The organism is Streptomyces sp. 11-1-2 (assembly GCF_003595545.1).
Lineage (GTDB): Bacteria > Actinomycetota > Actinomycetes > Streptomycetales > Streptomycetaceae > Streptomyces > Streptomyces hygroscopicus_B.
The window spans coordinates 3,391,090-3,448,760 of sequence record NZ_CP022545.1 but is presented as its reverse complement, the minus strand read 5'-3'; the positions used below and the strand labels follow the sequence as shown (position 1 = coordinate 3,448,760).

General features: G+C 70.7%; 52 protein-coding genes and 1 pseudogene (2 of these 53 only partly in view). 37 read left to right on the top strand and 16 right to left on the bottom strand.

The features are described 5' to 3' along the window. Positions 1-175 carry the start of a carbonic anhydrase gene (locus tag CGL27_RS14535; RefSeq protein ID WP_078640931.1) on the bottom strand. The gene continues 380 nt to the left of window position 1, outside the view, so 175 of the gene's 555 nt are visible here — the first part of the coding sequence; the start codon lies at positions 173-175; its stop codon lies off the left edge, out of view. Between the two features lie 408 nt (positions 176-583). Here CGL27_RS14535 and rsmH point away from each other — a divergent pair, with 408 nt between their 5' ends. From rsmH to CGL27_RS14455, 16 genes are all read left to right on the top strand, one after another. After that, the gene (rsmH, locus tag CGL27_RS14530) at positions 584-1,546 is read left to right on the top strand and encodes a 16S rRNA (cytosine(1402)-N(4))-methyltransferase RsmH (protein ID WP_078640930.1); all 963 of its coding nucleotides are present in this window, start codon (positions 584-586) and stop codon (positions 1,544-1,546) included. Then, positions 1,543-2,127: a septum formation initiator family protein gene (locus tag CGL27_RS14525; RefSeq protein WP_078640929.1), complete on the top strand. Its 585-nt coding sequence runs from the start codon at positions 1,543-1,545 to the stop codon at positions 2,125-2,127. The genes rsmH and CGL27_RS14525 overlap by 4 nt, the downstream gene beginning before the upstream one ends. Positions 2,128-2,230: 103 nt before the next feature. Then, positions 2,231-4,213, top strand: a complete 1,983-nt coding sequence (locus tag CGL27_RS14520) for a penicillin-binding protein 2 (RefSeq protein WP_119987135.1) — start codon at positions 2,231-2,233, stop codon at positions 4,211-4,213. A 114-nt stretch (positions 4,214-4,327) separates the two neighbouring features. After that, positions 4,328-5,986 (top strand): UDP-N-acetylmuramoyl-L-alanyl-D-glutamate--2,6-diaminopimelate ligase, encoded by a 1,659-nt coding sequence (locus CGL27_RS14515; RefSeq protein WP_240450496.1) that lies wholly within the window; start codon positions 4,328-4,330, stop codon positions 5,984-5,986. Between the two features lie 62 nt (positions 5,987-6,048). Beyond that, positions 6,049-7,479: a UDP-N-acetylmuramoyl-tripeptide--D-alanyl-D-alanine ligase gene (murF, locus tag CGL27_RS14510; protein WP_078640926.1), complete on the top strand. Its 1,431-nt coding sequence runs from the start codon at positions 6,049-6,051 to the stop codon at positions 7,477-7,479. An 8-nt stretch (positions 7,480-7,487) separates the two neighbouring features. Next, positions 7,488-8,555, top strand: a complete 1,068-nt coding sequence (gene mraY, locus CGL27_RS14505) for a phospho-N-acetylmuramoyl-pentapeptide-transferase (protein WP_078647351.1) — start codon at positions 7,488-7,490, stop codon at positions 8,553-8,555. Next, on the top strand, positions 8,552-10,003 hold the full coding sequence (murD, locus tag CGL27_RS14500) for a UDP-N-acetylmuramoyl-L-alanine--D-glutamate ligase (RefSeq protein ID WP_205587692.1): 1,452 nt from the start codon (positions 8,552-8,554) through the stop codon (positions 10,001-10,003). The genes mraY and murD overlap by 4 nt, the downstream gene beginning before the upstream one ends. 56 nt (positions 10,004-10,059) lie before the next feature. Then, entirely contained in the window at positions 10,060-11,511 is a 1,452-nt protein-coding gene (gene ftsW / locus CGL27_RS14495) for a putative lipid II flippase FtsW (RefSeq protein ID WP_119987129.1), read from the top strand. Between the two features lie 6 nt (positions 11,512-11,517). Beyond that, on the top strand, positions 11,518-12,612 hold the full coding sequence (gene murG, locus CGL27_RS14490; RefSeq protein WP_078640925.1) for an undecaprenyldiphospho-muramoylpentapeptide beta-N-acetylglucosaminyltransferase: 1,095 nt from the start codon (positions 11,518-11,520) through the stop codon (positions 12,610-12,612). 13 nt (positions 12,613-12,625) lie between these two features. Next, a complete protein-coding gene (locus CGL27_RS14485) occupies positions 12,626-13,423 on the top strand; it encodes an FtsQ-type POTRA domain-containing protein (RefSeq protein WP_119987126.1) in 798 nt (265 codons plus the stop codon). 276 nt (positions 13,424-13,699) lie between these two features. Then, the gene (ftsZ, locus tag CGL27_RS14480) at positions 13,700-14,935 is read left to right on the top strand and encodes a cell division protein FtsZ (protein ID WP_078640923.1); all 1,236 of its coding nucleotides are present in this window, start codon (positions 13,700-13,702) and stop codon (positions 14,933-14,935) included. 43 nt (positions 14,936-14,978) lie between these two features. Next, positions 14,979-15,719: a peptidoglycan editing factor PgeF gene (gene pgeF, locus CGL27_RS14475; RefSeq protein ID WP_119987124.1), complete on the top strand. Its 741-nt coding sequence runs from the start codon at positions 14,979-14,981 to the stop codon at positions 15,717-15,719. A 3-nt stretch (positions 15,720-15,722) separates the two neighbouring features. After that, positions 15,723-16,442, top strand: coding sequence for a YggS family pyridoxal phosphate-dependent enzyme (locus CGL27_RS14470; protein ID WP_119987121.1), 720 nt, complete (start codon positions 15,723-15,725; stop codon positions 16,440-16,442). Positions 16,443-16,565: 123 nt separating this feature from the next. Further along, on the top strand, positions 16,566-17,186 hold the full coding sequence (gene sepF, locus CGL27_RS14465; protein ID WP_014060002.1) for a cell division protein SepF: 621 nt from the start codon (positions 16,566-16,568) through the stop codon (positions 17,184-17,186). A gap of 82 nt (positions 17,187-17,268) precedes the next feature. Next, complete coding sequence (locus tag CGL27_RS14460) at positions 17,269-17,565, top strand: YggT family protein (protein ID WP_014060001.1); 297 nt, start codon at positions 17,269-17,271, stop codon at positions 17,563-17,565. Between the two features lie 49 nt (positions 17,566-17,614). Next, positions 17,615-18,814, top strand: coding sequence for a DivIVA domain-containing protein (locus CGL27_RS14455; RefSeq protein WP_119987118.1), 1,200 nt, complete (start codon positions 17,615-17,617; stop codon positions 18,812-18,814). A 228-nt stretch (positions 18,815-19,042) separates the two neighbouring features. Here the strand turns inward: CGL27_RS14455 and ileS are convergent. After that, positions 19,043-22,179 (bottom strand): annotated as a pseudogene (gene ileS, locus CGL27_RS14450) (isoleucine--tRNA ligase). 598 nt (positions 22,180-22,777) lie between these two features. Here ileS and CGL27_RS14440 point away from each other — a divergent pair. The 4 genes from CGL27_RS14440 to CGL27_RS14425 all read left to right on the top strand — a co-directional run bounded on the left by CGL27_RS14440 (position 22,778) and on the right by CGL27_RS14425 (position 25,743). Continuing rightward, positions 22,778-23,614 carry a TraR/DksA family transcriptional regulator gene (locus CGL27_RS14440; RefSeq protein WP_119987115.1) on the top strand — a complete coding sequence of 279 codons (837 nt, stop codon included), beginning with the start codon at positions 22,778-22,780 and terminating at the stop codon, positions 23,612-23,614. A 71-nt stretch (positions 23,615-23,685) separates the two neighbouring features. After that, positions 23,686-24,273: a signal peptidase II gene (lspA, locus tag CGL27_RS14435; protein WP_078640917.1), complete on the top strand. Its 588-nt coding sequence runs from the start codon at positions 23,686-23,688 to the stop codon at positions 24,271-24,273. Positions 24,274-24,340: 67 nt separating this feature from the next. Then, positions 24,341-25,282 carry an RluA family pseudouridine synthase gene (locus CGL27_RS14430; protein ID WP_078640916.1) on the top strand — a complete coding sequence of 314 codons (942 nt, stop codon included), beginning with the start codon at positions 24,341-24,343 and terminating at the stop codon, positions 25,280-25,282. Then, a complete protein-coding gene (locus CGL27_RS14425) occupies positions 25,279-25,743 on the top strand; it encodes a GNAT family N-acetyltransferase (protein ID WP_119987112.1) in 465 nt (154 codons plus the stop codon). The genes CGL27_RS14430 and CGL27_RS14425 overlap by 4 nt, the downstream gene beginning before the upstream one ends. Before the next feature lie 16 nt (positions 25,744-25,759). Here CGL27_RS14425 and CGL27_RS14420 read toward each other — a convergent pair whose 3' ends face one another. Next, positions 25,760-26,914: a mechanosensitive ion channel domain-containing protein gene (locus CGL27_RS14420; protein ID WP_119987109.1), complete on the bottom strand. Its 1,155-nt coding sequence runs from the start codon at positions 26,912-26,914 to the stop codon at positions 25,760-25,762. Between the two features lie 119 nt (positions 26,915-27,033). Between CGL27_RS14420 and CGL27_RS14415 the strand changes: the two genes are divergently transcribed. Then, positions 27,034-27,624 (top strand): dienelactone hydrolase family protein, encoded by a 591-nt coding sequence (locus tag CGL27_RS14415; RefSeq protein ID WP_119987106.1) that lies wholly within the window; start codon positions 27,034-27,036, stop codon positions 27,622-27,624. A gap of 44 nt (positions 27,625-27,668) precedes the next feature. On the opposite strand, the gene CGL27_RS14410 is transcribed toward CGL27_RS14415, so the two are convergent. From CGL27_RS14410 to CGL27_RS14390, 5 genes are all read right to left on the bottom strand, one after another. Beyond that, a complete protein-coding gene (locus tag CGL27_RS14410; RefSeq protein ID WP_205587691.1) occupies positions 27,669-29,312 on the bottom strand; it encodes an alkaline phosphatase D family protein in 1,644 nt (547 codons plus the stop codon). Between the two features lie 202 nt (positions 29,313-29,514). Beyond that, a complete protein-coding gene (locus tag CGL27_RS14405; protein WP_119987100.1) occupies positions 29,515-30,345 on the bottom strand; it encodes a thioredoxin domain-containing protein in 831 nt (276 codons plus the stop codon). 63 nt (positions 30,346-30,408) lie between these two features. Then, positions 30,409-31,110, bottom strand: coding sequence for a hypothetical protein (locus tag CGL27_RS14400; RefSeq protein ID WP_119987097.1), 702 nt, complete (start codon positions 31,108-31,110; stop codon positions 30,409-30,411). 43 nt (positions 31,111-31,153) lie between these two features. Continuing rightward, positions 31,154-32,164, bottom strand: a complete 1,011-nt coding sequence (locus CGL27_RS14395) for a thioredoxin domain-containing protein (protein WP_119987095.1) — start codon at positions 32,162-32,164, stop codon at positions 31,154-31,156. Positions 32,165-32,253: 89 nt separating this feature from the next. Next, on the bottom strand, positions 32,254-33,579 hold the full coding sequence (locus tag CGL27_RS14390; RefSeq protein WP_119987092.1) for a DUF2252 domain-containing protein: 1,326 nt from the start codon (positions 33,577-33,579) through the stop codon (positions 32,254-32,256). 214 nt (positions 33,580-33,793) lie between these two features. Between CGL27_RS14390 and dnaE the strand changes: the two genes are divergently transcribed. Then, positions 33,794-37,339 (top strand): DNA polymerase III subunit alpha, encoded by a 3,546-nt coding sequence (dnaE, locus tag CGL27_RS14385; protein ID WP_119987089.1) that lies wholly within the window; start codon positions 33,794-33,796, stop codon positions 37,337-37,339. A 150-nt stretch (positions 37,340-37,489) separates the two neighbouring features. Here dnaE and CGL27_RS14380 read toward each other — a convergent pair whose 3' ends face one another. Further along, the gene (locus CGL27_RS14380; protein ID WP_078640907.1) at positions 37,490-37,669 is read right to left on the bottom strand and encodes a hypothetical protein; all 180 of its coding nucleotides are present in this window, start codon (positions 37,667-37,669) and stop codon (positions 37,490-37,492) included. Between the two features lie 291 nt (positions 37,670-37,960). On the opposite strand from CGL27_RS14380, the gene CGL27_RS14375 reads away from it, so the two are divergent. The 5 genes from CGL27_RS14375 (at position 37,961) to CGL27_RS14355 (ending at position 43,415) form a co-directional block, all read left to right on the top strand. Further along, positions 37,961-39,268 carry an NYN domain-containing protein gene (locus CGL27_RS14375; protein ID WP_119987086.1) on the top strand — a complete coding sequence of 436 codons (1,308 nt, stop codon included), beginning with the start codon at positions 37,961-37,963 and terminating at the stop codon, positions 39,266-39,268. 79 nt (positions 39,269-39,347) lie between these two features. Beyond that, the gene (locus tag CGL27_RS14370) at positions 39,348-40,424 is read left to right on the top strand and encodes an IS630 family transposase (RefSeq protein WP_162953290.1); all 1,077 of its coding nucleotides are present in this window, start codon (positions 39,348-39,350) and stop codon (positions 40,422-40,424) included. A gap of 189 nt (positions 40,425-40,613) precedes the next feature. Next, entirely contained in the window at positions 40,614-41,654 is a 1,041-nt protein-coding gene (locus tag CGL27_RS14365) for an ABC transporter ATP-binding protein (RefSeq protein ID WP_119987081.1), read from the top strand. Between the two features lie 79 nt (positions 41,655-41,733). After that, positions 41,734-42,627, top strand: a complete 894-nt coding sequence (locus CGL27_RS14360; protein WP_119994385.1) for an ABC transporter permease — start codon at positions 41,734-41,736, stop codon at positions 42,625-42,627. 59 nt (positions 42,628-42,686) lie between these two features. Then, on the top strand, positions 42,687-43,415 hold the full coding sequence (locus tag CGL27_RS14355) for an ABC transporter permease (protein WP_205587690.1): 729 nt from the start codon (positions 42,687-42,689) through the stop codon (positions 43,413-43,415). Positions 43,416-43,661: 246 nt separating this feature from the next. Here CGL27_RS14355 and ybaK read toward each other — a convergent pair whose 3' ends face one another. Genes ybaK through CGL27_RS14340 form a run of 3 tightly spaced genes read right to left on the bottom strand, consistent with a single transcriptional unit; the run spans position 43,662 to position 46,563 of the window. Next, positions 43,662-44,159: a Cys-tRNA(Pro) deacylase gene (gene ybaK, locus CGL27_RS14350; RefSeq protein WP_078640904.1), complete on the bottom strand. Its 498-nt coding sequence runs from the start codon at positions 44,157-44,159 to the stop codon at positions 43,662-43,664. An 11-nt stretch (positions 44,160-44,170) separates the two neighbouring features. Beyond that, positions 44,171-44,911, bottom strand: a complete 741-nt coding sequence (locus tag CGL27_RS14345; protein ID WP_078640903.1) for an LON peptidase substrate-binding domain-containing protein — start codon at positions 44,909-44,911, stop codon at positions 44,171-44,173. A 56-nt stretch (positions 44,912-44,967) separates the two neighbouring features. Further along, on the bottom strand, positions 44,968-46,563 hold the full coding sequence (locus tag CGL27_RS14340; protein ID WP_078640902.1) for an oxidoreductase: 1,596 nt from the start codon (positions 46,561-46,563) through the stop codon (positions 44,968-44,970). A gap of 155 nt (positions 46,564-46,718) precedes the next feature. Here CGL27_RS14340 and hisD point away from each other — a divergent pair, with 155 nt between their 5' ends. The 8 genes from hisD (at position 46,719) to hisF (ending at position 52,724) form a co-directional block, all read left to right on the top strand. Continuing rightward, a complete protein-coding gene (gene hisD, locus CGL27_RS14335; RefSeq protein WP_078640901.1) occupies positions 46,719-48,044 on the top strand; it encodes a histidinol dehydrogenase in 1,326 nt (441 codons plus the stop codon). Beyond that, complete coding sequence (locus tag CGL27_RS14330) at positions 48,041-49,159, top strand: histidinol-phosphate transaminase (protein WP_078640900.1); 1,119 nt, start codon at positions 48,041-48,043, stop codon at positions 49,157-49,159. The genes hisD and CGL27_RS14330 overlap by 4 nt, the downstream gene beginning before the upstream one ends. Next, positions 49,156-49,749: an imidazoleglycerol-phosphate dehydratase HisB gene (hisB, locus tag CGL27_RS14325; RefSeq protein WP_078640899.1), complete on the top strand. Its 594-nt coding sequence runs from the start codon at positions 49,156-49,158 to the stop codon at positions 49,747-49,749. Before CGL27_RS14330 ends, hisB begins: the two co-directional genes overlap by 4 nt. A 172-nt stretch (positions 49,750-49,921) precedes the next feature. Then, positions 49,922-50,086: a hypothetical protein gene (locus CGL27_RS50025; protein ID WP_162952980.1), complete on the top strand. Its 165-nt coding sequence runs from the start codon at positions 49,922-49,924 to the stop codon at positions 50,084-50,086. Beyond that, positions 50,077-50,742 carry an imidazole glycerol phosphate synthase subunit HisH gene (hisH, locus tag CGL27_RS14320; protein ID WP_119987079.1) on the top strand — a complete coding sequence of 222 codons (666 nt, stop codon included), beginning with the start codon at positions 50,077-50,079 and terminating at the stop codon, positions 50,740-50,742. Before CGL27_RS50025 ends, hisH begins: the two co-directional genes overlap by 10 nt. 76 nt (positions 50,743-50,818) lie before the next feature. Continuing rightward, positions 50,819-51,550: a bifunctional 1-(5-phosphoribosyl)-5-((5-phosphoribosylamino)methylideneamino)imidazole-4-carboxamide isomerase/phosphoribosylanthranilate isomerase PriA gene (priA, locus tag CGL27_RS14315; RefSeq protein WP_078640897.1), complete on the top strand. Its 732-nt coding sequence runs from the start codon at positions 50,819-50,821 to the stop codon at positions 51,548-51,550. Next, complete coding sequence (locus CGL27_RS14310; protein ID WP_078640896.1) at positions 51,547-51,957, top strand: RidA family protein; 411 nt, start codon at positions 51,547-51,549, stop codon at positions 51,955-51,957. The genes priA and CGL27_RS14310 overlap by 4 nt, the downstream gene beginning before the upstream one ends. After that, on the top strand, positions 51,954-52,724 hold the full coding sequence (gene hisF / locus CGL27_RS14305; RefSeq protein ID WP_119987076.1) for an imidazole glycerol phosphate synthase subunit HisF: 771 nt from the start codon (positions 51,954-51,956) through the stop codon (positions 52,722-52,724). The genes CGL27_RS14310 and hisF overlap by 4 nt, the downstream gene beginning before the upstream one ends. A 183-nt stretch (positions 52,725-52,907) precedes the next feature. Here the strand turns inward: hisF and CGL27_RS14300 are convergent, their stop codons facing one another. The 3 genes from CGL27_RS14300 to CGL27_RS14290 all read right to left on the bottom strand — a co-directional run bounded on the left by CGL27_RS14300 (position 52,908) and on the right by CGL27_RS14290 (position 55,048). Next, positions 52,908-53,951, bottom strand: coding sequence for a CU044_5270 family protein (locus CGL27_RS14300; protein ID WP_119987074.1), 1,044 nt, complete (start codon positions 53,949-53,951; stop codon positions 52,908-52,910). After that, entirely contained in the window at positions 53,948-54,589 is a 642-nt protein-coding gene (locus CGL27_RS14295; protein WP_119987071.1) for an RNA polymerase sigma factor, read from the bottom strand. The genes CGL27_RS14300 and CGL27_RS14295 overlap by 4 nt, the downstream gene beginning before the upstream one ends. 93 nt (positions 54,590-54,682) lie before the next feature. After that, positions 54,683-55,048 carry a MerR family transcriptional regulator gene (locus tag CGL27_RS14290; protein ID WP_078640892.1) on the bottom strand — a complete coding sequence of 122 codons (366 nt, stop codon included), beginning with the start codon at positions 55,046-55,048 and terminating at the stop codon, positions 54,683-54,685. Positions 55,049-55,140: 92 nt separating this feature from the next. On the opposite strand from CGL27_RS14290, the gene CGL27_RS14285 reads away from it, so the two are divergent. After that, positions 55,141-56,241, top strand: coding sequence for an alkene reductase (locus CGL27_RS14285; RefSeq protein WP_119987069.1), 1,101 nt, complete (start codon positions 55,141-55,143; stop codon positions 56,239-56,241). Positions 56,242-56,285: 44 nt separating this feature from the next. Here the strand turns inward: CGL27_RS14285 and CGL27_RS14280 are convergent, their stop codons facing one another. Continuing rightward, entirely contained in the window at positions 56,286-56,756 is a 471-nt protein-coding gene (locus CGL27_RS14280; protein WP_119987066.1) for an OsmC family protein, read from the bottom strand. A 180-nt stretch (positions 56,757-56,936) separates the two neighbouring features. On the opposite strand from CGL27_RS14280, the gene CGL27_RS14275 reads away from it, so the two are divergent. Continuing rightward, a protein-coding gene (locus CGL27_RS14275; protein ID WP_119987064.1) for an SDR family oxidoreductase crosses the window boundary here: on the top strand, positions 56,937-57,671 show its 5' portion. Its footprint extends 9 nt past the window's final position; 735 of the gene's 744 nt are visible here — the first part of the coding sequence; the start codon lies at positions 56,937-56,939; the stop codon falls past the right edge of the window.

Sequence of the window (57,671 nt, the reverse complement as noted above, 5' to 3'; positions counted from 1 at the left end):
GGGCGTCCATGCATGCGACGACGGCGACGCGCTGCACGGGGCGCGCGTCCATTCCGGGGTCGGTGAACTTCTCGGCGTACTTGCGGTTGGCCTCCACGAGGCGGTCGGTGACCGTGTCTCCCGTACGGGCGTCGCGGTCGGCGGACGGATTCGGCTGCGGCGCTGATATCGACATGATGACGACGTTACCTCTCACCAGCGGATTTTGTCTTTTCTTTAGGTAGGGCAAACGAGGGCAACGGGGTGGGCCGAGCGGGTGATGTGAGGCAACCCACAGCACCCTGTGCCCCTCGGTGTGGTGTCTGGGGGAGGTGTGCCACCCCCGGGGCGGGACGCGCTGACCGGTTGGTTGACCGAAGGGACGAGTGGACTAAAGTGGCGCGAAGTGGGAGGCGTGACGCTCCCCTCGGATCCCGGAATTTCGCGTGAGCGCGGTGCGTACGTACCCCTCGGCCTCCTCCCGCTCCGGTCGCCTGACGTCACTTCCCCGGCGCCAGTAGGCCACTTCCCCTTCAGAGCGGGCGGGGACCCGGAGGTGCGTACCATCCTCGCCCGATCCTCAGAAGGGCGCACCAGCAGCGCAATGAGCAGCAACGCTCTCCACGTTCCCGTCATGCTCCAGCGCTGCCTGGACATGCTGGCCCCCGCTCTCGCCCGGCCCGGCGCGGTCGTGGTCGACTGCACCCTGGGCCTCGGTGGCCACAGCGAGGCGCTGTTGCGCGACTTCCCCGAGGTCCGCCTCATCGCGCTCGACCGCGACCCGTCCGCGCTGCGACTCGCCGGTGAGCGGCTCGCCCCGTACGGCGATCGGGCCACGCTGGTCCACGCGGTCTACGACGAGCTGCCCGAGGTCCTCGACCGGCTCGGCGTCCCGCGCGTCCAGGGGATCCTCTTCGATCTCGGCGTGTCCTCCATGCAGCTGGACGAGGCCGAGCGCGGTTTCGCCTACGCCCAGGACGCCCCGCTGGACATGCGGATGGATCAGACCACCGGCGTCAGCGCGGCGGAGGTGCTCAACACCTATCCGCCGGGCGAGCTGGTGCGCATCCTGCGGGCCTACGGCGAGGAGAAGTTCGCCAAGAAGATCGTGGACGCCGTGGTGCGCGAGCGCGCCAAGGAGCCGTTCACCAACAGCGCCCGGCTCGTCGAACTGATCCGCGCGGCGCTCCCGCAGGCCGCCAAGCGCACCGGCGGCAATCCGGCCAAGCGCACCTTCCAGGCGCTGCGGATCGAGGTCAATGGCGAGCTCGCGGTCCTGGAGCGGGCCATTCCGGCGGCCGTCGGGACACTCGCGGTCGGCGGGCGGATCGCCGTGCTCTCGTATCACTCGCTGGAAGACCGCCTGGTCAAGCAGGTGTTCGTGGCCGGTGCCCGCAATACGGCGCCGCCCGGGCTGCCGGTCGTCCCCGAGCAGTACCAGCCCCGGCTGAAGCTGCTCACCCGCGGCGCGGAGCTGCCCACCGAGGAGGAGATCGCCGAGAACCGGCGGGCCGCCCCGGCCCGGTTCCGGGGGGCGGAGCGCATCCGGGAAGAGGTCGGTCCATGAGCACGAGGGGGACAGGGCCGAAAGGCCGGCCGGTGCCGGGGGGTGCCACGGCCAGGCGCACGCCCTTCGTGCTGCTCGTCGTGGTCCTGCTCGGCTCCGGCCTGATCGCGCTGCTGCTGTTGAACTCCTCCCTCAACCAGGGGTCGTTCGAGCTCAGCAGGCTCGAGAAGCAGACCGGGGAACTCACCGACGAACGCCAGGCGCTCCAGCAGGACGTCGACCAGCTCTCCGCGCCCACCGCGCTGGAGCGGCGCGCCCGGGAGCTGGGGATGGTGCCCGGCGGCAGCCCCGCCTTCCTCAACCCGGACGGCACGGTCAGCGGGGTGCCCGCCCCCGCCTCGGGGCAGCCCTCGGTGCTCGGCGCCCCCGGCCCGGTGCTGCCGTCCGCGCTCGACCCCACGCTGTCCCAGGCGTCGCCCGCCCGGTCCGGGGCATCGCCCACCCCGTCCGCCGTCGCGCCGCCGACCACCACCCCGTCCGGGGCGGGCACGGGCACGGCCTCCGTGGCCCCGTGGGGGCTGCCCACCGCCCTCTCCACAACCTCCTCCGCCTCCGCGCAGTCCACCCCGGCCCCTCAGTAGGTGACACGGTGACGCGATCCCCAGTCCGCGCCCAGTCCGGCCCGCCCGCGCGGAGTACCGCCCGCGTGCGGTGGGCGGCCGCCGAGCCGAGGGCGGCCGTCGCGTGACCGCGCCCCAGGATCCCCGCCGCCGCAAAGTGCCCGGCCCGGCCGGTCCGCGCGGTGACCGCCGCCCGCGCCAGGACGCGGCGCGGCGCCCCGGCGGGCGCCAGGGAGGATCGTCCGGCCGTCCGGCGCAGCGCCCGCGCCCCGGTGCTGCCCAGCCGCTGCGGCTGGGCAGCCCGCGCCCCCGGTTGCGGCTGATCAGCCTCGGCCTCACCCTCGTCATGCTGGTCTTCGTCGTACGGCTACTGCAGGTGCAGGCCGTCGACGCCAGCGCCTACGCGGCCAAGGCCAATGTCAACCGCTACATCCCGGTGAAGCTCTCCGCCGAGCGCGGCTCCATCACCGACCGCAACGGCGTCGACCTGGCGACCACGGTGGACGCGTACGACATCACCGCCGCCCCCGACCTGCTCACGCCCAAGATGGCCAAGACCCGTGACGCGCCGCGCCAGGCCGCGGCCCTCCTCGCGCCGATCCTCGGCAAGGACGAGGCGGACCTGGAGAAGAAGCTCACCGGCAACCCCAAATCGCAGTACGTCGTGCTCGCCCGGCAGCAGTCCCCGCAGGTCTGGAACCAGATCAAGGACCTGAAGAGCGCCCTGGACGACTCGGCGTCCAAGGGCAAGGGCACCAATGTCCTGGCCGGGGTCAACCGCGAGGCGCACAGCAAGCGGGTCTATCCGAACGGGGATCTCGCCGCCGGGGTACTGGGATTCGTGGGCGCCGACGGCCGCGGCGCCGCCGGGCTCGAACAGCAGCTCAACAAGAAGCTCGCGGGCAAGGACGGCAAGCGCGTCTACGCCCAGTCGGGCGGCCACCAGGTGCCCACCGGGGACCTCAAGGAGCAGCCCGCGGTCCCCGGCAGCGACTACGAGCTGACCATCGACCGGGACATCCAGTGGGCCGCCCAGAGCGCCATCGCCGACCAGGTCCGCAAGTCCGGGGCCGACCGCGGCTATGTCATCGTCCAGGACACCCGCACCGGACAGCTCCTGGCGATGGCCAACGCCCCCGGCTTCGACCCCGGCGACATCACCACCACGGACGCCGACGACCTGGGCAACGCCGCGGTCTCCGACGCCTACGAGCCCGGCAGCGTCAGCAAGCTGATGTCCATGGCCGCCGTCCTCCAGGAGGGCGTGGCCCGCTGGGACACCCATGTGGTGGTCCCCAACCGGCTGCCGCGCGCCGACCGGGCCTTCGCCGACGACATCGACCATCCCACCTGGTACCTCACGCTCAACGGCGTGCTCGCCAAGTCCAGCAACATCGGCACGATCCTCGCCACCGAGCAGCTTGGGAAGACCAAGAAGCAGAAGAACCAGATCCTCTACTCCTATCTGCGGAAGTTCGGGATCGGCCGGCCCACCGGGCTCGGCTTCCCCGGCGAGACCCCGGGCATCCTGGCCCGGCCGCAGGACTGGAGCGCCTCGCAGCAGTACACCATCCCCTTCGGCCAGGGCCTGTCGCTCAACGCCGTCCAGGCGGCCTCCGTGTACTCCACCATCGCCAACGGCGGCGAGCGCGTCGCGCCCACCCTCGTCCGCGGCACCAGGGGGCCCGGCGGCGACTACACGGCCGCGCCCGCCCCCAAGAAGACCCGTGTCGTCGGTAAGGAGACCGCGAAGACGCTCGCCGAGATGCTCGAATCGGTCGTCGACGATCAGCAGGGCACCGGCGTCAAGGCGAAGATCCCCGGCTATCGTGTCGCGGGCAAGACCGGCACTTCCAACCGGGTGGACCCCAAGACCGGCCGCTACCGCGGCTACACCGCGTCCTTCGCCGGCTTCGCTCCGGCCGACAAACCGCGGCTGACCGTCTACTGTGCCGTTCAGAACCCGACGAAGGGCAGCTACTTCGGCGGTCAGGTCTGCGGACCGGTCTACAAGAAGGTCATGGAGTTCGGCCTGAAGGCCCTGCAGGTCCCGCCGTCCGGGAAGCAGCCCAAACGGCTCCCCGTGAGCTACAACCCGGGCCAGTGAGCGGACCCAGCAGTGACGACGATCACGCCGGACTCCGGGAACCACGGTCCGGTACGGCCCCGCTTCGCCGCCTCATTTCGCGGGGGAGCGGGTGTCCCGGGTACGCTCACCGCCGTGCCCCACGCTGATCAGTCCCAAACCCCTCAGAAGGACGTTTCTGTGGAATACCCGGGAGCGCCCCGCCCTCTCCAGGTCCGCCCGATCCCGCTGGCGGAGCTGGCGGATCAGCTGGGCGTCGATGCCCCCGAAGCCTCGGAGGGGGCCGCGATCACCGGGATCACCCATGACTCGCGAGCCGTGCGCCCCGGCGATGTGTACGCCGCGCTGGCCGGCGCCCGCCTCCACGGCGCGGACTTCGCCGCCCAGGCCGCCGACCTCGGCGCGGTCGCGGTGCTGACCGACCCGGCCGGCGCCGAGCGCGCCGCCGCCACCGGACTGCCGGTCCTGGCGGTGGACAACCCGCGCGGCCGGATGGGCGCGCTGGCCGCCACGATCTACGGCGAGCCGGGTGCGGACCTGCTGCAGATCGGCATCACCGGCACCTCCGGCAAGACCACGACCGCGTATCTCATCGAGGGCGGCCTCAAAGCCGCCGCGAAGCACGACGGCGGCCTTACGGGTCTCATCGGCACCGTGGAGACGCGGATCGGCGACGAGCGCATCAAGTCCGAGCGCACCACCCCCGAGGCCACCGATCTGCAGGCCCTGTTCGCGGTGATGCGGGAGCGCGACGTCCACTCGGTCGTCATGGAGGTCTCCAGCCACGCCCTGGTCCTCGGCCGCGTCGACGGCTGCGTCTTCGACGTCGCGGTCTTCAACAACCTCAGCCCGGAGCACATGGAGTTCCACTCCGGCATGGAGGACTACTTCCAGGCCAAGGCCCAGCTGTTCACCAAGGCCCGCAGCCGCGCCGGAGTGATCAATTACGACGACGAGTACGGCCGGCGGCTGATCGAGCAGTCCGAGGTACCCGTCACCACCTTCTCCGCCGAGGGCCACCCCGACGCCCACTGGCGCGCCGCGGATGTCGAGGTCGGCCCGCTGGGCTCGACCTTCACCGCCGTCGGCCCGAACGGTGAGTCCGTACGGGCCGCCGCGCCCCTCCCGGGCCCCTTCAACGTGGCCAACGCGCTCGCCGCCGTCGTCGCGCTCGCCGTCGCCGGGATCGACCCGCAGACGGCCGCCGACGGCATCGCCGCCGTCCCGGGCGTACCCGGCCGGCTGGAGCGGGTCGACGTGGGCCAGCCCTACCTCGCGGTCGTCGACTACGCCCACAAGACCGACGCCGTGGAGTCGGTGCTGCGCGCCCTCCGTAAGGTGACCGACGGCAAGCTGCACGCCGTCCTCGGCTGCGGCGGGGACCGCGACCGGCTCAAGCGCGGCCCCATGGGCGCCGCGGTGGCCCGGTACTCCGACACGGCCGTCCTCACCTCGGACAACCCGCGCTCCGAGGACCCGCTCGCGATCCTCGCCGCCATGCTCGCGGGCGCCGCCGAGGTGCCCGCTCACGAGCGCGGTGATGTGCTGGTCGAGGAGGACCGGGCCAACGCCATCGCGGCCGCCGTCGCCCGCGCCGAACCGGGTGACACCGTCATCGTGGCCGGCAAGGGCCATGAACTTGGCCAGGACATCGCCGGCGTGATCCGTGCCTTCGACGACCGCCAGGTACTCCGCGAAGCCATCGAGCTCAGTGAGCGAGCCCACAGGCGCGATGCCACGCGCCCCGAGGCGAGCTCACAACACCGGGACAATCACCAAGACGACCAGGGATGACAGACCGCCATGCGCGCACCAGCCCCCTCAAGGCAGCTCTCCCGCACGGCCGGAGGTGATCAGTGATCGCACTGTCCCTCACCGAGATCGCCGGCCTAGTCGGTGGACAGCCGCACGACATACCGGACCCGGACCTGAAGGTCACGGGCCCTGTTGTGATCGACTCCCGTGAGGTGCGGCCCGGCAGCCTCTTCGCCGCGCTCCCCGGGGAGCGCGTGGACGGCCACGACTTCGCCCGAAGGGCGATCGAGGCCGGGGCCACGGCGGTCCTGGCCGCCCGCCCCGTCGGCACCGCGGACGCCCCCGTACCGGCGATCGTCGTGCCCGATGTCATCGCCGCCATGGGAGCGCTCGCACGCGCCGTCGTGGAGCGCCTGGACGCCACTGTGGTCGGGCTCACCGGCTCCGCGGGCAAGACCAGCACCAAGGACCTCATCGCCCAGCTGCTCCAGCGCCGCGGCCCCACCGTATGGACGCCGGGCTCGCTCAACAACGAGATCGGCCTGCCGCTCACCGCGATGAGCGCCGACGAGGCCACCCTGCACCTGGTGTTGGAGATGGGTGCCCGCGGTAAGGGCCACATCCGGTACCTGACGGACCTCACCCCGCCCCGTATCGGACTCGTGCTCAACGTCGGCACCGCCCATATCGGAGAGTTCGGCGGCCGGGAGCAGATCGCCGAGGCCAAGGGCGAGCTCGTGGAGGCCCTGCCCCCCGCCGAGGAGGGCGGGGTGGCGGTGCTCAACGCCGACGACCCCCTGGTGCGCGCCATGGTGTCGCGCACCAAGGCCCGTACCGTCCTGTTCGGCGAGGCCGAGGACGCCGATGTGCGTGCCGGGAATGTCCGGCTCGCCGACGGCGGCCGCCCCGCCTTCACGCTTCACACCCCTACCGGGTGCAGCGAAGTGACCATGCGCCTGTACGGTGAGCACCACGTGTCGAACGCGCTCGCCGCGGCCGCCGTCGCCCACGAGTTGGGCCTGTCCGTCGACGAGATCGCCGTGGCGCTCTCCGAGGCGGGGCAGCTCTCCCGCTGGCGGATGGAGGTCACCGAGCGCTCGGACGGCGTGACGGTCGTCAACGACGCCTACAACGCGAACCCCGAGTCCATGCGAGCAGCGCTGCGCGCGCTGGCCGCCATGGGCGCTGCCACACCGGGGCGTCGCACGTGGGCGGTGCTCGGCCCGATGGCCGAGCTGGGCGAGGAGTCACTGGCCGAGCACGACGCGGTCGGGCGGCTGGCCGTCCGGCTCAACGTCAGCAAGCTCGTGGCGGTCGGCGGCCAGGAGGCCGCCTGGCTGGACATGGGCGCCAAGAACGAGGGTTCGTGGGGTGAGGAGTCGGTGCACGTGTCCGACGTGCGGGCAGCGGTCGATCTGCTGCGCAGCGAGCTGCGACCGGGGGACGTCGTGTTGGTGAAGGCATCCAGGTCGGTGGGGCTGGAGCGGGTCGCGCAGGTGTTGCTCGAGGGCGAGGGTGAGGGCGTCCGCTGATGGGTGGCATGAGGCAGATCCTCTTCTCGGGAGCCATCGGGCTCTTTCTGACCCTGATCGGCACCCCGCTGCTGATCAAGCTGCTGGCGCGCAAGGGCTACGGCCAGTTCATCCGGGACGACGGCCCGCGCACTCACGGCAGCAAGAAGGGCACGCCCACGATGGGCGGAATCTCCTTCATCCTGGCCACGCTGATCGCCTACGCCCTGGCGAAGTTGATCACGGGCAGCCAGCCGACCTTCTCCGGCGTGCTGGTGCTCTTCCTGTTCGCGGGCATGGGCCTGGTCGGCTTCCTGGACGACTACATCAAGATCGTCAAGCAGCGGTCCCTGGGCCTGCGGGCCAAGGCCAAGATGGCCGGTCAGCTGATCGTCGGTGTCGCGTTCGCGATCCTCGCGCTGAACTTCGCCGACGCGCGCCAGCAGACCCCCGCCTCCGACCGGCTCTCCTTCGTCCAGGACTTCGGCTGGTCGTTCGGCCCGGTGATCTTCGCGATCTGGGCGCTGTTCATGATCCTGGCGATGTCGAACGGCGTGAACCTCACCGACGGTCTCGACGGTCTGGCCACCGGCGCCTCCGTGATGGTCTTCGGCGCCTACACCTTCATCGGCGTCTGGCAGTACCAGGAGTCCTGCGCCAACGCGGAGACCCTCACCAACCCCGCGTCCTGTTTCGAGGTCCGCGACCCGCTCGACCTCGCGGTCGTCGCCTCTGCCCTGATGGGCGCGTGCTTCGGCTTCCTGTGGTGGAACACCTCGCCCGCCAAGATCTTCATGGGGGACACCGGTTCGCTCGCGCTCGGCGGCGCGCTCGCGGGCCTCGCCATCTGCTCCCGTACGGAGCTGCTGGTGGCCCTCCTCGGCGGCCTGTTCGTTCTGATCACCATGTCCGTGGTCATCCAGGTCGGCTCGTTCCGGACGACCGGGCGACGGGTCTTCCGGATGGCGCCACTCCAGCACCACTTCGAACTCAAGGGGTGGAGCGAAGTCCTTGTGGTGGTCCGGTTCTGGATCATCCAGGGCATGTGCGTGATCGTCGGCCTCGGCCTGTTCTACGCGGGGTGGCGAGCTTCGTGACGTCCGACGCCGTCGCCCTCGACGTGTCCGACCTCGCCGGACGGCAGGTCACCGTCGCCGGACTCGGCGTCTCCGGGGTCCCCGCGGCGCGTGCGCTGCGGGGCCTCGGGGCCTCGGTGACCGTGGTCAACGGCAGCGACGGCGAGGCGCAGCGCGCCCAGGCGGCCGAACTGGAGCCGCTGGGCATCACGGTCCGCCTCGGCGACGGCGAGACGTTGCCGAAGGGCACCGAGCTGATCGTGACCACCCCCGGGTGGAAGCCCACCAGCCCGCTCTTCCTGGCCGCCGCCGAGGCGAACGTGCCCATCTGGGGCGATGTGGAGCTGGCGTGGCGGCTGCGCGGTGAGGACGCCCCGCCCTGGCTCGCGGTCACCGGCACCAACGGCAAGACGACGACCGTAAGGATGCTGGCGGCCATCCTGGAGGCGGCCGGGCTGCGCACCGCCGCCGTCGGCAACATCGGCGTCTCGCTCCTGGACATCGTGCTGGGCGATACGCCGTACGACGTGCTGGCCGTCGAGCTCTCCAGCTACCAGCTGCACTGGGCGCCCTCGCTGCGCGCCCACTCCGGGGCGGTGCTCAACCTCGCCCCCGACCACCTCGACTGGCACGGCTCCATGGCGGCGTACGCGGCCGACAAGGGCCGGATCTACGAGGGCAACCAGGTGGCCTGCGTCTACAACGTGGCCGACCCCGCCACCGAGGACCTGGTGCGCGCGGCCGATGTCGAGGAGGGCTGCCGGGCGATCGGCTTCACCCTCGGCACCCCCGGCCCCTCCCAGCTCGGCGTCGTGGAGAACATCCTCGTCGACCGGGCCTTCGTGGCGGACCGGCAGAAGCAGGCACAGGAGCTGGCCGAGGTCTCCGATGTGAACCCGCCGGCCCCGCACAACATCGCCAACGCCCTCGCGGCGGCGGCCCTGGCCCGCTCCTTCGGCGTTCCGCCGAAGGCCGTACGGGACGGGCTGCGTGCCTTCCGGCCGGATCCGCACCGGGTGGAGCATGTGGCGGACGTCGACGGCGTGGCCTACATCGACGACTCCAAGGCGACCAACACCCATGCCGCGGAGGCGTCGTTGGGCGCCTATGAGCACATCGTGTGGATCGCGGGCGGGCTCGCCAAGGGGGCCACCTTCGACGAGCTCGTCCTTACGGCGGCCGAGCGGTTGCGCGGCGTCGTGCTGATCGGCGCCGACCGCGCGCTGATCCGCGAAGCGCTCGCGCGACACGCAGCAGATGTCCCGGTCGTGGACCTCGACCGGACCGACACTGGGGCGATGGCGGCGGCTGTGCGCGAAGCGGCGCGGCTCGCCCGGCCGGGCGATACCGTCCTGATGGCCCCGGCCTGTGCCTCGATGGACATGTTCATCAACTACAACAAGCGGGGCGACGCCTTCGCCGCGGCGGTTCAGGACCTGGCCTCCGGCCGGGGCCCGGACTATCAGTAGCCCGCCGGTCCCCCGGCGAGGACCGCCCGCGCGGGGAAACCGGAGGGGATAAGAACATGACGCCTGACCAGCCCGCCGCCCCGCGCTCCCGGCCGGCCCGCCCCGGCACCGGCCGCCCCGCGCCGCGCTCGGGCGGCGCCCCCCGGCTGCGGGAGGCCGTACGGGCGAAGGGCAAGGCGGCGTCCCCGGCCCGCCCGCGCGGCACAGCGGGCGCCTCCCGCCCTCCGCGCCGCCCGTCGAGGGGAAACGCCTTGGACGCGCTGCGCGGGCTGCAGCAGCGCCTCCGGAGGGCCTGGGACCGGCCGCTGACCGCGTACTACCTACTGCTCGGCGGCTCGCTGCTGATCCTGGTGCTCGGTCTGGTGATGGTCTACTCCGCCTCCCAGATCAAGGCGCTGCAGTCCGGGCTCTCACCGTCGTACTTCTTCCGCAAACAGCTTTTCGCCGCCGCGCTGGGCGGCGCGCTGATGCTGCTCGCCGTGCGGATGCCCATCAAACTGCACCGCGCCTTCGCCTATCCGCTGCTCGCGGTCTCGGTCTTCCTGATGTGTCTGGTGCAGGTCCCGGGCATGGGCATCGCGGTCAACGGCAATCAGAACTGGATCTCCTTCGGCGGCCCGTTCCTGCTCCAGCCCAGTGAGTTCGGTAAGCTGGCACTCGTCCTGTGGGGCGCCGATCTTCTCGCCCGCAAACAGGACAAGCGGCTGCTGGCCCAGTGGAAGCACCTGCTGGTCCCGCTGGTGCCCGCGACCGGCATGCTGCTCGGCCTGATCATGCTGGGCGGGGACATGGGCACCGCGATCATTCTCACGGCGATCCTTTTCGGCCTGCTTTGGCTGGCGGGCGCCCCTACCCGGCTCTTCGTGGGCGTCCTCGCCTTCGCCGGGGCCATCGGCATGCTGCTCATCAAGACCAGCGCCAACCGGATGTCCCGGCTCGCCTGTATCGGCGCCACCGAGCCCGGTGCGCACGATCAGTGCTGGCAGGCTGTCCACGGGATCTACGCGCTCGCCAACGGCGGCTGGTTCGGATCCGGACTCGGGGCGAGTATGGAGAAATGGGGCGAACTACCGGAACCGCATACTGACTTCATCTTCGCCATTACCGGGGAGGAACTCGGTCTGGCGGGGACGCTGTCGGTTCTCGTTCTCTTCGCGGCTCTAGGCTATGCGGGTATCCGCGTGGCCGGACGCACGGAGGACCCCTTCGTGAGGTACGCCGCGGGAGGCGTGACCACCTGGATCACGGCCCAGGCCGTGGTCAATATCGGTGCGGTGCTCGGTCTGCTGCCGATCGCCGGGGTTCCGCTCCCGCTGTTCTCCTACGGAGGGTCCGCCCTGCTGCCGACCATGTTCGCCGTCGGCCTGCTGATCGCCTTCGCACGGGCTGAGCCCGGTGCGCGAGCGGCGCTGGCCATGCGGCAGCCTGCTTTGCGGAAGAAGCTGGCTCGGGTGAGACGGAAGACGATGCGACGGCCCGTCAAGAGGCGGCCGTCCGGAGAGCGGTGAATTTCGGTGCATGTCGTACTCGCCGGTGGGGGGACCGCCGGCCACATCGAGCCCGCGCTCGCCCTCGCGGACGCCCTGCGGAGGCAGGACCCGACCGTGGGGATCACGGCGCTCGGAACGGAGCGTGGGCTCGAGACCCGGCTCGTACCGGAGCGTGGTTATGAACTCGGGCTCATCCCGGCCGTACCGCTGCCGCGTAAGCCCACCCCCGAACTGATCACCGTCCCCGGGCGGCTGCGCGGCACGATCAAGGCCGCCGAGCAGATCCTGGAGCGCACCAAGGCCGACTGTGTCGTCGGCTTCGGCGGCTATGTGGCCCTGCCCGGATACCTGGCGGCCAAGCGGCTCGGAGTGCCGATCGTCGTCCACGAGGCCAACGCCCGCCCCGGGCTCGCGAACAAGATCGGCTCGCGCTACGCCAAGTACGTGGCGGTCTCCACCCCCGACAGCAAGCTCCGCAACGCCCGCTACGTCGGCATCCCGCTGCGCCGCTCCATCGCCACCCTCGACCGGGCGGCGGTCCGACCCGAGGCCCGCGCGGCTTTCGGGCTCGACCAGAACCTGCCGACGCTGCTGGTCTCCGGCGGATCGCAGGGCGCGCGCCGGCTCAATGAGGTGGTCCAGGCGGTGGCGCCGTTCCTGCAGCGCGCCGGGATCCAGGTGCTGCACGCGGTCGGTCCGAAAAACGAATTGCCGCATGTGGACAACATGCCCGGAATGCCCCCCTATATCCCGGTATCGTACCTGGATCGGATGGACCTCGCGTATGCCGCGGCCGACATGATGCTCTGCCGCGCGGGCGCGATGACCGTCGCCGAACTGTCCGCCGTCGGGCTCCCGGCCGTCTACGTCCCCCTGCCGATCGGCAACGGCGAACAGCGGCTCAACGCCCAGCCGCTGGTCAAGGAGGGCGGCGGACTGCTGGTCGACGACGCCGAGCTGAGCCCCGAGTGGGTGCAGGGCAATGTGCTGCCGGTGCTCGGCGACCCGCACCGGCTGTACGAGATGTCCCGCCGGGCCGCCGAGTTCGGCCGCAGGGACGCCGACGAGCTGCTGGTCGGCATGGTGTACGAGGCGATCAGCGCACGCCGCCAGGCGTGAGAAGGCAGGGAGCGTGGCCGGACCGTCGACCGCCGAGCGCGGCGCACGAGGGACGACTCCGTCCGGCCCGCCCCCACGCTTCCTCCGGGCGCGCCGCCGGTTCCGGCTGCCCGGCCGCCGCCCGCTGCTGGTGACGACGGTGGCGGTGACCCTGCTCGGCGCCGGCGCCGTCTGGCTGCTGTACGGCTCGGGCTGGCTGCGGGCCGAGCGGGTGCGGGTCGCCGGCACCACCGTCCTCACCGCCGAGGAGGTGCGCTCCGCCGCCGACGTTCCGCTGAACACTCCGATGGTCGCGGTGGACACGGCGGCGATCGAACACCGGTTGCGCGAGCGGCTGCCGCGGATTGCAAAAGTGGACGTATCCCGGTCATGGCCGCACACCATCAGTCTGGTAGTGACGGAACGCAGGCCCGAAGCCATTGTCGAAGAGGGCGGGAAGTTCCATGAAGTGGACGCCGCGGGAGTCCGGTTCTCGACCGTGAGCAAGCGCCCGAAGGCGGTTCCGCTGCTGGAAATGGAGCCGGACCGGTCGCCGAGTTCGCGCCATTTCGGCCCCGCCGGACTGCGCCGCGAGGCGGTCCGGGTGGTCACCCAACTTCCCGAGAAGGTCCGCCAGGACACCCGTTCCCTCCGGGTCCGCTCGTACGATTCGATCACCCTGGAGCTGACCGGAGGCCGTACGATCGCCTGGGGGAGCGGAGAGCGAGGCGAGGCGAAGGCGAAGACGCTCACCGCACTGATGAAAGCGCAGCCGGACGCCGACCACTTCGACGTCAGTGCGCCGAGCGCTCCGGCGGTGTCTCGCAGTTGACCTGATACCGGCAGGCCAGCACCCTGGTTGGCTAGTCCACTGGGTGATCACATAGGGTGAAAAGAAAAGCGGGAGGTTCGGCGTGTTCATTGAACGCGCGCCACTTGTCGACTTAGTGTCCTGTTCCGAAGAGTCCGGGAAACAGAGGCACTGGTAACCCTAAACTTCAGCGTTAGGGTTGGGGTCGGCAATCGGAACCGTCCCATTCGGCATCAGTCGGCGCACCGCGGCAACGGCGGGGTGGCGACACGTAACTCGAGGCGAGAGGCCTTCGACGTGGCAGCACCGCAGAACTACCTCGCAGTCATCAAGGTCGTCGGCATCGGCGGCGGTGGCGTGAATGCCATCAACCGGATGATCGAGGTCGGGCTCAAGGGCGTCGAGTTCATCGCGATCAACACCGATGCACAGGCCCTCCTGATGAGTGACGCAGACGTCAAACTGGACGTCGGCCGTGAGCTCACCCGGGGCCTTGGAGCCGGCGCCAACCCGGATGTCGGCCGTAAGGCCGCCGAGGACCACCGTGAGGAGATCGAGGAGGTCCTCAAGGGGGCCGACATGGTCTTCGTGACCGCGGGTGAGGGCGGTGGCACGGGCACCGGCGGTGCGCCGGTGGTCGCCAATATCGCCCGCTCGCTCGGTGCCCTGACGATCGGTGTGGTCACCCGCCCGTTCACCTTCGAGGGCCGCCGCCGCGCCAATCAGGCCGAGGACGGCATCGCGGGTCTGCGGGACGAGGTCGACACCCTCATCGTGATCCCGAACGACCGGCTGCTGTCCATTTCGGACCGTCAGGTGAGCGTGCTCGACGCGTTCAAGTCGGCCGACCAGGTGCTGCTGTCGGGTGTTCAGGGCATCACCGACCTGATCACCACCCCGGGTCTGATCAACCTCGACTTCGCGGACGTCAAGTCCGTGATGTCCGAGGCCGGATCGGCGCTCATGGGCATCGGCTCGGCCCGTGGTGACGACCGCGCGGTGGCCGCGGCCGAGATGGCGATCTCCTCGCCGCTGCTGGAGGCGTCCATCGACGGCGCCCGGGGCGTGCTGCTCTCCATCTCCGGCGGTTCCGACCTCGGCCTGTTCGAGATCAACGAGGCCGCCCAGCTCGTGAGCGAGGCCGCCCACCCCGAGGCCAACATCATCTTCGGCGCGGTGATCGACGACGCGCTCGGCGACGAGGTCCGGGTCACCGTGATCGCGGCGGGCTTCGACGGCGGTCAGCCGCCCCCCAAGAACCGCGACAAGGTGCTGGGTTCCTACGGCGGCAGCCGCGAAGAGGGATCCGGCAGCTCTTCGAGCCGCCCGTCCGGCCAGGAGAACAGCCGCCCGTCCTTCGGCGGGCTCGGCAGCGTCACCTCGCGCGACGAGGAGTCCGCCCCGGCGGACCCGGCCCCGGTCGCCGAGGTGCCGCCGCCCCCGGTGCCCACCCCGCACCCCCAGGTCCCGCCGGCCCGCCCCTACCCGGAGAGCCAGGCCGAGGAGCTGGACGTCCCGGACTTCCTGAAGTGAGCCGTCCGGCATGGCTCGACGGCGACCTTGAAGTGAATCAGACGTGATAGCGCAACAGCACGACGCGAGCGGCGCGCACTTCGCCTTCACCGACCGGTGGGGCGGGGTGAGCGCCGCTCCGTATGACGAGCTCAATCTCGGCGGGGCGGTCGGCGACGACCCCCAGGCCGTACGGACCAACCGCGAACTGGCCGCCAAGGCGATGGGCCTGGACCCGGCGGCCGTCGTATGGATGAACCAGGTGCACGGCCGGGACGTCGCGATGGTCGACGGACCGTGGTCGGACGACGAGATTCCGGCGGTGGACGCGGTGGTGACGCGGCGTCCGGGGCTCGCCCTGGCCGTCCTCACCGCCGACTGCACCCCGGTACTGCTGGCCGATCCGGTGGCCGGGGTCGTCGGCGCCGCCCACGCGGGCCGGCCGGGACTGGTCGCCGGAGTGGTCCCGGCGGTGGTCAAGGCGATGACCGAACAGGGCGCCGAGACCGCCCGGATCGTCGCCCGTACCGGCCCCGCGGTCTGCGGCCGCTGCTACGAGGTTCCCGCGGAGATGCGCGCCGATGTCGCGCAGAGCGTGCCGGAGGCGTGGGCCGAGACCCGGTGGGGTACCCCGGCGGTGGATGTGGCGGCCGGTGTGCGGGCCCAACTGGCCCGCGCGGGTGTGCGGATGGACGAGAAGGATGGACAATCTCACATCTGCACCCTGGAGTCGGCGGACCACTTCTCGTACCGGCGCGAGCACACCACGGGGCGGCTCGCGAGCTACGTCTGGTTGGGCGGCTGAGCTGTGACGGATCGCAAGACGGAACTGGCCGCGAATCTGGCGCGGGTGACGGAACGTATCTCCGCCGCCTGTGCCGAGGCCGGTCGCAAGCGCGAAGAGGTGACCCTGATCGTGGTCACCAAGACCTATCCGGCGAGCGATGTCCGTTTGCTCGCGGAACTCGGCGTACGGCATGTCGCCGAGAACCGCGATCAGGAGGCCGCCCCCAAAGCCGCGGAATGCGCGGATCTGCCGTTGATCTGGCACTTTGTCGGGCAATTGCAGACCAATAAGGTGCGTTCCGTATCCAGTTATGCCGATGTGGTGCAATCTGTCGATCGTAAGCGATTGGTCGATGCGCTCTCCCGTGCGGCTGTGGGGGCCGCGCGGGAGATGGGCGTCCTGATTCAGGTCGCGCTCGACGCGGACTCCGATGAACGGGGAGCGCGCGGGGGCGTGGGACCGGGCGGAGTGGAACGGCTCGCGGAGTCCGTGGCCGAGGCCGAAGGACTCCGGCTCGACGGTCTGATGACCGTCGCCCCGCTGACGGGCCCCTACGAGGGGCGGCCACGGGCGGCGTTCGACCGGCTGCTGGAAATCTCATCCCGCCTGCGCGTGGCTCATCCGGCTGCGAACATGGTCTCGGCGGGGATGAGCTCGGATCTCGAGGAAGCCGTGGCGGCGGGAGCGACACATGTGCGCGTCGGCACTGCGGTACTCGGAGTCCGACCCAGCCTCCGGTAACGTCGCGAAGAAGTCGGACCACAGCAGAAAATATGGTCATTCCCGTCAAAAGGCGGGCTGGCCACGTGGATCCATGGCATCCGGTGGCGGAGCCGATCCACCACAGAGCGGAGGACGCAGAGAATGGCCGGCGCGATGCGCAAGATGGCGGTCTACCTCGGCCTCGTGGAGGACGATGGGTACGACGGCCGGGGATTCGACCCCGACGACGACTTCGAGCCCGAGCCGGAGCCCGAACGAGAGCGGGACCGTCGGCGTCATCAGGTAGTGGAGACCGAACCGCGGCCGGAAAGGGGCGAATCTGTGCGAGTCGTCCACCCTCCCGCACAACGTGAACCGGCTCCTCTTGCGGTGGAAACCGGGCGACCCGCGCGAATTGCCCCCGTGGCGTCCATCACACCTGAACGTCAGAACTTGGAGAAGAACGCGCCAGTGATCATGCCCAAGGTTGTGTCCGAGCGGGAGCCGTACCGCATCACCACACTGCACCCCCGGACCTACAACGAGGCCCGTACTATCGGGGAACACTTCCGTGAGGGCACTCCCGTGATCATGAATCTGACGGAGATGGACGACACGGATGCGAAGCGACTTGTCGACTTTGCCGCCGGTCTGGTGTTCGGTCTCCATGGGAGCATTGAGCGGGTGACGCAGAAGGTGTTCCTGTTGTCTCCTGCTAACGTCGATGTCACGGCGGAGGACAAGGCCCGTATCGCAGAGGGCGGGTTCTTCAACCAGAGCTGAGACGCAAAAACGGCAAACCGGCAACACCGAGTCATCCGAGGCCGAAAGGCCGGGTACGAACCAGGGGAGAGGGACGCGCGGGATGGGCATCGCACTACAGGTGATCTACATCGCGCTCTACTGCTACCTGATCGTGCTGATCTTCAGGCTCGTGATGGACTACGTCTTCCAGTTCGCGCGCTCGTGGCAACCCGGTAGGGCGATGGTGGTCATCCTCGAGGCCACCTACACTGTCACCGATCCGCCACTCAAGCTGCTACGGCGGTTCATTCCGCCGCTGCGTCTCGGGGGTGTGGCGCTCGACCTGTCCTTCTTCGTGCTGATGATCATCGTCTGGATCCTGATCACCGTCGTGAGCAATTTTGCGAGCAGGGTGTGAACGATACGGTCTTGCCGATTGCCGACGACTACGTTGAGGTGAAGTAGAGATGCCGTTGACCCCCGAGGACGTGCGGAACAAGCAGTTCACGACCGTCCGCCTCCGAGAAGGCTATGACGAGGACGAGGTCGATGCCTTCCTCGACGAGGTCGAAGCCGAACTGACCCGGCTGCTACGGGAGAACGAGGACCTGCGCGCCAAGCTGGCCGCAGCGACCCGTGCCGCCGCCCAGAGTCAGCAACAAGGTATGCGCAAGCCTCCCGAACAGCAGGAGAGGCCCGGCGCACCTGTGCCCGCCGCCATATCCGGACCGCAGCCGGTGCCGCCCGGCCAGCAGCAGATGGGTGGTCCGCCCCAACTCCCGGGCGGAGCCCCGCAGCTGCCGGCGGGTCCGATGGGCCAGAACGGCCCCGGACCGATGCAGCAGGGCGGACCCGGTCCGATGCAGCAGGGTGGCCCCGGCCCCATGCAGCAGGGCGGACCCGGCCCCATGGGTCAGAACGGTCCGATGGGCCAGAACGGCCCCATGGGTCCCGGCGGTCCCATGGGTGGCCCGATGGGCGGTCCCGGTGGCCCCGGCGGTCCTGGCGGCCCCGGTGGCCCGCAGCTGCCGCAGCCGGGTCAGGGCCCGGGCGGCGACAGCGCCGCGCGCGTGCTCTCGCTCGCGCAGCAGACCGCCGACCAGGCGATCGCGGAGGCCCGTTCCGAGGCCAACAAGATCGTCGGCGAGGCCCGTAGCCGCGCCGAGGGTCTGGAGCGGGACGCCCGCGCCAAGGCCGACGCTCTGGAGCGGGACGCGCAGGAGAAGCACCGTGTCGCGATGGGCTCCTTGGAGTCCGCTCGTGCCACGCTCGAGCGCAAGGTCGAGGACCTGCGCGGCTTCGAGCGCGAGTACCGCACGCGGCTGAAGTCGTACCTGGAGAGCCAGCTGCGCCAGCTGGAGAACCAGGCCGACGACTCGCTCGCTCCGCCGCGTACCCCGGCGACCGCCTCGCTGCCGCCGTCCCCGTCGATGAGCGGCTCCATGGCCTCGGCCGGCGCCGGCTCGATGGGCGGCCACACCATGGGTGGCAACCAGACCATGGGCGGCCACAACCCGAACGGCGGAGCGCCGTCCTACGGTGGGCAGCAGCAGATGTCTCCCGCGATGACCCAGCCGATGGCACCGGTGCGGCCGCAGAGTCCGCAGCCGATGCAGCAGGCGCCCAGCCCGATGCGGGGCTTCCTCATCGACGAGGACGACAACTGACGCGGGCCGTTTAGCGCGGAGCGTTCGGCAATCACAAGGGCCGGGCCCCAGGAGCAGACTCCTGGGGCCCGGCCCTTTGCCGTGCATGCGGACTGCCGGAGGCTTTCCCCTACCCGCCCTTTCCCGTAACCGGGGCTCCGCCCCGGACCCCGGTCCTCAATCGCCGGACGGGCTGAAATCAGCCCGTCCGGCGTTCGGGAAGAGGGGAACAGAACCCCCGCCGGAGCGTTACGCCTTGCGGAGGCGGAACGTCAGGCCCAGGGGGGCGTCCTCGAAGGGAGTGCCGTACGCGGCGTCGGCCTCGCCCGTGGCGAAGTCGGTCGCGAGGACCTCATCCGCGATCAGGCCCGCGTGATCCGTGAGCGCCTGCCGCAGCTCCTCGTCCGCCGTCTCCCACCGCAGCGCGATCCGGTCGGCCACGTCCAGCCCGCTGTTCTTACGGGCCTCCTGGATCAGCCGGATCGCGTCACGGGCGAGACCCGCGCGGCGCAGCTCCGGGGTGATCTCCAGGTCGAGGGCGACCGTGGCGCCCGCGTCGGAGGCGACCGACCAGCCCTCGCGCGGGGTCTCGGTGATGATGACCTCGTCGGGGGAGAGGGCTACCGTCTCGCCGTCCACCACGACCGACGCGTTCCCCTCGCGCAGCGCGATCGACAGCGCGGCCGCTTCCGCCTCCGCGATCGCCTTGGCGACCGGCTGGGTTCCCTTGCCGAACCGCTTGCCCAGGGCGCGGAAGTTGGCCTTCGCGGTCGTGTCGACCAGGGAGCCGCCGACCTCGCTCAGCGACGCCAGCGAGGAGACGTTCAGCTCCTCCTCGATCTGGGCGCGCAGTTCGGCGCCGAGGGTTTCGAAGCCGGCCGCCGCGACCAGCGCGCGCGACAGCGGCTGGCGCGTCTTCACACCGGACTCCGCGCGGGTCGCGCGCCCCAGCTCCACCAGGCGCCGCACCAGCGCCATCTGTACCGAGAGGGCCGGGTCGATCATCGACCGGTCCGGCTCCGGCCAGGTGGTCAGGTGCACGGACGCGGGGGCCTCCGGGACCACCGGGACGACCAGGTCCTGCCAGACCCGCTCGGTGATGAAGGGCACCAGGGGCGCCATCAGCCGGGTGACCGTCTCGATGACATCGTGCAGGGTGCGCAGCGCGGCGGCGTCGCCCTGCCAGAAACGGCGGCGGGAGCGGCGCACGTACCAGTTGGACAGATCGTCGACGAAGGCCGACAGCAGCTTTCCGGCGCGCTGGGTGTCGTACGCCTCCAGGGCCTCGGTGACCTGCTCGGTGAGCGTGCCCAGCTCGCCCAGCAGCCAGCGGTCCAGCAGCGGCCGCTCGGCCGGGGTCGGGTCGGCCGCGGACGGCGCCCAGCCCGAGGTGCGGGCGTACAGCGCCTGGAAGGCGACCGTGTTCCAGTAGGTGAGCAGCGTCTTGCGCACGACTTCCTGGATGGTGCCGTGGCCCACCCGCCGGGCCGCCCACGGCGAGCCGCCCGCGGCCATGAACCAGCGGACCGCGTCGGCGCCGTGCTGATCCATCAGCGGGATCGGCTGAAGGATGTTGCCCAGGTGCTTGGACATCTTGCGGCCGTCCTCGGCCAGGATGTGACCGAGGCAGACCACGTTCTCGTACGAGGACTTCTCGAAGACGAGCGTGCCGACCGCCATCAGCGTGTAGAACCAGCCGCGGGTCTGGTCGATGGCCTCGGAGATGAACTGCGCCGGGTAGCGGCTCTCGAAGAGCTCCTTGTTCCGGTACGGGTAGCCGTACTGCGCGAACGGCATCGAGCCCGAGTCGTACCAGGCGTCGATGACCTCGGGCACCCGCTCGGCGGTCAGCGAGCAGCCGTCGGCGGTGCAGGTGAAGGTGATGTCGTCGATGTACGGGCGGTGCGGGTCAAGACCGCTCTGGTCGGTGCCGGTCAGCTCGGAGAGCTCGGCGAGGGAGCCGACGCAGGTGAGATGGGACTCGGCGCAGCGCCAGATGGGCAGCGGGGTGCCCCAGTAGCGATTGCGCGACAGCGCCCAGTCGATGTTGTTATTGAGCCAGTCGCCATAGCGACCGGTCTTGACCGATTCGGGATACCAGTTGGTCTTCTCGTTCTCGCGCAGCAGCGCGTCCTTGATCGCGGTGGTGCGGATGTACCAGGACGGCTGGGCGTAGTAGAGCAGCGCGGTGTGGCAGCGCCAGCAGTGCGGGTAGCTGTGCTCGTACGGCACATGCCGGAACAGCAGCCCGCGCTCCTTGAGGTCTGCCGTGAGCGCCTCGTCGGCCTTCTTGAAGAACTGGCCGCCGATCAGGTCGAGACCCTCCTCGAAGGTGCCGTCCGGGCGGACCGGGTTGACCACCGGCAGACCGTAGGCACGGCAGGTCAGCAGGTCGTCCTCACCGAAGGCGGGGGACTGGTGGACCAGACCGGTGCCGTCCTCGGTCGTCACATACTCGGCGTTGACGACGAAGTGCGCGTCGGGGATCTCCACCAGCTCGAAGGGGCGCCGATAGGTCCAGCGCTCCATCTCGGCCCCGGTGAAGGACTCCCCGGTGACGGTCCAGCCCTCGCCGAGCGCCTGCCCGACCAGCGGCTCGGCGACGACCAGCTTCTCCTCGCCGTTGGTGGCGACCACATAGCGCACCTCCGGATGCGCGGCCACGGCGGTGTTGGAGACCAGGGTCCACGGCGTGGTCGTCCACACCAGCAGCGCCGCCTCGCCCGCCAGCGGGCCCGAGGTCAGCGGGAAGCGGACGAAGACCGAGGGGTCGACGACCGTCTCGTAGCCCTGGGCCAGCTCGTGGTCGGACAGCCCGGTGCCGCAGCGCGGGCACCAGGGGGCGACCCGGTGGTCCTGGACCAGCAGCCCCTTGTTGAAGATCTCCTTCAGGGACCACCACACCGACTCGATATAGCCGGGGTTCATGGTCCAGTACGCGCCGTCGAGGTCGGTCCAGTAGCCCATCCGCGTGGTGAGCTCGGCGAAGGCGTCGGTGTGCCGGGTGACGGACTCCCGGCACTTGGCGTTGAACTCGGCGATGCCGTACGCCTCGATGTCCTTCTTGCCGTTGAAGCCCAGCTCCTTCTCGACCGCCAGCTCGACCGGCAGGCCATGGCAGTCCCAGCCCGCCTTACGGTCGACGTGGTAGCCCCGCATGGTGCGGAAGCGCGGGAAGACGTCCTTGAAGACGCGGGCCTCGATGTGGTGGGCGCCCGGCATGCCGTTCGCGGTCGGGGGCCCTCGTAGAAGACCCACTCAGGCCGTCCTTCGGACTGCTCGAGGCTACGGGCGAAGATCTTGTTCTCCCGCCAGAAGTCGAGCACGGCGTGCTCGAGGGCGGGCAGGTCGACCTGGGCGGGCACCTGGCGGTACTGCGGCGTCATCGGGGCTCTTCTTCCTCCGGCGGACACGTGCTCTTCCGTTTCCGTCGGAGGGACGAGAGCCGTGCGCTCCCGCGGTACCACCCTCCTTGACCGGTAGCTGGTCGGCTCCCGGCCCCCTCATTGGGATCGCGATGCCGGTTCTACTGACCCAGTGCGGGCGTTCTTCCGGCGGCTCCGGGGTGATCCTTCACATCGCGCTCGCCCCCGGGCTCACACCGTCCCCGGGTCGCTCTGGGCCGCCTACGACGCTACTCGTCCCCATCCACGCCTCTCGCTGCGCCCCAGTGTACGGCGCCCAGGGGACCGGGGCCGACCGAATATGGCGCTGCGCCGAGTGGGGGACGGCCGGCTCCGGGGATTGACCCGAATGGCGATACGCGGGGTGTCGTGGTCGCGGTCGTCACGCTGGGTCACCGTCGGGTACCGGATTCCGGACGGATTACCGGGCGCGGGGTGGGGCACAAAGGTGGGGACCGGGTTGTCGTACGGGCAAGCCGGGCGAATCGGGCGGCGTGCCCCGTTGCCGCCCGCCCGGAGTCGATTTATCGTTCCGGAACGATTCGCGCGCAAGATCACAATATGTGAAGGGGCCGCGGCCATGGTGGCGAGAAAGACCGCTGTGCAGAAGAGCACGGCGAAGGCGACGAAGGCCGCGCCCGGCAAGAACAGCGCCTCGGGCAAGAAGGCCGTCAACAACAAGACCGCGGCGCCCGCCGGAGCCGCCGCGCAAGGCGCCGCCAAGGCGGCCAGGAAGAGCGCCCCGAGGAAGAACTCGGAGACGCCCACCAGGAACCACGCATCCGCCGAGACGGTCGCGCCGGCCGAGGAGGGCGTGGCCGAGGAGACCGTGGCCGGGGCCACGGCCGGTAGGACCACGGCCAGGAAGGCCGCGCCCGCCGACAAGGCGGTGCCCGCGAAGAAGACGGGAGCCAGGAAAGTGGTTGCGAAGAAGACTCCGGGTGGTGCGCCGACCGACAAGAAGGCCACGACGACCGCATCCCCCTTGCCCAAGGCCCGTGCGGCGGGCGCGCCCGCCGACCCCAGCGAGCTCGCGGTGCGCCCGGGCGAGGATCCCTGGTCCGCCGAGGAGGTGGACGAGGCGCGCGCCGGGCTGCTGACCGAGGCCGGACGGCTGCGCGCCGAGATCCTCGCCTCCGAGCAGGCGATCACCGGGCTGATGCGCGACTCCGGCGACGGCGCCGGCGACGACCAGGCCGACACCGGCACCAAGAACATCACCCGCGAGCATGAGATGGCCCTGGCCGGAAACGCCCGGGAGATGCTGCTGCAGACCGAGCGGGCCCTGGAGCGGCTGGACACCGCGACCTACGGGCTGTGCGAGAACTGCGGCAATCCGATCGGCAAGGCCCGGATGCAGGCGTTCCCCAGGGCCACGCTGTGCGTCGAGTGCAAGCAGCGCCAGGAGCGGCGCTGACGCCCGTACGCATGTGCCGTACCCTCGTCCCTCACAGGGGGAGACTGGCCCGGACGAGTTGAGGGACTCACGTGACAGAGGCGGAGCAGGCCATCGGTACGCCGGATGCGGGGAAGGCAGAGGAGGGTGCCGGGCCCAGCGCTGCCGGAGCCGATGAGGCCGCGGCGGGCAGGGGGAAGCGGCACGTCGGCGTGCTCCTTACGGTCGCGGCGCTGGCCTATCTGATCGATCTGGTCAGCAAGCTGGCCGTGGTCGCGAAGCTGGAGCACCACGCTCCGGTCGAGGTGATCGGCACCTGGCTGCAGTTCGAGGTGATCCGCAACCGGGGCGCGGCCTTCGGCTTCGGCGAGGCCATGACCATCGTCTTCACGGTGATCGCGGTCGGCGTCATCGTGGTGATCGCGCGGCTGGCCCGCAAGCTCCACAGCCTGCCCTGGGCCATCGCGCTCGGTCTGCTGCTCGGCGGCGCCTTCGGCAATCTCACCGACCGGATCTTCCGGGCGCCCGGAGACTTCCAGGGAGCGGTCGTGGACTTCATCGCGCCCTCCCACTTCGCGGTCTTCAACCTCGCCGACTCGGCCATCGTCTGCGGCGGCTTCCTGATCGTGATCCTGTCCTTCCGCGGTCTGGACCCGGACGGCACGGTCCACAAGGACTGACGAGAGCCGGGCGGCCGGTATCCGACGGGCGTACGAACCGGTGCTTCCGGTCCGGCATACTCGTCGGGTGAGTACGATTCCCGAGATCCGCACCCTGCCCGTACCGGACGGTCTGGAGGGCGAGCGCGTCGACGCCGCGATCGCCCGCATGTTCGGCTTCTCCCGGACCAAGGCGGCCGAGCTGGCCGCCGCCGGAAAGGTGCAGCTCGACGGCGCCGTGGCCGGGAAGTCCGACCGGGTCTCCGGGGGTGCCTGGCTCGAGGTCGAGTTGCCGCAGGCCGCGCCGCCGGTGCGGGTTGTGGCCGAACCCGTCGAGGGCATGGAGATCGTGCACGACGACGAGGACATCGTGGTCGTCTCCAAGCCGGTCGGCGTCGCCGCCCACCCCAGCCCCGGCTGGACCGGCCCCACCGTGATCGGCGGGCTCGCGGCCGCCGGCTTCCGCGTCTCCACCTCGGGCGCCGCCGAGCGCCAGGGCATCGTGCACCGGCTGGACGTCGGCACCTCCGGGCTCATGGTCGTCGCCAAGTCCGAGCTCGCGTACTCCGTGCTCAAGCAGGCCTTCCGCGAGCGCACCGTGGACAAGCGCTACCACGCGCTGGTCCAGGGCCACCCGGACCCGCTGAGCGGCACCATCGACGCCCCGATCGGGCGCCATCCGCAGCACGACTACAAGTGGGCGGTGACGGCGGACGGCAAGCCGAGCGTCACCCACTACGACCTCATCGAGGCGTTCCGGGCCGCGAGCCTGCTGGACATCAAGCTGGAGACCGGCCGCACCCACCAGATCCGGGTGCATATGGCGGCCCACCGCCACCCCTGTGTCGGCGACCTCACCTACGGTGCGGACCCGACGCTCGCCAAGCGGCTGAAGCTGACCCGGCAGTGGCTGCACGCCATGCGGCTCGGCTTCGAGCACCCCGCGCACGGCGAGTGGGTCGAGTTCGAGAGCGCCTACCCCGACGATCTGCGCGGGGCGCTGGACATCGTGAAGGCCGAGAGCGCGTGATCGAGGTCGTGGCCGACGGGGATCTGTCCGGCTGCTTCGCGGTCCGCCGGGAGGTCTTCGTGGTGGAGCAGCGGATCCCCGAGGAGGAGGAGATGGACGCGTACGACGCGTACGCCGTCCACCTCCTGGCCACCGACGGCGCGGGCCGCCCGGTGGGCACCGCGCGCTTTCTGCACGGCGCCGCCGCGGACAAGAAGTACGCCCACGCCGGTGTCGACGGCGCCACCACCGCCGTTCTCGGCCGCCTCGCGGTGGCCAAGGTCGCGCGGGGCACGGGGCTGGGGGCCGACCTGGTCCGGGCCGTCGAGGCGGAGGCCCACCGGCGCGGCCTGGCCGAGGTCTATCTGGAGTCCCAGACCCATGCGCTCGGCTTCTACGAGCGGCTGGGCTACGAGGCGTTCGGCCCCGAGTTCGACGAGGGCAGCGGCATCCCCCACCGCGCGATGCGACGGCCGTTGTAGCGGTCCGACGGTGCCCTCACCGTGTGTGCGGGGCGTCCTTACGGAGCCCGTCCTCGAAGCGGGCGAGACGGTCCTGACTGCCGTGGCGGTCGTGGAACTCACGGCCCCGCTCGCGCTCCAGCCCTGCCGGCGGGGGCTGGGCCGCCGGGGCGGTGGCGATGCGCGGCAGGGCGTGGGGATGGGCGTCCCGCAGCCACGTGATCATCTTCTCGCGCACCTCACAGCGCACGGTCCAGGCGTCGTCCGGGTCCCGCGCCGTGATGAGCGCCCGCACCACGATGGTGCTCGGGGTGGTGTCCGTCACCACCAGGTTCCAGTCCCGGCCGTCCCAGGCCGGGGACTTCTGCACGATCTCGCGCAGCCGCTCCCGCATCTCCTCGATCGGCGCCGTGTGGTCGAGGTGGAAGAGGACGGTGGCCACCTTCTGGGTGCCGCCCCGCGACCAGTTCTCGAACGGTTTGCTGGTGAAGTACGACACCGGCATGGTGATCCGGCGCTCGTCCCAGGTCCGTACGGACAGGAAGGTCAGCGTGATCTCCTCGACCGTGCCCCACTCGCCGTCCACCACCACCGTGTCGCCGATCCGCACCATGTCGCCGAAGGCGATCTGCAGCCCCGCGAAGAGGTTTCCCAGCGTGGACTGGGCGGCGACACCGGCGACCACACCGAGGATCCCGGCGGAGGCCAGCATGGAGGTGCCGACCGTGCGCATCGCCGGGAAGGTCAGCAGCATGGCGGAGACCGCCACCACGCCGACGATCGCGGCCACCACCCGCTGGATCAGCGTCACCTGGGTGCGCACCCGGCGCACCCGCGCGGCGTCGTGCGCGCTGGAGGCGTAGCGGAAGTAGGAGGACTCCACGACGGCCGACGAGACCCGCACCACGAGCCACGCCGTGGCCGCGATCAGCACCAGCGCGAGCAGCCGGCCGACCGCCGACTCATGCTCCTGGACGACCCTCGCCCGCGTCTTGTCGTACGAACCGCTCAGCAGCGCCGTGCACACGGTCACCTGCAGCGGAAGCCGGCAGCGGCGCAGATGGCCCCACAAGGGGGTCTCGGGGTGCCGGGCATCGACCCTCCGCAGCAGCCAGTCGACGGCCCAGCCGATGAACAGCGTGATGGCCAGTGATCCGCCGATGACGACGAGCGGACGCAGTACGTCCTCCATGGACACCTACCTCATCCTTCCCTCAGGGAGACTCCGGGTGTCCTGTCCCGCCTTCCCCGGATCGGGTGTCCTCAGACCGCGACTGGCACGATGGGAGGGGGCGATCCACGGAAAGGAAAGTGACAGCGGTGGCCGATACCTCGACGATTGTTCTGTTCCACTCCGCGTACGGGCTGCGGCCCGCCGTACAGGAGGCGGCCGACCGACTGCGTGCGGCCGGGCATGAGGTGGTCGTGCCGGACCTGTACGAGGGGCAGACCGCCGAAACCGTCGAGGACGGCATGGTGATCAAGGAGCGGATCGGCCGCGACGAGCTGCTGAAACGGGCCATCACCGCCGCCGCGCCGTACTCGGACCGCGGGCTGGTCTACGCCGGCTTCTCGCTCGGCGGCGCGCTGGCGCAGAATCTGGCGCTGGCCGACGACAAGGCGCGCGGACTGCTTCTGCTGCACGGCACCTCGGACATCGCCGACGACACCACGGTCGATGAGCTGCCGGTGCAGCTGCATGTGGCCGATCCCGACCCGTTCGAGCCACACGACTGGCTCAATGCCTGGTATCTGCGGATGCGGCGGGCCGGTGCCGATGTGGAGGTCTTCCGCTACGCCGGGGCCGGGCACATCTTCACCGACCCCGAGCTGCCGGACTACGACAAGGAGGCCGCCGAGGCCACCTGGCGGGTGGCGCTCGGCTTCCTGGTTGGCCTCTGAGCCCGTGAACCGTCTGTGAACCGCCGCGTCAGCGCACGGGTGCGTCAGCGCACCGGTGCGTCGGCGCGCTCGACCCGCTGGCTGCCCGCCTGGGTGCGGTACGACCGCGCCCAGGCGGTCGTGGCGTTGCGATCGGTCTTGTCGGAGACGGTGTAGTAGTCCATCTGGGCCCGCTGGGGAGTGACATCGAGCACGCCGTAGCCGTGCGAGTCCATGTCCACCCACTTCACATGGCGGTTGGCGACACTGATCGCGGCCGCCGCGGCCAAGGACACCGTGTGCGGTGCCACATGGAGCAGATCGTCGAGGTTGTCCGAGGTGACCGAGGTGACCACGAACTCGGTCGCGGCCGACCGGGAGAGCGGATAGGTGGCGGCCTTCACCGGTACGTCGTTGGCCCACGCCATATGGATGTCACCGGTGAGGAAGACCGTGTTGCCGATCGCGTGGTCGGTGAGGTGGGCGAGCAGCTCGCGCCGGTCGTCCGTATAGCCGTCCCACTGGTCGGTGTTGATGGCCAGGCCGCCCTTGGGCAGCCCCAGCAGCTCGGCGAGCGGGCCCAGCAGCTCGGCGGGGAGGGCCCCGAAGGCGACCGGTGAGATCATCACCGAGTTGCCCACCAGCCGCCAGGTGGTGTCCGAGGCGGTCAGACCCGACTTCAGCCAGTCGAGCTGGGCGCGGCCGGTCAGGGTGCGCTCCGGGTCGTCCACATCGCCGCTGCCGGTGGCCGCCTGCTGGGAGCGGAACGAACGCAGATCGAGCAGATGGAGATCGGCGAGGGTGCCGTAGCGCAGCCGCCGGTAGGTGGTGCCCTGGGTGGAGGGGCGCACCGGCATCCACTCGAAGTACGCCTGCTTGGCGGCGGCCACCCGCTGGGCCCATGCCCCCTCGGTACCGGGGGTGTGGTTCTCCGCCCCGCCGGACCAGGCGTCGTTGGCGAACTCGTGGTCGTCCCATATCGCGATCAGGGGGAGCGCGGCGTGCAGCGCCTGGGCGTCGGGGTCGGTCTTGTAGTTCCCGTGCCGGACGCGGTAGTCGGCGAGCGTGACGATCTCGTGGGTGGGGGCGTGCGGGCGGACCACGCCCTTCGCCTCCGGGTATTCGCCGCTCTTGTACTCGTAGATGTAGTCACCGAGATGGAGCACCGCGTCCAGGTCGGTACGGGCCGCCAGATGGCGGTACGGGGAGAACCAGCCCGCCTCCCAGTTGGCGCAGGAGACCACGCCGAAGCGGACCCCGTCGGCCGCGGCGTCGTGCGCGGGGGTGGTGCGGGTGCGCCCCACGAGGGAGCGGACGCCGCCGTCCACGCCGAAGCGGTAGAAGTAGTCGGTGGCGGGCCGCAGCCCGCGCACATCGGCCTTGACGGTGTGGTCGGTGCCGGCGGCGGCCTTGACGGTGCCACGGGCGACGACCGAGCGGAAGTCCCGGTCCTCGGCGACCTCCCAGGTCACCTCGATGGCCGGGCCGCGCCCCGAACCGGGCACGGCGTCGGGGAAGGGCGTGATACGGGTCCACAGCAGGACCCCGTCGGGCAGCGGGTCACCCGAGGCGATGCCGTGCAGAAAGGCGGGCCCGGAGCCGGCGTGGGCGGCGGGTCCGGGGACGAGGGGCAGCAGGGCGGCGGCAGCCGCCGCGGCCGTGACGGCGCTGCGGCGCGAGATGTGGAGGTCGGTCACGGCCGAGGACATTACTGACAAGTAGCGGGCGGGGACAGGGGGCTTGGGGGATGTTCGCCCACCCGTCGCCGCCAGGTCACCACCGTCGTGGGCGTGAGGTCACCACCGCGGCTGCCGGGTCACCGCTGCCGCTGCCCTCGTCGCCGGGCCATAACGCCGTCGGCGGGCGCGCCCCGGGGGCACGCCCGCCGACTCGGCCGGGAAGGGCCGGACGTTACTTCTTGAGGGCCTGCTTGACGAGCGGGGTGAACTGGTCCGGGGTCATCGGCGGGTTCCCGCCCACCTCCAGCTTCTTCCCGTTGAGCTTGAAGGCCGGGGTGGCGTCGACGTCCTTGGTGTCGTTGAACGACTTGGACATGGCCAGCGCCCACCGGTCGTAGGTGCCGTTCTTCACGGCCTTCTCGAAGGCCGTGTTGCCCTTCAGCTCCTTGACCTGCTGGGCGATGTCGATCAGCTTCTGGTCGTTCGCGAAGGCGTCATCGGTCTCCTGCGGGTGGTTCTTCGGCGCGTACAGGGCCGCCTTGTAGTCCAGGAACGCCTGCGGGCTGACGTTGAGGGCCGCGCCGAGCGCGCTCAGCGCGTTCTTCGAGCCGGCGCCGGGCATCTGCTTGTTGTCGTCGAGGAAGGTGCCCATGGTGAACTGCGCCTTGTAGGTGCCGTCCTTGATGTCCTTGAGCACGGTCGGGCCGGTGAACTTCTCGAACTGGGCACAGACCGGGCAGCGCATGTCCTCGTAGACGTGCAGGGTGTTCTTGGCCTTCTTGTCGCCGATGACGACCGTCGTGCCCTGGGAGCCGGTGGCGTTGGCAGGCTTCGCGAACGACTTCTTCTCGGCCGCCGCCCGCCACTTCTGGTTGGCGTCGTCCGACGAGTCCATGTTGGTGACGGCGTAGCCGATGCCGCCGGCTATCGCGAGGACCGCGACGACCGCGCCGCCGACGAACAACTGGCGCCGCGTGCGGTCCTTCTTGGCCTGGCGCTCACGCTCGGCGCGCAGCCGTTCGCGCGCGGCCTGCTTGTTCTGCTGGTTGTTGCGATTGCTCATGATGGATCGATCTCCGTGGGTGTGCGTCGTCAGTGAGGCGTACGGGGGTGTGGATCGCTGTGCTCAGGCAGCGGCCGAGCAGGGCGGTCCACGACGCACCACGGAGTGCACGAGGAGAGGGAGCGCCGGAGCCGGGCACACCGGCCGTACGGATCGCGGGGCCGGGCGACGACGGGGCCGCAGGGCCGCGGCGTGGACCGCGACGGCCAGCAGCAGCGGCCGGAAGGCGAAGGCGGCCAGGGAGGCCAGCAAACGGCTCAGGGCGGCCTCGCCGCGCCGCAGCCAGGCCGAGGCGATCAGACCCACCGCGATATGCGCGGCGAGCAGCAGCCAGGGGGTGGCGGAGCTCACGGTGGCGGCCAGCGGGGTGCCGACCCCGTTCTGGGAGATCCCGGGCAGCGGACTGCCGAGATCGCCGCCGCCGCACAGCACGGTGACCCCCATGGAGCGCAGGGAGCCCGCCACGGGGCCGCCGGACGGTCCGTAACACGCCTGCTGGCCGGTGGTGAAGATCGTGTCGGCGGCCAGCTCCAGCGGGATCAGCAGGGCGGCTATGGACCAGAAGCCCCGCTCCCGGCCCGCGAGGGCGTACGCGACGGCGAAGACGGCCACCGAGAGCGCGGCGACAGTGCCCAGCGGCAGCGGGGTCCGCGACAGCAGGACATGCGAAGCCGAGGACAGCGTGACGCACAGCGCCGTGAAGAGCGCCGCGCGCACTGCCCTGAGCTGCGGTCCGGTGCCGTCCATGACTTCGAATTCTGCCATGAACGGCTGTAGGGACCATGTGAAGAATCGGCCCCGGCGTCGGCTAACCGCCCTTGACCTGCTTGTTCACCGCTTCCGTGAACTCCGTCGCGGTCATCGGGGTGGAGCCGCCGCTGCCGGTGAGCTGGGAGCCGTCGAGCTTGACGGCGGGGGTGCTGTTCACCCCGGAGGCGTCGAAGTCGGCGATCATCTTCTTCGCCCAGGGGTCGTAGGTGCCCACGCGCAGAGCCTCCCGGAAGGAGGCGTCCGTCTTGAGCGCGTACACCTCCTGGGAGACGGCCAGCAGACGGCTGTCGTCGGCGTAGGAGTCCTTGCTCTCCTCGGGGTGGTTCTTCGACGACATCAGGGCGGCCTTGTAGTCGAGGAAGGTGTCGGTGCTCACGTCCAGGGCCGCACCGAGGGCGCTCAGGGCGTTCGCGGAGCCGCTGCCGCCCATGTTCTTGTCGAGGATGGCGGCGAAGTGGAACGAAACCTTGTACTTACCGGCCTTGATGTCCTTGGCGATGGTCGGCCCGACCTCCTGTTCGAAGGTGGCGCACGGCGGGCAGCGCAGGTCCTCGTAGACGTCGAGGGTGTGCCCGGCATCGGCCTCGCCGATCACGACGGTGGTACCGCTCGGCCCGGAGCTGTGGGCGGGCGTGACGAGATTTCCCGGGCCCTCCGAGCCACCGGAGCCGTCCGGGCTACCGGAACCGCCCGAGTCGCCGGAGCCCGGCGCTCCCGGCGGGCCCTGGACGACATCATCTGACGAGCCGCCCCGGGAGCCCTTGTCGTCATCCGTGACCACGAGAACGCCCGCGACCACCGCGGCGGCGGCCGCCACCGCGATGACGGCCGTAAGGCCGGCCTTACGCCGCGGGTCCGCCGGGGCGGGAGCGCCACCCCAGGGCCCGCCGCCCGGGCCGGGCGGCGGGGGACCGGGCGGGAAGCCCGGGGGCTGGGCCGGAGGCGGCGGATGAGCCGGCTGCGGGTGCTCCGGCTGCTGCTCCGGCTGCTGGTACGGGTTCTGCTGCGGGTTCTGCTCGCCCCCCGGCGGCTGCTGTCCAGGCCACATGACCGGTAACGATAGAGGGGCGAGCAGACCTCGGCCATGGCCGGGGGACGATCAGGGGCCGGCGTGACGATCAGAGGCCCGGGTGGCGGTCAGAGGCCGGGGATGCGGCCGTTGCGGAAGAGGTCCACGAAGATCTGGTGGTCGGCCCGGGCGCGGGCACCGTAAGAGTGCGCGAAGTCCACCATGAGGTCGGCGAAGCCGTCCTCGTCGGCGGCGATCACCGCGTCGATGGCGCGCTCGGTGGAGAACGGCACCAGCGAGTGGCCGCTCTGGTCGTCGGCGGCCGCGTGCATGGTGGCCGTGGCCCGCCCCAGGTCGGCCACGACCGCCGCGATCTCGGCCGGGTCGTCGATGTCGGACCAGTCGAGGTCCACCGCGTACGGCGACACCTCGGCGACCAGCTGCCCCGCCCCGTCCAGCTCGGTCCAGCCCAGCCACGGGTCGGCGTGGGCCTGCAGCGCGCGCTGGGAGATCACCGTGCGGTGGCCCTCGTGGTGGAAGTACGACCGCACCTGCTCGTCGGTGATGTGCCGGGAGACCGCCGGGGTCTGCCCCTGCTTCATGTAGATCACCACATCGTTCTCCAGGGCGTCGCTGTTGCCCTCCAGAAGGATGTTGTACGAGGGGAGCCCGGCGCTGCCGATGCCGATGCCCCGGCGGCCCACGACGTCCTTGACGCGGTAGGAGTCCGGGCGCGAGAGACTGGACTCGGGGAGCGTCTCCAGATAGCCGTCGAAGGCGGCCAGGACCTTGTAGCGGGTGGCCGCGTCCAGCTCGATGGACCCGCCGCCGGCCGTGAAGCGGCGCTCGAAGTCGCGGATCTCGGTCATCGAGTCCAGCAGCCCGAAGCGGGTCAGCGAGCGGGCGTCACGCAGCGCGTCCAGCAGCGGGCCCTCGGCGGTCTCCAGGGTGAAGGGCGGCACCTCGTCGTTCTTGGCGCCGGTGGCCAGGGCGTGAACGCGCTCGCGGTAGGCGCCGGCGTACGTCCGCACCAGCTCGGTGATCTTGTCGTCGCTGAGCGCCTTGGTGTAGCCGATGAGCGCCACGGAGGCGGCGAAGCGCTTCAGGTCCCAGGTGAAGGGGCCGACGTACGCCTCGTCGAAGTCGTTCACATTGAAGATCAGCCGGCCGTTGGCGTCCATGTAGGTGCCGAAGTTCTCGGCGTGGAGGTCACCGTGGATCCACACCCGGCTGGTGCGGTCGTCCAGGTACGGCCCGCCGGCGCGCTCCCGCTCCACATCGGAATAGAACAGACAGGCGGTGCCGCGGTAGAACGCGAACGCCGAGGCGGCCATCTTCCGGAACTTGACGCGGAAGGCGGCCGGGTCGGCGGCGAGCAGCTCGCCGAAGGCGGTGTCGAATACGGCGAGGATGTGCTCGCCGCGCTGTTCCGCCTGGGTCTGCTGGTTCGGCATCGCGGAACGCCTCCTGGGGCATGAGAGATGTGATCGGTGTGGCAGATACGACAGGGTATGTTCCGTCGCGCCGGGCGCGACGGAAGACCGGATGACCCGTCGGGATCAACGCCTGAGGCTACTCGTGAGTGCCCGGCTGGTGTCAGTGCGGAGGGGTAACCTTCGGAGCTGTCTCGCCCTGCCGTCATCGATTGTTCGCCGGAGGTCTTCCACCGTGACCAAGCCGCCCTTCACGCACCTGCATGTCCATACCCAGTACTCGCTGCTGGACGGTGCGGCGCGGCTCAAGGACATGTTCAACGCGTGCAACGAGATGGGCATGACCCACATCGCCATGACCGACCATGGCAACCTCCACGGCGCGTACGACTTCTACCAGCAGGCGACGGGCGCGGGGGTCACGCCGATCATCGGGATCGAGGCGTATGTGGCGCCCGAGTCGCGGCGCTACAAGCGGCGTGTCCAGTGGGGCCAGCCGCATCAGAAGCGCGATGACGTCTCCGGTTCCGGTGGTTATACCCACAAGACCATCTGGGCGTCGAACAAGACCGGTCTGCACAACCTCTTCCGGCTCTCCTCCGACGCCTATATGGAGGGCTATTTCGTCAAGTGGCCGCGGATGGACAAGGAGACCATCGCCCAGTGGTCCGAGGGCCTGATCGCCTCCACCGGCTGTCCCTCGGGCGAACTGCAGACCCGGCTCCGGCTCGGCCAGTTCGACGAGGCGCTCAAGGCCGCCTCCGAGTACCAGGACATCTTCGGCAAGGACCGGTATTTCCTGGAGCTGATGGACCACGGCATCGAGATCGAGCGCCGGGTCCGGGACGGGCTGCTGGAGATCGGCAAGAAGCTGGACATCCCGCCGCTGGTCACCAACGACTCGCACTACACGTACTCCCGCGAGTCCGTGGCCCATGACGCGCTGCTGTGCGTCCAGACCGGCAAGAACCTCTCCGACCCCGACCGCTTCCGCTTCGACGGCACCGGCTACTACCTGAAGTCCACGGAGGAGATGTACGCCATCGACTCCTCGGACGCCTGGCAGGAGGGCTGCCGCAACACCCTGCTGGTCGCCGAGCAGATCGACGCCACCGGATGGTTCGAAAAGCGTGACCTGATGCCGCGGTTCGACGTCCCCGAGGGGTACACCGAGGTCACCTGGTTCCAGGAGGAGGTCCGCAAGGGGATGGCCCGCCGCTTCCCCGGCGGCGTCCCCGAGGACCGTCAGAAGCTGGCCGAGTACGAGATGGACGTCATCATCCAGATGGGGTTCCCGGGCTACTTCCTCGTGGTCGCCGACTTCATCATGTGGGCGAAGAACAACGGCATCGCGGTCGGCCCCGGCCGAGGCTCCGCGGCCGGTTCGATCGTCTCGTACGCGATGGGCATCACCGACCTCGACCCGGTCGAGCACGGGCTGATCTTCGAGCGGTTCCTCAACCCCGAGCGTGTGTCCATGCCCGACGTCGACATCGACTTCGACGAGCGTCGGCGCGGTGAGGTCATCCGGTACGTCACCGAGAAATACGGCCACGACAAGGTCGCCCAGATCGGCACCTACGGCACCATCAAGGCCAAGAACGCCATCAAGGACTCGGCCCGCGTGCTGGGCTATCCGTACGCGATGGGCGACCGCATCACCAAGGCCATGCCCGCCGACGTCCTCGGCAAGGGCATCCCGCTCTCCGGCATCACCGATGAGAAGCACCCCCGCTACAGCGAGGCGGGCGAGGTGCGCGGGATGTATGAGAACGAGCCGGATGTGAAGAAGGTCATCGACACCGCGCGCGGTATCGAGGGCCTGGTGCGCCAGATGGGTGTGCACGCCGCCGGCGTGATCATGTCGAGCGAGACGGTGACCGACCATGTCCCGGTCTTCTCGCCGAAGAACGACGGCCAGGTCGTGACCCAGTGGGACTACCCCACCTGTGAGTCGCTGGGCCTGCTGAAGATGGACTTCCTGGGCCTGCGCAACCTCACCATCATGGACGACGCCGTCAAGATGGTGCGCGCCAACAAGGGCATCGACCTGAAGATGCTCGATCTGTCCCTGGACGACCCCAAGACCTTCGAACTGCTCTGCCGCGGTGACACCCTCGGCGTCTTCCAGTTCGACGGCGGCCCCATGCGTTCCCTGCTGCGCATGATGAAGCCCGACAACTTCGAGGACATTTCCGCCGTCTCGGCCCTCTACCGGCCGGGCCCGATGGGCATGAACTCGCATATCAACTACGCGCTGCGGAAGAACGGGCAGCAGGAGATCACCCCGATCCACCCCGAGCTGGAGGAGCCGCTCAAGGAGGTCCTGGGCATCACCTACGGCCTCATCGTGTACCAGGAGCAGGTGCAGAAGGCCGCCCAGGTGCTCGCGGGCTATTCGCTCGGCCAGGCCGACCTGCTCCGCCGTGCGATGGGCAAGAAGAAGCAGGAGGTCCTGGACAAGGAGTTCGTACCCTTCCAGAAGGGCTGCCGGGAGCGCGGCTACTCCGACGAGGCCATCCAGGCCGTGTGGGACGTCCTGGTCCCGTTCGCCGGATACGCGTTCAACAAGGCGCACTCCTCCGCGTACGGCCTGGTCACCTACTGGACCGCGTATCTCAAGGCCAACTACCCCGCCGAGTACATGGCGGCGCTGCTCACCTCGGTGCGTGACGACAAGGACAAGTCGGCGGTCTATCTGAACGAGTGCCGTCGTATGGGCATCAAGGTGCTGCCGCCGAACGTCAATGAGTCCGAGGCCAACTTCACCGCTCAGGGTGATGATGTGATCCTCTTCGGTCTCACGGCGGTCCGGAACGTCGGTCAGAACGTGGTGGAAGCGATCATCCGTGGCCGTAAGGCCAAGGGGAAGTACGCCTCGTTCCCGGACTACCTGGACAAGGTCGAGGCGGTCGTGTGCAACAAGCGCACCACGGAATCGCTGATCAAGGCGGGCGCGTTCGACGAGATGGGCCACACCCGTAAGGGGCTCACGGCGCACTACGAGGCGCTGATCGACAATGTGGTCGCGGTCAAGCGCAAGGAGGCCGAGGGGCAGTTCGACCTCTTCGGCGGCATGGCCGGTGACGGCGGGGACGGCGAGGGGCCGGGCTTCGGCCTCGACGTCGAGTTCTCGGACGTCGAATGGGAGAAGACCTATCTGCTGGCCCAGGAGCGGGAGATGCTGGGCCTGTATGTCTCCGATCATCCGCTGTTCGGCATCGAGCATGTGCTGAACGAGAAGGCGGACGCCGCGATCTCCGCGCTCACCGGGGGTGAGCACGCGGACGGCGCGATCGTCACCATCGGCGGCATCATCTCCGGTCTGCAGCGCAAGATGACCAAACAGGGCAACGCCTGGGCCATCGCCACCGTGGAGGACCTGGCCGGCTCCATCGAGTGCATGTTCTTCCCGGCCACCTATCAGCTGGTCTCCACCCAGCTCGTCGAGGACGCCGTCGTCTTCGTCAAGGGCCGCCTCGACAAGCGCGAGGACGTGCCCCGGCTGGTCGCCATGGAGCTGATGGTCCCCGATCTCTCCGAGGCATCGGCCAACGCGCCCGTGACGATCACCATTCCCACGGTCAAGGTCACGCCGCCGCTGGTCGAGAAGCTGGGCGAGGTGCTCACCCACCACCGCGGCGCCACCGAGGTGCGGATCAAGCTCCAGGGGGCGCGGAAGACCACCGTGCTGCGGCTCGACCGGCACCGCGTCACCGCCGACCCGGCGCTCTTCGGCGATCTCAAGGTGCTGTTGGGGGCGTCCTGCCTGGCCGGGTGATTGCCCGGCCCCGCTGACGCGCCCTCGACGTTGACGAGGGCAAGGGCGGGGACGAGAGCGCACCAGGGGCGCGCCCGCATCGGGCGCGCCCCTGGGGGCCACGGTCACGCGGCCTGCCACCGCGGTGGCCCAGCGCCGGTGCGCGGTGCGTCAGTTGTGGCCGAAGCTCTTCTGCCGGCCCTTGCGCGCCGTCGAGGGGCTGCCCTCCGGCCGCATCGCCTGCGACTGCCCGTCCATCGACGGCTGCTGCTCGGCGGAGCGGTCGGCCGTGCCGCGCTCCTGACGCTGTTCCTGCTGCTGCTTGCGATCGCGGTTCTTGTTCTTGCCCATGGTGGTGTTCCTCCGGTTGGGATCAGCCCCCTGGCGAAGGGCCCTCCCGGGCGAAGCCCTTCGGGAAGAAACAGTGACATGCCACGGTGACCCGTGCATTTCGGGCAATTACGGTGAGTGAGAAGGAGGGTATTGGCGGGTAAGCCGTATCCGCCACGCCGGTGATCCAGTTCGGACTGATAACCCCCGCACGGTCGGGCAGACTCGAAGGAAAGCCGAAAACCACATCCGGGGGCACGGCTGTGCGCGGGGGGCGACCGAGGACTGGACCGTCAGGAAAGAGGGTGGAACGTGGACCGCTGCGTCGTCCTGGTGGACGCCGGGTATCTGCTGGGCGCCGCCGCGAGCCTGCTGGCCGGGGAGCCCGCCCGATCGCGCATCTCCGTCGACCACGCGACCCTCATCCAGGGCCTGCGGGAGCGGGCCGAGGCCGAGACCGAGTGTCCGCTGCTGCGGATCTACTGGTTCGACGGCGCCCCCGACCGGGTGCCCCAGCCCGAGCACCGGCGGCTGCGCGTGATGCCCCGGGTGACCGTACGGCTCGGCGCTCTCACCCGCAGTGACGGCCGCTGGGCCCAGAAGGGCGTGGATGCCGCCATGCACGCCGAGCTCACCGAGCTCGCGCGCAACCGGGCCTGCGCCGACATCGTCCTCGTCACCGGCGACGGGGACCTGCTGCCCGGGCTGATGTCGGCCAAGGAGCACGGCGTCGCCGTCCACCTCTGGGCGGTCCAGGCCGCCGACGGCGACTACAACCAGTCCGAGGACCTCGTCGCCGAGGCCGATGAGCGGCGCGTCCTCGACCGCGCCTGGATCACCCGGGCGGTGCGCGCCAAGGAGCTTCCCGGGCCCTGTGCGCCCGTCTCCGAGCCCCGCCCGGAGATCGCGGCCATTCTCTCCGCCCCGCTGCCGGAGACGGCCGCCGCCGCGGCCGCGAGCGGGTCGCCCGGCCCGGCGGAGGCACCCGGCGGCCGTAACGGCGCCGCCCGGCCCGGCGCCGACGTGACCGGCCCGGCCGCTGCCCCCGGCCGTCCCGCCGCCCCGGGCCCCGAGGCGGGCACGGACGTCGCGGCGGCGGGCGCCGGCAAGGGGGTGCCCACCCCCAAGGACCTCGCCGACCTGGGCCGCGGCGCCGTCGCGCCCGGCGGCCAGCCGGAGCGGCAGCAGGCCGCCGGCGCCACCCTGCGCTGGTCCTCCGACAAGGGCTGGGTCGACCGGGGCCCCGGCGCCGTGGGGGAGCCGCCGGAGACCGCGAACCTGCCCATGCTGGCCCAGCTCACCAGCGCCGAGCAGCGCTGGGCCGACCGCGAGGAGGACATCACGGCCGTCAGCGGCGACCCCTTCGAGGTCGGCCAGGTCTTCGCCCGCCGCTGGACCGACCGGCTCGCCGAGCCGGGTCCGTTGCGCCAGATCTCCACGGAGTACCCCCGCATCCCGCACCGCATCGACGGTGAACTGCTGCGCTACGCGGCCCGCTTCGGGCTGCTGGCCCACAAGGACGACCAGATCGACGAGCACGACCGCTATGCGATCCGGGCGGGCTTCTGGCGCGAAATCGACCTCCGCTCGGCCGCGGAGCACGCCCAGACGGGCGGCTAGTGTCCTGCGCCGGTAGTTGATCGTTAGTAGTGGTGTGACTTCTGCTGCTGGTGCATCAGTTCCTCGTCGGGGCCCGAAGCTGGAGCCGTTGCTGCTCTGTGATGAGGAGCGGGCGGTGTTGGAGCGGTGGACGCGTCGGGCGACATCGGCCCAGGCTCTGGCCCTGCGCGCGCGGATTGTGCTGGCGTGTGCGGGGCCGGAGGTGCCGCCGATTGTGGCGGTTGCTCGGGATCTGCGGGTGAGTGCGGACACGGTCCGCAAGTGGCGGCGCCGGTTCCTCGCTGAGCGGCTGGATGGCCTGGCCGACGAGCCGCGGCCGGGCCGGCCGCCCACCATCAGCATCGATCAGGTGGAGGCGGTCGTGGTCACCACGCTGGAGGAGATCCCGAAGAACGCCACCCACTGGTCCCGTAGGTCGATGGCCGAGCACAGTGGCCTGTCGAAGTCGACCGTTGGCCGGATCTGGCGGAAGTTCCAGCTCAAGCCGCACCAGACAGACACCTTCAAGCTGTCGACGGACCCGTTGTTCGTGGAGAAGGTCTACGACGTCGTCGGCCTGTACTTCAACCCGCCCGAGGGCGCCATGGTGCTGTCGGTGGATGAGAAATCGCAGATCCAGGCTCTGGACCGGTCCCAGCCGGTGCTGCCGATAATGCCGGGCATGCCCGAGCGCCGGACCCATGATTACGTGCGCAACGGCCTGACCACCTTGTTCGCCGCGTTCGACGTCGCCACCGGCGAGGTCATCAGTGCTCTGCACCGTCGGCACCGGGCAGCGGAATTCAAGAAGTTCCTGATCAGGATCGACAAGGAGGTGCCCGCGCATCTCCAGGTCCATCTGATCTGTGACAACTACGGCACCCACAAGACCCCAGCGATCAGGACGTGGCTGGCCAAACACCCCCGCTTCCACATGCACTTCACCCCGACGGGCTCCTCCTGGATCAACCAGGTCGAGCGGTGGTTCGGCTTCCTGGCCGACCAGAAGATCCGCCGCGGCGCACACAAGAACGTCCAGACCCTTGAAGCCGACATCCGCACCTGGGTCAAGGACTGGAACGCAGACCCCAAGCCGTTCATCTGGACCAAGACCGCCGAGGAGATCCTCGAATCCCTCGCCCAATTCTGCCGACGGATCTCCGGCGCAGGACACTAGGGGATATCCGGCAGATCTTGACGCCCGCGGCGGGCCGCTCCCCTTCCCCAGCGATATGCGGCTCCGTCACGACCCCCGGTGGCACCGACACGGCCGGGCCGCCGACCCTCCTCGTCCTGTGATCCTCCGATCCGTCCCCGAGGGCCCCGAGGACGGGAGCGGGTGTTTGGGCGCGTACCCTCATAGCTCGTGAGGACGGGCGCGAAACAGGCGACGAGTGGCGATGTGGTGTGCACCGTGCGCGGCCTGGTCAAGACCTATCCCGCGACGCGCGGCCGCCGCGGTGCCCCCGCCACGCCCGCCGTCCGGGCCAGCGACGGCATCGACCTCGATGTGGTGCGCGGCGAGGTCTTCGGGCTGCTCGGGCCCAACGGCGCCGGCAAATCCACCCTCGTACGGCAGCTCACCGGCCTGCTGCGGCCCGACGAGGGCAGTGTGCGGGTGCTCGGCCACGATCTCGTACGCCACCCCGAGCGCGCCGCCCGGCTGCTGTGCTACCTCGGCCAGGACTCGACCGCGCTGGACGAGCTGACCGTCGCCCTCGCCGCCGAGACCACCGCGCGGCTGCGCGGGCTGGAGGCCCGCGCGGCCCGTGCCGAGCGGGACGCGGTGATCGAGGAGCTGGGGCTCGGGGAGATCGCCGGGCGCCCCCTGAAGAAGCTCTCCGGCGGCCAGCGGCGGCTGGCCTGCGTCGCCGCGGCGCTGGTGGGGGAGCGGCCGTTGCTGGTGCTGGACGAGCCCACCAGCGGAATGGACCCCGTCGCCCGGCGCGCCGTATGGGCGGCCGTGGACCGGCGGCGGGCCGAGCGGGGCGTGACAGTGGCGCTGGTCACCCACAACGTGATCGAGGCGGAAACGGTTCTGGACCGGGTCGCCGTGCTGGACCGCGGCAAGGTCATCGCCTGCGACACGCCCGCCGGGCTGAAGGCGCTGGTCGCCGACGAGGTGCGGCTGGAGCTGGTATGGCGCACCGAGCCGCCGCTGGACGTGCCCGAGGTCGCCGCCCTGCGGAGCGCCGCCGAGGCGGCCCGGGCCGCCGACGGCGTCTCCGGGCGGCGCTGGACGCTCCGGCTCCCGCCGGACGAGGCGCGTGCCGCCATCGCCACCGTGACCGGTGGCCCCGCCTTCGCGGCGCTGGACGATTTCACCCTTGCCACGCCGAGCCTGGAGGATGTGTACATCGCCCTGGGCGGCCGTGCGGAGGGCGCGGAGGGGCTGGTGAAGGCGTGACCGCCGAGGCGGTGAACACGTCGGTGACCGTGACCGTAAGAGCCGTAGAGGCGAAGAGGAGCCGCGCAACGTGAGTGTCATGCCCGCCGTGTCCGGTGTGTCCGGGACCACTGGTGTGCCTGGTGTGTCCGGTGCTTCCGCTGGGCTGCCCAGTGCGCCCGGTGCCTCGTCCGGTGCCTCCGGTACGTCGGGGGCGTCCGGTGAGGCCGGGAACATCCCCGCGCCGCTGGCGGCGCGGGCGCGGCTCTTCCCCGCGCTCGCCGCGGTCTACCGCGCCCAGCTCTCGCGGGCCCGGGTGGCCCGGATACCGCTGCTCTTCGTGGCCACCTTCCAGTCCATCGGGATCATGATCCTGATGCGCGGGGTGGTGGACGGCGGGAGCGAGGCGCGGTCGGTGGTGGCCGGGTCGAGCGTGCTGGTCGTCGCCTTCGTGGCGCTCAACCTGCTCGCCCAGTACTTCGGCCAGCTCCGGGCCAGCGGCGGGCTCGACCACTACGCGACCCTGCCGGTGCCGCCCTCGGCCGTGGTGCTCGGGGCGGCCGCCGCGTACGCCTCCTTCACCGTGCCCGGAACCATCGTCACCGCGGTCATGGGCAGTGTGCTCTTCCAACTGCCCATGACGCATCTGTGGATCCTCCTCGCCGTGATCCCCCTCTCCGGCGCCGCCCTCGCCGGACTCGGCGCCGTGCTGGGGCTGCTCGCCCCGCGTCAGGAACTCGCCACGCTGTGCGGGCAGTTGGGGATGTCCGCCGCGCTGCTGCTGGGGGTGCTGCCCGCGGACCGGATGCCGCAGGTGGTGTCGTACGCGCGCGATCTGCTGCCGTCGACGTACGGTGTGGAGGCCCTGGCGCGGACCTTCGACGGGCAGCCCGACTGGTGGGTGGTCTGTGCCGACCTCGGGGTGTGCGCCGGGGTGGCCGTGGTGTCCCTCGCCGCCGCGACCTGGGCCTATCGGCGGGCGGCCGTGCGGTGACGCGCCGCAGCGAACGTCCCGCCGACCGAAGTACGCCATCCGCCTGGCACGATGACGGGGTGACCGCACCGTTGACGCCACATGATCCGCCTCCGCCGCACGAGGACCCCGCCGAGGGCCGCCCCCCGGCCCACGGGCAGCCTGCTGGGGACTCCTCCGTGCCGAATCCCTCCGGATACCCGGAGCACCCCGAGCACCCCGAGCACCCTTCCGGGCATCCGGAGGGATCGGAGCACTCCGAGTACTCCGAGCCGGGGCCCGAGTTGCGCGCCGAACTGGTGCAGGCGTCGCTGGTCGCCATCGCGGTGGCGGTCTCCGGGGTGCTTTTGGGGCTGTTGTGGCTGTGGCTGGCGCCGAAGGTTCCCCTGGTCTCGGACGGCTCCGCCGTCTATCTGAAGAACTCGGAAGGGGAGGACGCGATCGGCGCGGACGGTATGTTCACGCTGCTCGGGCTCGCCTTCGGGGCCATCTCGGCCCTCATCGTCTTTCTGCTCTTCCGCCACGGCGGTATCGCGCTGGTCATCGGCCTGGCGATCGGTGGCGTGCTCGCCTCGGTGATCGCCTGGCGGCTGGGCCTCTGGCTGGGGCCCACCTCGGACGTCGTGGCCCACGCCAAGGAGGCCGGTAAGGGCGTCACCTTCGACGGACCGCTCAAGCTGGGCGCGAAGGGTGCGCTGCTGGCGTGGTCGGTGGCGGCGATGGTGATCCATCTGGCGCTGACGGGGCTGTTCGGCCCCCGGGACCCGGAGCCCGCGCTGCCGCACGTGGCGAGCCCGGAAGCGCGCTAAGGCGGTTCGGGCCCGCCTTAAGCATGCTGGGCCCCGCCTCAAAGCGGCTAGGGGCGGGGAGGGGAAAGATCCGCCGGACAACCCCGCAGGCCGCCGCCTGGGCGGCCACGGAGCCACGAGCGGGCGTCGGGCCACGGGGGGCGCCGGAGTCGGAGCGGGCACCAGGCGGCACGAGAGGGCGTCGGGCGCGAGGGTGTCGTTCCACACGAGCCGGGCGCCAGGGGCCCCGCAAGAGCGCTGTGAGCGCTACGCGCGGGCGATCGGCGCCAGTACCGCGTCCGTCAGCGACGCCAGATCCCCCGGCGCCAGCTCGACCTCCAGCCCGCGGCGGCCCGCCGAGACACAGATCGTCTCGTAGCCGGTGGCCGACTCGTCCAGGGCCGTGGGAAGGCGCTTGCGCTGACCGAGCGGGGAGATCCCGCCCCGCACATAGCCCGTGGTGCGCTCGGCCGCCGCGGGGTCCGCCATCGTGGCGCGCTTGCCGCCCACCGCCGAGGCGAGCGCCTTGAGGTCGAGCGTGGCCGAGACCGGCACGATGGCGACCGTAAGGCGGTCATCGACGCTCGCGACAAGGGTCTTGAAGACCCGGCCCGGTTCGACGCCGAGCGCCTGGGCGGCCTCCTCGCCGTAGGAGGGGGCTGCCGGGTCGTGCTCGTAGGAGTGCAGGGTGAAATCCGTGCCCGCCGCGGTGAGGGCGGTGGTGGCGGGGGTGCCCGCCGAGATCTTCTTGGTCTTCTTGGGCATGTTCGTCCGCGTCAGTTGGGGCTGGTGGGACCGCGGGTCAGATCGGCGGCCGGGAGCGACGGGAGCTTACCGATGACGGCGCTCTCGGCGCGAAGGAGTTTCAGCTCGTCGGCCAGCCGGCTCGCGGTGTCCGGCGCCTGCAGCAGCCGCTGTTTCGCGGGCGTGTCGAGCACGGCCGCGGCCGCCACCAGGTAGGAGAGCACGGACGGTTCGCCCGGCAGGTCCTGCTCGTTCGCCAGGGTCCGCTCACGGGCGCCCGCGAGCCGCTTCTGGTACATGCGGAAGGCCCGTACCACCCCCGAGGCCAGCGCCCCGGCACCCTCGCCCTGCTCCTCCTCCAGCTCCTTGACCTCGGCCGTCAGATAGGGGCCGGAGGAGTCCACGGAGACCAGCTCGAAGCGGGTGGTGCCGGTGGCCAGCACCTCGAAGGTGCCGTCCTCCTGCTCCCGGATGGTGGCCGCGTCCGCCACGCACCCCACGGCGTAGAAGGACTTGGCGGGATCCGGTCCGAACCCGGCCGTGGGGCCTGGGTCCGGCCGCGTGACGGAGTCCGGGAGGCCGACCGCGCTCGGGGCGACCTCATGGCCGTCCCGGATGGCGATCACCCCGAACCGGCGCGGCGCGTCCTCGGGAAGCGCCGACAAATCGCGCATCAGGGAGCGGTACCGCTGCTCGAAGACGTTCAGGGGCATGACGAGCCCCGGGAACAGCACCGTGTTCAGCGGGAAGAGCGGAAGGCGCGCGGAGGTCACGGGGCGTAAGCCTAATGGCCCCGCGCGTTTCCTTTCACTGGTGCCGCAGCAGCCGGTCACTGGCGCCGCAGCAGCCGGGACGCACCGGCGGCCACCGCGGTGGCCAGCACCCAGCCCAGCAGGATCATCACGATGGACGCCCATTGGACGGCGCCGTCCGGTCTCCAGTAGCCGTCCATGCCCAGATCGATCACCGGGATCAGCAGGTCGAGCGTGTACAGCGAGGCGTTCCAGTTCGGGGATTCATCCGGCTTCAGGGCCTCCGGCCGGTTGTGGGCGAAGAACACCGAGCCGACCGCCCACAGCACCGCCATCCACACCGCGGCCCGGCCCGGGCGGTACCCGTAGGCCACCGTCCAGTCCTGGAGATAGCCCCACACCTTCCCGGCGACCGGCAGCGTCTCCCGGCGGCGGCGCTGCTTGGCGAGCTGCACCTCGCGCGCGTCGGCGTCCTCGCCGCTGGCCCGCATCGTGTTGGCCAGCATCTCGTACGGCTCGGGCGCGTACTCGGGGGTTGCCGCGGCCACCCACTCCAGCCGCCGGGCCAGCGGGAAGTGGCCGCGCGGAATCAGGCACTCATAGCTGAACCCGGCCATGGTCAGCCCGCCCGGCCCCGGCCAGCTCACCGACTTGTCGACAAGATTGACCACCCGGGCGCCGGAGAGGATCACCCGGCCGCGCTGCGGCCGCTCCCCGAGGAAGCGCAGCTCGGGCGTCTGGACCCGGCGCAGCGACAGCTCCTGGTCGTTCTCCATGATGAAGCGGGCCTGGTCGAAGTCGATGGCGTCGCCGATCCGCCCGTCGTCCAGCCGGATTCCGCCCTCGCATTCGAAGCGCTGGATCCGGGTGCCCCGGGTGGGGGTGGAGGCGGTGCCGTACGGCGGGGTGGAGCCGCTGGAGTACGTGCTCACCCCGCCCGCGGTGAGGTAGAGGCTGCGCTCCACGGTGAGCTGCGGCGCGTTGAGCGCGCGGCGGCCGTAAGGGTTGCGCAGCCGGCTGCCGCGCAGGCTGAGCGACACCCCGATCTGCGCCCCGCGCAGGCTCAGCTCGCCATAGGACTCGATCATGTCGGCCTGGAAGTCCTGGGCGACGGTCAGCCCGTCGGCGCTGATGGACATGCCCCGGCGGTCGCGGCGCACGATGAGCTGGTTGAGCAATAAATCCGTGCCGATATGGGCGTCGGTGAGCCGGATCCCGTGTTCGACCACACAGCGCGGCAGATGCAGATCCCCCTCGGTGCGCAGCCGGGCCGCCTCCAGCCGGGGAAGTGCGCAGCCCACCAGTCGCAGGGTGGTGAACTGCGCCTCGGGGAGCAGCACCTCCCGCTCGAAGCGGCAGTTCTTCAGCTCCACATAGGGATCGATGTTCCCGCCGGCCAGGTCGAGCGTGCCGGTGATGTGCACCCCGTTGAGCTTGAGCGCGGCGACCCGGCCCGGCTGCGCGGGCGGCCCGTCCAGCAGCAGGAGGGCCACGACACGCGCCCGGACACTGCGCTCCGGGCCCCAGGCATACGGGCCGGCGGGGTCGTTCCGCTGGGGGTGCGAGGTGCGCAGATCATGGGTGCTGCCATTGCGGAACGCCTGCCACATGCCCCATTCGGCGGTGGTCAGATCGAGGCCCGGGGGTGGGTCGCCATCGTGCGGCTCGGTCACAGCCGTGTCCCCTCCTGATTCTCCGTGTCCCCGTACGGAGCACATTCCCGCTGAGTAACCGGTTGAACGCCAACGGTCAGGGTCAACTTAGGGCGTCCGTATCACTGACTGATACGGGGGGAGGGCGTCGTGGCGGGTCTGAGACAATTGATCGCGTGATCTCCCGTATCGATCTGCGCGGTGCCGCCTTCCCGGAAGGCGGGATCGACCGCGACTTGCTGCCCCGTGCCGAGCTCGACGTCGAGGCCGCCCTGGAGAAGGTGCGGCCCATCTGCGACGACGTGCGCCATCGCGGTACCGCTGCGTTGATCGACTACGCCCATCGGTTCGACGGCGTCGCCATAGAACGGGTGCGGGTCCCCGCGGAGGCGCTGGAGCGCGCCCTGGTGGAGCTGGACCCGGCCGTGCGCGCCGCCCTGGAGGAGTCCGTCCGGCGGGCCCGGCTGGTCCACCGGGACCAGCGGCGCACCGACCACACCACCCAGGTGGTGCCGGGCGGCACGGTCACCGAGCGCTGGGTGCCGGTCGAGCGCGTCGGGCTGTACGTACCGGGCGGGCGCTCGGTCTACCCCTCCTCCGTGGTGATGAACGTGGTGCCCGCGCAGGAGGCCGGGGTCGGCTCGATGGCCGTCGCCTCCCCGCCGCAGGCGGAGTTCGGCGGGCTGCCGCACCCCACGATCCTCGCGGCGTGCGCGCTGCTGGGCGTGGACGAGGTGTACGCGGCGGGTGGCGCCCAGGCCGTCGCCATGTTCGCCTACGGCACCGAGGACTGCCGCCCGGTCTCGATGGTGACCGGGCCGGGCAACATCTTTGTGGCCGCGGCCAAGCGGCTGCTCAAGGGCCGGATCGGCATCGATGCCGAGGCCGGGCCGACCGAGATCGCCGTCCTCGCCGACGCCACCGCCGACCCGGTGCACGTCGCCGCGGACCTGATCAGCCAGGCCGAGCACGACCCGCTGGCCGCCTCCGTGCTGGTCACCGACTCCGAGGAGCTGGCCGCCGCGGTCGAGAAGGAGCTGGACGTCCAGCTGGGGGCCACCAAGCACGTCGAGGACCGGATCCGTCCGGCGCTGTCCGGGCGGCAGTCCGGCATCGTGCTGGTCGACGGCCTCGAGCAGGGCCTGGCCGTCGTGGACGCGTACGCGGCCGAGCACCTGGAGATCCAGACCGAGGACGCGGCCGCCGTCGCGGCCCGGGTGCGCAACGCCGGGGCGATCTTCGTCGGGGCCTTCGCGCCGGTGTCGCTGGGCGACTACGCGGCGGGCTCCAACCATGTGCTGCCCACGGGCGGCTGCGCCTGCCACTCCTCGGGGCTGTCCGTGCAGTCGTTCCTGCGCGGCATCCATGTGGTGGACTACAGCCGGGAGGCGCTGGCCGAGATCGCCGGCCATGTGGTGACGCTGGCCGAGGCGGAGGATCTGCCCGCCCACGGCGCCGCGGTGAAGGCAAGGTTCGACTGGAAGGTGCCACCGAGCAAGTGACCGGCATTGACGATCTCCCGATCCGGGACGAGCTCCGTGGTAAATCCCCGTACGGCGCCCCGCAGCTCGAGGTGCCCGTACGGCTGAACACCAACGAGAACCCCTATCCGCTGCCCGAGCCGTTGGTCGCCCGCATCGCCGAGCGGGTCACCGAGGCGGCCCGGAACCTCAACCGCTACCCGGACCGGGACGCGGTCGAGCTCCGCACCGAGCTGGCCCGCTACCTCAGCCGTACGGCCGGTCTCGAGGTCGGTGTCGCCCAGGTGTGGGCGGCCAACGGGTCCAACGAGGTGCTGCAGCAGCTTCTGCAGACCTTCGGCGGGCCGGGGCGCACCGCGATCGGCTTCGAGCCCTCGTACTCGATGCACGCGCTGATCTCGCGCGGCACCGGCACGGGCTGGATTTCCGGTCCCCGGAACGACGATTTCACCATCGATGTCGATGCCGCCCGTAAGGCCATCGCCGAGCACCGCCCCGATGTCGTCTTCATCACCTCGCCGAACAATCCGACGGGGACGGCCGTCGCGGCCGAGACGGTGCTGGCGCTCTACGAGGCGGCGCAGGCCGCCAGGGCGGAGGCCGCCGGGGCGCTCGTCGTCGTGGACGAGGCGTACGGGGAGTTCAGCCACCGTCCCTCGCTGCTGCCACTGATCGAGGGGCGGCAGCGGCTGGTGCTCTCGCGCACCATGTCCAAGGCGTTCGGCGCGGCCGGGCTGCGGCTCGGCTATCTCGCCGCCGATCCGGCGGTCGTCGATGCCGTCCAGCTCGTCCGCCTGCCGTACCACCTGTCCGCCGTCACCCAGGCCACCGCGCTGGCCGCCCTGGAGCACACCGATACGCTGCTGGGGTACGTCGAGGCGCTGAAGGCCGAGCGCGACCGGCTGGTGAGCGAGCTGCGCACCCTCGGGTGCGAGGTGACCGACTCCGACGCCAACTTCGTCCAGTTCGGCCGCTTCGAGGACGCCCATGCGGCGTGGCAGGGCCTGCTGGACCGGGGCGTCCTGGTCCGTGACAACGGCGTACCGGGCCGGCTGCGGGTCACCGCGGGCACACCGGCCGAGAACGACGCGTTCCTCGACGCGGTACGCGAGCTGATGAAGGAGAAGAGCGCATGACCCGCGTGGGACGTGTGGAGCGCACGACCAAGGAGACCTCGGTCGTCGTCGAGATCGATCTCGACGGCACCGGCCAGGTCGATGTGTCGACAGGTGTCGGCTTCTACGACCACATGCTCGACCAGCTCGGCCGCCACGGCCTCTTCGACCTCACGGTCAAGACCGAGGGCGACCTGCACATCGACACCCACCACACCATCGAGGACACCGCCCTCGCGCTCGGCGCCGCCTTCAAGCAGGCGCTCGGCGACAAGGTGGGCATCTACCGGTTCGGCAACTGCACGGTGCCGCTGGACGAGTCGCTGGCCCAGGTGACGGTCGACCTCTCCGGCCGCCCGTACCTGGTGCACACCGAGCCGGAGAACATCGCGCCGATGATCGGCAGCTACGACACCACGATGACCCGGCACATCCTGGAGTCCTTCGTGGCCCAGGCGCAGATCGCCCTGCACGTCCACGTCCCGTACGGGCGCAACGCGCACCACATCGTGGAGTGCCAGTTCAAGGCCCTGGCGCGGGCCCTGCGCTACGCCAGCGAGCGCGACCCCCGTGCCGCCGGGATCCTCCCCTCCACGAAGGGGGCCCTGTGAGCGTCGCACGCGCGGCCGCCGGGCCGCAGACGGCACGCGACCCGCGCTTTCGCCGCGCGGGCGGAGAAGCGAACGAGGTAGCGGCGAGCGTCGCACGTGCGGCCGCCGGGCCGCAGATGACACGCGACCCGCGCTTTCGCCGCGCGGGCGGAGAAGCGAACGAGGTAGCGTCTTGAACGGCTTGTCGACCGTGTTCATCCTCGTGGGGCTGTTTCTGCTCGGCGGGGTCATCTCCTTCGTCAAGCAGGGCATCTCCAAGAGCATCGTCACGCTGCTCGGGATCGGTGCCACGATGGCGCTGCTCGCCGGGATCCTGCGGCTTGAGGTATGGAATTGAGTGACCTGACGAACAGCACGACCGCGAAGAGCGTCGTCGTCTTCGACTACGGATTCGGCAACGTACGTTCCGCCGAGCGGGCCCTCGCCCATGTCGGCGCGCAGGTCGAGATCACCCGTGACTACGACAAGGCCATGGCCGCCGACGGCCTCCTCGTGCCCGGCGTCGGTGCCTTCGCCGCCTGCATGAACGGGCTGCGTGAGGCGCGCGGCGACTGGATCGTGGGGCGCCGGCTGTCCGGCGGCCGCCCGGTCATGGGCATCTGTGTCGGCATGCAGATCCTCTTCGGGCGCGGTATCGAGCACGGCGTCGAGGCCGAGGGCCTGGACGAATGGCCCGGCACGGTCGAGCCGCTGCGCGCCCCCGTCGTCCCCCACATGGGCTGGAACACGGTCAAGGCGCCCGAGGACTCACAGCTCTTCGCGGGCCTGGACGAGGGCGAGCGGTACTACTTCGTCCACTCCTACGCGGTCCGCACCTGGGAGCTCGAGGTCACCAACCCCCACATGCCCTCCCCCAAGGTCAGCTGGGCCACCCATGGCGAGCCGTTTGTCGCCGCCGTGGAGAACGGCCCGCTGTGGGCCACCCAGTTCCACCCCGAGAAGTCGGGTGACGCCGGAGCGCGGCTGCTCCGCAACTGGCTCGACACGCTCTGACCGGCCCGCGCCGGCCCCGGTCCGCACCTGCCCTCCCACCCGCACCGCCCGCACGCTCTCACCGAAGGTTGTCCGCATGCGCTCGAACCGCCTCGAACTCCTCCCCGCCGTCGATGTCCGCGACGGCCAGGCCGTCCGCCTCGTCCACGGCGAGTCCGGCTCCGAGACGTCGTACGGTGACCCGATGGAGGCCGCCCTGGCCTGGCAGCGGGCGGGCGCCGAATGGCTGCACCTGGTGGACCTCGACGCCGCCTTCGGCACCGGGGACAACCGCGAGCAGATCGCCGAGGTGGCCCGCGCCATGGACCTCAGGGTCGAGCTGTCCGGCGGCATCCGCGACGACGCCTCGCTGTCCGCCGCCCTGGCCACCGGCTGCGCCCGGGTGAATCTCGGCACGGCCGCCCTGGAGTCCCCGGAGTGGGTCGCCAAGGTCATCGCCGAGCATGGCGACCTCATCGCGGTGGGTCTCGATGTGCGTGGCACCACGCTGCGCGGCCGTGGCTGGACCCGGGACGGCGGCGATCTGTACGAGACGCTGGCCCGCCTCGACTCCGAGGGCTGTGCCCGCTATGTCGTCACCGACATCGCCAAGGACGGCACCCTCCAGGGCCCCAATCTGGAGCTGCTGCGCAATGTCTGCGCCGCGACCGAAAAGCCCGTCGTCGCCTCCGGCGGCGTTTCCTCGCTCGACGACCTGCGTGCCCTTGCGACTCTGGTACCGGAAGGTGTCGAGGGCGCCATCGTGGGCAAGGCACTCTACGCCAAGGCGTTCACCTTGGAAGAGGCGTTGGAGGCGGTATCCGTATGACCTCACCCGAGTCTGCGCGGCGGGTCCAGACCGACAGTCCCTGGGAGGAGACCATCGGGTTCGCCCGGGCCGTCGAGGTCGGTGACCTGGTGCTCGTCGCCGGGACGATGCCGCTGGCGGAGCGCGGCGTACTGGAGGGCGAGGGGGATCCGTACGAACAGACGCTCGCCGCCTTCCGCCATGCGCTGGACGCGCTGAAGAAGTTCGACCTGGGCGTCGAATCGGTGGTCCGCACCCGTATGTACCTCACCCACGCCCGCGATGTGGACGAAGTGGGCCGCGCCCACAAGGAGCTTTTCGACGCCGTACGCCCCACCACGACGCTGGTCGTGGTGTCCGGCTTCGTGGACTCGCGCGTCCTGGTGGAAGTCGAACTGGAAGCATTCCGAGGAGCACGACAGACATGACCCTGGCGGTCCGAGTCATCCCCTGCCTGGACGTGGACAACGGCCGGGTCGTCAAGGGCGTCAACTTCCAGAACCTGCGCGACGCGGGCGACCCGGTCGAGATGGCCAAGGTCTACGGCGAGGAGGGCGCGGACGAGCTGACCTTCCTCGACATCACCGCCTCCTCCGGCGATCGCGAGACCACCTACGACGTGGTCCGCCGCACCGCCGAGCAGGTCTTCATCCCGCTGACGGTCGGCGGCGGCGTCCGTACCCCGAAGGACGTCGACAAGCTGCTGCGCGCCGGGGCGGACAAGGTTGGCGTCAACACCGCCGCCATCGCCCGCCCCGAGCTCATCCGCGAGATCTCCCAGCGCTTCGGCAGCCAGGTGCTCGTCCTCTCGGTCGACGCCCGCCGCTGTCCCGAAGGGACGGTGACCTCCTCCGGTTACGAGGTCACCACCCACGGCGGTCGCCGCGGCACCGGCATCGACGCCGTCGAATGGGCCCACCGCGCGGCGGAGCTGGGCGCGGGGGAGATCCTGCTGAACTCCATGGACGCGGACGGCACCAAGGACGGCTATGACACGGCCATGATCGAGGCCGTCCGCAAGCAGGTGTCCATCCCGGTCATCGCCAGCGGCGGCGCCGGGAAGCTGGCCGACTTCCCGCCGGCGGTCGCCGCGGGTGCCGACGCGGTGCTGGCGGCGTCCGTCTTCCACTTCGGCGATCTGCGGATCGGTCAGGTGAAGGACGCGCTGCGGGAGTCGGGCCACCCGGTCCGCTGAGGCGCGGCCGCGCCGTTGCCCCATCGCGCCGGGGCCGCGCCCCGGCGATGGCCGAGGGAGCCCGCCGGGGCGCGTACCGGCGGCGGCAGCGCGCCGGTGCCGTACCGTCGCCGTGGACGCACCCGGGTGGTGGGGCGGGCCCGCACGGGTCCGCCCCACCACCCGGGATACCGCCTCAGGGTGTCACTTCGTGGCCGAGCCCGGGCGCTCGCGGTACGCGTCCACGATGCCGTGCTCCAGAATGGCGTACTCCTCCAGGACGTCACCCTTCTTGCCCGCCGCGAAGTCCTTCGTCCGGTAGCTGCGATCACCGAGGTAGGCGAGGCTGCCCCGGTCGAAGACCCACTCGGTCACGACCCACGTCCGCTTGTCGACGCGGGCGATGGCGAACCCGTGGCGGCCGGCCGCGTCCACCGCGTCCTCCTTCCGCGTCACCCCGGGGATCTTCGCGGCGGCCTTGTACAGCGCGGCGGCGTTCTCCGGCGGCATCACATCGCCCAGCAACCGACCGATCTGGTCGAAGACGGCCTGTGCCTTCTCCTGGCCGTCCTCTGCCTCGGTCATCCGGTACAGCTCCTTGAGCAGGACGTCCGGGTCGGTCGGCAGGGACGCCAGCCACTGGTACGTGGGGCGGTCGATGCCCGCCGTAGACCCTCCCAGTTCGTACATCGAGGAGTAGCCCTCGTCATCGTGTATCTCGCCGGTCTTGGTGATCCGCTTCACCTGCTGCGACTTCCAGACCTCGCGCTCGCCCCGCGGCTCCAGCTTGGAGGCGCCGTTCTCCTTCATCTCGGCCCCGGCCCCGACGCTCTTGACGTAGACGAACTGGTCCTGCCGCACCGGCTTGACGTCCGACTTCGCCGCGGTCCCGGCGATCCGGTCGAGCAGGACGGTGGCGGTCTCGCGGGGCTGGGCGGCGCTGTCGCCGGACCCTCCGCCTCCGGTGAGGGTGGCGGCCAGCGCTCCGGCCAGCGCCAGGGCCGCGGCGGGCATCACCAGCGCGGGGCGCAGCAGCCGCGGCCGGGCCTTCCGGGCGGGGGCGGGGGTGCGGTTCTGGTCGTCATCGATGTGCTGCATCAAACGGTCCTTGTGGTGGAGGTAGGGCTCGGAAGGAACGTCCCGCTCGGCCGGGGCGGGAAGGAGCCGGGCCAGTTCCTCGCGCTCCGCTTCCTCGTGCTCCGCTTCCTCGTGCTCGGCCCGGTCGGGCCCGGAGCCAGCGGCGTTCATCGGGGTTCCTCCTGAAACTCCTGATAGGGCAGGGCCGCGAACGCGGCCTCACGCTGTACCTCTCCGCGACGGTGTGGCGGTTCCGTCCTTTCTTCCGCGAGCCGCTGCTCGGCGAGCTTGCGCAGCCGGGCGCGGGCCCGGGACAGCCGCGAGCGCACGGTGCCCACCGGAATCCCCAGCGCCTGGGCGGCCTGCGCGTAGTCCAGCCCGGACCACACGCACAGCGCCAGCACCTCCTGCTCGCCGCGCCGCAGCCGGCCGTAGACCGTGCGCACGGCGGCGAGCCGACGGGCGTCGTCGATCCGCCCGGCGGTCTCGTCGGCGAAGTCCGCCACCGGGGCGGGCGCCGGGCGGCGGGCCAGGAAGGCCAGGCGCCGGCCGATGCCGCGGTTGGCGTTGCGGGCCTTGTTCGTCGCCACGCCCAGCAGCCACGGTTTCAGCGTGCCGTCGCCCGGCTCCAGTTGCGCTCGGGTACGCCAGGCGTCGAGGAACGTGTCCCCCATCACCTCCTCGGCCACCGACCAGTCGCCGGTCAGCCGATAGGCATGGTTGTAGACCGCACGCGCGTACTCCGCGTAGAGCTCTGCGAACGCCTCGCGGTCACCCGCCCGTACCCGCGCTCGCAGGCCATCACTCATGTTGTTTACACCTCACACCCGTGCCTCTCCGCACGGCGGAGGTGGTTCCCGTGACCTGTGCCACACGTGGAGCGCGGGCGCTGAGGGGCCCGGTTACTCGGCCGGGACCGACGCCGCCTCGATCACCTCGTCCAGGACCTCACGGGAGCGGAGCAGGTCCGCGATCATGCGGTCGATGCGCTCCCGCTCCACCGTCAGGTCGGAGACCAGCTGCCCGTTGGCCACCCGCGACGGGCCGCCGTCCGAGTCGCGCATGCAGGGCAGCAGTTGGGCGATCTTCTCGCTGCACAGCCCGGCGGCGAAGAGCTCCTGGATGCGGATGACCCGGTCCACCGCGTTCTCGGGGTAATCGCGATGGCCGCCCGGCGTACGCTCGGCCGTCATCAGACCCTGCTTCTCGTAATAGCGCAGGGAGCGCTCGCTCACGCTGGTGCGCCGAGCCAGTTCGCCGATCCGCATGCTCACCTCGTCTGCCGGGCTGGGACGTGACTCAGAGGACGTGACTCAAAGGACTTGAATCTGACACTGATGTCAAGTTCTACCGTACCGGCATGACGCACACACTCCGGATACCCAGCCTCTTCGAACCCGCCCGCCTCGGCCCTCTCGACCTCCCCAACCGCCTGGTGATGGCGCCGATGACCCGCAACCGCGCCGCCGCCGACGGCGTACCCGAACCGATCATGGCCACCTACTACGCACAGCGCGCCACGGCCGGGCTGATCGTCGCCGAGGCCGCCACGCCCAACGCGGTGGGGCAGACCTACCCCGATATCGCCGCGATCCACAGCGCGGCGCAGGTGGCCGGATGGCGGCGGGTGACCGACGCGGTGCACGCGGCGGGCGGCCGGATGTTCCTCCAACTGCAGCACGGCGGCCGGGTCGGCCACCCGGACACCAGCGGGCTGACGCCGCTGGCACCCTCGCCGGTCCCGCTCCCGGAGACGATCTTCACCCCCGGCGGCCACCAAGAGGCCGTCGTACCACGCGAGATGACGGTCGAGGAGATCCGCTCCACCGTCGCCGACTTCGCCGCCGCCGCGCGCAACGCCCGCGACGCGGGCTTCGCCGGAGTGGAGGTGCACGCCGCCAACGGCTACCTCCTCCACCAGTTCCTGGCCCAGAACAGCAACCGCCGCACCGACGCCTACGGCGGCTCGGTGGCGGGGCGCATCCGGTTCGTGGCCGAGGTGGTCCACGCCGTCGCCGACGCGATCGGCCCCGAGCGGGTGGGCCTGCGCATCTCCCCCGGATCCACCGTCAACGGCATCGGGGAGGGCGACACCGAGACCCTCTACCCCGCCCTCATCAAGGAACTGGCGGACACCGGCCTCACCTACCTCCACATCGTCCGCGCCGAACCGGACCACCCGCTCTTCCGGGAACTCCGCGCCGCCTGGCCCGCCACACTGATCGCCAACCCGTCACTGCCCGGCGATGGCGTCCCCGCCGACGGCGGCATGCGCCAGGCCGAGCGGCTGCTGGCCGCCGGAGCCGACCTGATCGCCCTCGGCCGCACCTTCCTGGCCAACCCCGACCTGGTGACCCGCCTGCGCACCGGCGCCCCGCTCAACTCCATCCGGGACGCGTATCTGATGTACGTGGGCGGCGAAACCGGCTACACGGACTACCCCACGCTGACGGCGGCCTGAGCCCAGCCGACCCGGCTCAGCCGACCTGGCCCAGTCGACCTGGCTCAGCCGACCCGGATGGTCGGCCGGTGATGGACGGGGAAGTTGACCGAGTTGGCGATGAAGCACGTCTGATGGGCGTCATGATGCGCCGAACGCGCCCGCTCCACCATCCCCGCGTCCGCGACGGTGACCACCGGATTGAGCACCACCTCGGTAAAGCGCCCGCTGTGCCCGGCCGCCTCCTCCATCACCCCGGTGGCGACGTCTTCGTACGCCGTGACCCTCACCCCGTCCCGGGCGCATATGGAGAGGTACGTCAGCATGTGGCACTGCGAGAGCGAGACCAGCAGGAACTCCTCCGGATTCCAGAGCTCCGGATCCCCCAGGAACGCCGGATCGGCGCTGCCCCGCAGGGTCGGCTTGCCGTCCCCGAGAATGTCGTGCGCCCGCCCGTAGCCCCGGTAACCACTCGTCCCCGAACCGGTATTGCCGGTCCACCGGACGGTGGCGCGGTAGGAGTGCTGTCGGCCCATCTGCTGTGTGCTCCCCTCCGTTGTGAAGCGCTCGTTCGCGAAGCGCTCGTTCAATGATGGCGCGGCGCACTGACAGGGTGTGCCGCACCCAGGAGGAGCGCGTCCTGGTACGGGGTCGCTGACCTGCCCAGACTCGGTGGGGCAGGACAGAACGGGATCAGGAGCGAAAGGGATATCGCCATGAACGCCATCACCGAGACGGGCAAGGTCGTGCTCATCACCGGGGCCAGCAGTGGGATCGGCGAGGCGACCGCGCGTCGGCTCGCCGCCGATGGGCACCGGGTGTATCTGGGGGCGCGGCGGACCGAGCGGCTGGGGGAGCTGGCCGGGCAGATCACCGCCGAGGGCGGCAGCGCGGCGTATCAGGGGCTGGATGTCACCGCGGCCGGGGACATGCGGGCCTTCGTGGCCGCCGCCCGGGAGCGGTTCGGGCGGGTGGATGTGATGGTCAACAACGCCGGGGTGATGCCCCTCTCGCCGCTCGAGGCGCTGAAGGTCGACGAGTGGGACCGGATGCTCGATGTGAATGTGCGCGGGGTGCTGTACGGCATCGCCGCGGCGCTGCCGGTGATGAAGGAGCAGGGCGGCGGGCATGTCGTGAACATCGCCTCGGTCGGCGCGTACGAGGTGTCGCCCACCGCCGCGGTGTACTGCGCCACCAAGTTCGCCGTACGCGCCATCTCGGAGGGGCTGCGCCAGGAATCGGCCGGTGACATCCGGGTCAGCCTGGTCTCCCCGGGCGTGACCGAGTCCGAACTCGCCGACTCCATCTCCGATCCGGGCGCGCGTGAGGCCATGAAGACCTACCGCTCGGTGGCCCTGCCCGCCTCCGCGATCGCCGACGCCATCGCGTACGCCATCAGCCAGCCGGCCGGGGTCGACGTCAACGATATCGTGGTGCGCCCGGCCGCGAGC

What these genes read in the sequence shown, in the direction of transcription:
- CGL27_RS14310 (WP_078640896.1), top strand. Translation starts at nt 51,547, where the DNA reads ATGACCTCACCCGAGTCTGCGCGGCGGGTCCAGACCGACAGTCCCTGG.
- ybaK (WP_078640904.1), bottom strand. Translation starts at nt 44,159, where the DNA reads ATGCCCAAGAAGACCAAGAAGATCTCGGCGGGCACCCCCGCCACCACC.
- CGL27_RS14400 (WP_119987097.1), bottom strand. Translation starts at nt 31,110, where the DNA reads ATGGCAGAATTCGAAGTCATGGACGGCACCGGACCGCAGCTCAGGGCA.
- CGL27_RS14290 (WP_078640892.1), bottom strand. Translation starts at nt 55,048, where the DNA reads ATGCGGATCGGCGAACTGGCTCGGCGCACCAGCGTGAGCGAGCGCTCC.
- CGL27_RS14360 (WP_119994385.1), top strand. Translation starts at nt 41,734, where the DNA reads ATGCCCGCCGTGTCCGGTGTGTCCGGGACCACTGGTGTGCCTGGTGTG.
- mraY (WP_078647351.1), top strand. Translation starts at nt 7,488, where the DNA reads ATGAGGCAGATCCTCTTCTCGGGAGCCATCGGGCTCTTTCTGACCCTG.
- CGL27_RS14280 (WP_119987066.1), bottom strand. Translation starts at nt 56,756, where the DNA reads ATGGGCCGACAGCACTCCTACCGCGCCACCGTCCGGTGGACCGGCAAT.
- priA (WP_078640897.1), top strand. Translation starts at nt 50,819, where the DNA reads ATGCGCTCGAACCGCCTCGAACTCCTCCCCGCCGTCGATGTCCGCGAC.
- CGL27_RS14420 (WP_119987109.1), bottom strand. Translation starts at nt 26,914, where the DNA reads ATGGAGGACGTACTGCGTCCGCTCGTCGTCATCGGCGGATCACTGGCC.
- CGL27_RS14410 (WP_205587691.1), bottom strand. Translation starts at nt 29,312, where the DNA reads ATGTCCTCGGCCGTGACCGACCTCCACATCTCGCGCCGCAGCGCCGTC.
- sepF (WP_014060002.1), top strand. Translation starts at nt 16,566, where the DNA reads ATGGCCGGCGCGATGCGCAAGATGGCGGTCTACCTCGGCCTCGTGGAG.
- CGL27_RS14525 (WP_078640929.1), top strand. Translation starts at nt 1,543, where the DNA reads ATGAGCACGAGGGGGACAGGGCCGAAAGGCCGGCCGGTGCCGGGGGGT.
- hisF (WP_119987076.1), top strand. Translation starts at nt 51,954, where the DNA reads ATGACCCTGGCGGTCCGAGTCATCCCCTGCCTGGACGTGGACAACGGC.
- CGL27_RS14295 (WP_119987071.1), bottom strand. Translation starts at nt 54,589, where the DNA reads ATGAGTGATGGCCTGCGAGCGCGGGTACGGGCGGGTGACCGCGAGGCG.
- CGL27_RS14440 (WP_119987115.1), top strand. Translation starts at nt 22,778, where the DNA reads ATGGTGGCGAGAAAGACCGCTGTGCAGAAGAGCACGGCGAAGGCGACG.
- CGL27_RS14395 (WP_119987095.1), bottom strand. Translation starts at nt 32,164, where the DNA reads ATGTGGCCTGGACAGCAGCCGCCGGGGGGCGAGCAGAACCCGCAGCAG.
- hisH (WP_119987079.1), top strand. Translation starts at nt 50,077, where the DNA reads ATGGAATTGAGTGACCTGACGAACAGCACGACCGCGAAGAGCGTCGTC.
- CGL27_RS14455 (WP_119987118.1), top strand. Translation starts at nt 17,615, where the DNA reads ATGCCGTTGACCCCCGAGGACGTGCGGAACAAGCAGTTCACGACCGTC.
- hisB (WP_078640899.1), top strand. Translation starts at nt 49,156, where the DNA reads ATGACCCGCGTGGGACGTGTGGAGCGCACGACCAAGGAGACCTCGGTC.
- CGL27_RS14390 (WP_119987092.1), bottom strand. Translation starts at nt 33,579, where the DNA reads ATGCCGAACCAGCAGACCCAGGCGGAACAGCGCGGCGAGCACATCCTC.
- CGL27_RS14460 (WP_014060001.1), top strand. Translation starts at nt 17,269, where the DNA reads ATGGGCATCGCACTACAGGTGATCTACATCGCGCTCTACTGCTACCTG.
- CGL27_RS14300 (WP_119987074.1), bottom strand. Translation starts at nt 53,951, where the DNA reads ATGAACGCCGCTGGCTCCGGGCCCGACCGGGCCGAGCACGAGGAAGCG.
- CGL27_RS14380 (WP_078640907.1), bottom strand. Translation starts at nt 37,669, where the DNA reads ATGGGCAAGAACAAGAACCGCGATCGCAAGCAGCAGCAGGAACAGCGT.
- CGL27_RS14405 (WP_119987100.1), bottom strand. Translation starts at nt 30,345, where the DNA reads ATGAGCAATCGCAACAACCAGCAGAACAAGCAGGCCGCGCGCGAACGG.
- ftsW (WP_119987129.1), top strand. Translation starts at nt 10,060, where the DNA reads ATGACGCCTGACCAGCCCGCCGCCCCGCGCTCCCGGCCGGCCCGCCCC.
- CGL27_RS14285 (WP_119987069.1), top strand. Translation starts at nt 55,141, where the DNA reads ATGACGCACACACTCCGGATACCCAGCCTCTTCGAACCCGCCCGCCTC.
- rsmH (WP_078640930.1), top strand. Translation starts at nt 584, where the DNA reads ATGAGCAGCAACGCTCTCCACGTTCCCGTCATGCTCCAGCGCTGCCTG.